The 57,671-nt window shown below is 63.7% G+C and carries 51 protein-coding genes and 1 pseudogene (2 of these 52 only partly in view); 19 read left to right on the top strand and 33 right to left on the bottom strand.

Features of this window, described 5'->3' with window-relative positions; all coding sequences use genetic code 11:
* The 4 genes and pseudogenes from HF916_RS34870 to HF916_RS34855 form a co-directional block, all read right to left on the bottom strand.
* Positions 1-577, bottom strand: the 5' portion of a protein-coding gene (locus tag HF916_RS34870; RefSeq protein ID WP_168793351.1) for a patatin-like phospholipase family protein. It extends 377 nt beyond the left edge of the window; only the first 577 of its 954 coding nucleotides appear in the window; its start codon is at positions 575-577; its stop codon lies beyond the left edge, outside the window.
* Positions 578-605: 28 nt separating this feature from the next.
* Positions 606-1,157 (bottom strand): hypothetical protein, encoded by a 552-nt coding sequence (locus HF916_RS34865; RefSeq protein ID WP_168793350.1) that lies wholly within the window; start codon positions 1,155-1,157, stop codon positions 606-608.
* A gap of 535 nt (positions 1,158-1,692) precedes the next feature.
* Positions 1,693-2,882, bottom strand: a pseudogene (locus HF916_RS52140) (acyl-CoA dehydrogenase family protein).
* 22 nt (positions 2,883-2,904) lie between these two features.
* Positions 2,905-3,891 (bottom strand): ABC transporter substrate-binding protein, encoded by a 987-nt coding sequence (locus tag HF916_RS34855; RefSeq protein ID WP_240975804.1) that lies wholly within the window; start codon positions 3,889-3,891, stop codon positions 2,905-2,907.
* A gap of 188 nt (positions 3,892-4,079) precedes the next feature.
* Here HF916_RS34855 and HF916_RS34850 point away from each other — a divergent pair, with 188 nt between their 5' ends.
* Positions 4,080-4,991 carry a LysR family transcriptional regulator gene (locus HF916_RS34850; RefSeq protein WP_168793349.1) on the top strand — a complete coding sequence of 304 codons (912 nt, stop codon included), beginning with the start codon at positions 4,080-4,082 and terminating at the stop codon, positions 4,989-4,991.
* A gap of 5 nt (positions 4,992-4,996) precedes the next feature.
* On the opposite strand, the gene HF916_RS34845 is transcribed toward HF916_RS34850, so the two are convergent.
* From HF916_RS34845 to HF916_RS34825, 5 genes are read right to left on the bottom strand one after another with little or no spacing between them, the layout of a single operon-like run.
* Positions 4,997-6,598 (bottom strand): rhodanese-related sulfurtransferase, encoded by a 1,602-nt coding sequence (locus HF916_RS34845; RefSeq protein ID WP_168793348.1) that lies wholly within the window; start codon positions 6,596-6,598, stop codon positions 4,997-4,999.
* Positions 6,595-7,203, bottom strand: coding sequence for a cysteine dioxygenase (locus HF916_RS34840; RefSeq protein ID WP_168793347.1), 609 nt, complete (start codon positions 7,201-7,203; stop codon positions 6,595-6,597). The genes HF916_RS34845 and HF916_RS34840 overlap by 4 nt, the downstream gene beginning before the upstream one ends.
* 33 nt (positions 7,204-7,236) lie before the next feature.
* The gene (locus HF916_RS34835) at positions 7,237-8,298 is read right to left on the bottom strand and encodes an ABC transporter substrate-binding protein (protein WP_168793346.1); all 1,062 of its coding nucleotides are present in this window, start codon (positions 8,296-8,298) and stop codon (positions 7,237-7,239) included.
* A gap of 13 nt (positions 8,299-8,311) precedes the next feature.
* Complete coding sequence (locus HF916_RS34830) at positions 8,312-9,136, bottom strand: class II aldolase/adducin family protein (protein WP_168793345.1); 825 nt, start codon at positions 9,134-9,136, stop codon at positions 8,312-8,314.
* Positions 9,137-9,147: 11 nt separating this feature from the next.
* On the bottom strand, positions 9,148-10,227 hold the full coding sequence (locus HF916_RS34825; RefSeq protein WP_168793344.1) for an LLM class flavin-dependent oxidoreductase: 1,080 nt from the start codon (positions 10,225-10,227) through the stop codon (positions 9,148-9,150).
* Positions 10,228-10,545: 318 nt separating this feature from the next.
* Between HF916_RS34825 and HF916_RS34820 the strand changes: the two genes are divergently transcribed.
* Complete coding sequence (locus HF916_RS34820) at positions 10,546-11,541, top strand: LLM class flavin-dependent oxidoreductase (protein WP_168793343.1); 996 nt, start codon at positions 10,546-10,548, stop codon at positions 11,539-11,541.
* 86 nt (positions 11,542-11,627) lie between these two features.
* On the opposite strand, the gene HF916_RS34815 is transcribed toward HF916_RS34820, so the two are convergent.
* Positions 11,628-12,770 carry an alpha/beta fold hydrolase gene (locus tag HF916_RS34815; protein WP_168793342.1) on the bottom strand — a complete coding sequence of 381 codons (1,143 nt, stop codon included), beginning with the start codon at positions 12,768-12,770 and terminating at the stop codon, positions 11,628-11,630.
* Between the two features lie 402 nt (positions 12,771-13,172).
* Here HF916_RS34815 and glgC point away from each other — a divergent pair, with 402 nt between their 5' ends.
* From glgC to HF916_RS34790, 5 genes are all read left to right on the top strand, one after another.
* On the top strand, positions 13,173-14,435 hold the full coding sequence (glgC, locus tag HF916_RS34810) for a glucose-1-phosphate adenylyltransferase (RefSeq protein WP_168793341.1): 1,263 nt from the start codon (positions 13,173-13,175) through the stop codon (positions 14,433-14,435).
* 63 nt (positions 14,436-14,498) lie between these two features.
* Positions 14,499-15,959, top strand: coding sequence for a glycogen synthase GlgA (glgA, locus tag HF916_RS34805; protein ID WP_168793340.1), 1,461 nt, complete (start codon positions 14,499-14,501; stop codon positions 15,957-15,959).
* 292 nt (positions 15,960-16,251) lie between these two features.
* On the top strand, positions 16,252-17,118 hold the full coding sequence (gene pdxY, locus HF916_RS34800) for a pyridoxal kinase PdxY (protein ID WP_168793339.1): 867 nt from the start codon (positions 16,252-16,254) through the stop codon (positions 17,116-17,118).
* A gap of 160 nt (positions 17,119-17,278) precedes the next feature.
* Positions 17,279-17,740, top strand: coding sequence for a hypothetical protein (locus HF916_RS34795; RefSeq protein WP_168793338.1), 462 nt, complete (start codon positions 17,279-17,281; stop codon positions 17,738-17,740).
* 496 nt (positions 17,741-18,236) lie between these two features.
* Positions 18,237-19,388, top strand: a complete 1,152-nt coding sequence (locus HF916_RS34790) for a branched-chain amino acid ABC transporter substrate-binding protein (RefSeq protein WP_168793337.1) — start codon at positions 18,237-18,239, stop codon at positions 19,386-19,388.
* Positions 19,389-19,438: 50 nt separating this feature from the next.
* On the opposite strand, the gene HF916_RS34785 is transcribed toward HF916_RS34790, so the two are convergent.
* Both HF916_RS34785 and HF916_RS34780 read right to left on the bottom strand, forming a co-directional pair.
* On the bottom strand, positions 19,439-21,352 hold the full coding sequence (locus HF916_RS34785; protein WP_168795752.1) for a DUF3857 domain-containing transglutaminase family protein: 1,914 nt from the start codon (positions 21,350-21,352) through the stop codon (positions 19,439-19,441).
* Between the two features lie 340 nt (positions 21,353-21,692).
* Positions 21,693-22,358 carry a hypothetical protein gene (locus HF916_RS34780; RefSeq protein WP_168793336.1) on the bottom strand — a complete coding sequence of 222 codons (666 nt, stop codon included), beginning with the start codon at positions 22,356-22,358 and terminating at the stop codon, positions 21,693-21,695.
* A 334-nt stretch (positions 22,359-22,692) separates the two neighbouring features.
* On the opposite strand from HF916_RS34780, the gene HF916_RS34775 reads away from it, so the two are divergent.
* Positions 22,693-22,830 (top strand): hypothetical protein, encoded by a 138-nt coding sequence (locus tag HF916_RS34775; protein ID WP_168793335.1) that lies wholly within the window; start codon positions 22,693-22,695, stop codon positions 22,828-22,830.
* 254 nt (positions 22,831-23,084) lie between these two features.
* On the opposite strand, the gene hutG is transcribed toward HF916_RS34775, so the two are convergent.
* The 8 genes from hutG to HF916_RS34735 all read right to left on the bottom strand — a co-directional run bounded on the left by hutG (position 23,085) and on the right by HF916_RS34735 (position 32,628).
* A complete protein-coding gene (hutG, locus tag HF916_RS34770; protein ID WP_168793334.1) occupies positions 23,085-23,900 on the bottom strand; it encodes an N-formylglutamate deformylase in 816 nt (271 codons plus the stop codon).
* 77 nt (positions 23,901-23,977) lie between these two features.
* A complete protein-coding gene (locus HF916_RS34765; RefSeq protein ID WP_168793333.1) occupies positions 23,978-25,396 on the bottom strand; it encodes a formimidoylglutamate deiminase in 1,419 nt (472 codons plus the stop codon).
* A 10-nt stretch (positions 25,397-25,406) separates the two neighbouring features.
* A complete protein-coding gene (hutI, locus tag HF916_RS34760; protein ID WP_168793332.1) occupies positions 25,407-26,630 on the bottom strand; it encodes an imidazolonepropionase in 1,224 nt (407 codons plus the stop codon).
* A 97-nt stretch (positions 26,631-26,727) separates the two neighbouring features.
* Positions 26,728-27,366, bottom strand: a complete 639-nt coding sequence (locus HF916_RS34755; protein ID WP_168795751.1) for a HutD/Ves family protein — start codon at positions 27,364-27,366, stop codon at positions 26,728-26,730.
* A 2-nt stretch (positions 27,367-27,368) separates the two neighbouring features.
* Positions 27,369-29,057: a urocanate hydratase gene (gene hutU, locus HF916_RS34750; RefSeq protein WP_168793331.1), complete on the bottom strand. Its 1,689-nt coding sequence runs from the start codon at positions 29,055-29,057 to the stop codon at positions 27,369-27,371.
* A 62-nt stretch (positions 29,058-29,119) separates the two neighbouring features.
* A complete protein-coding gene (hutC, locus tag HF916_RS34745) occupies positions 29,120-29,815 on the bottom strand; it encodes a histidine utilization repressor (protein WP_012432558.1) in 696 nt (231 codons plus the stop codon).
* A gap of 24 nt (positions 29,816-29,839) precedes the next feature.
* The gene (gene hutH / locus HF916_RS34740; protein ID WP_206002035.1) at positions 29,840-31,363 is read right to left on the bottom strand and encodes a histidine ammonia-lyase; all 1,524 of its coding nucleotides are present in this window, start codon (positions 31,361-31,363) and stop codon (positions 29,840-29,842) included.
* Positions 31,364-31,731: 368 nt separating this feature from the next.
* Complete coding sequence (locus HF916_RS34735) at positions 31,732-32,628, bottom strand: LysR family transcriptional regulator (RefSeq protein WP_168793330.1); 897 nt, start codon at positions 32,626-32,628, stop codon at positions 31,732-31,734.
* Between the two features lie 107 nt (positions 32,629-32,735).
* Between HF916_RS34735 and HF916_RS34730 the strand changes: the two genes are divergently transcribed.
* Both HF916_RS34730 and HF916_RS34725 read left to right on the top strand, forming a co-directional pair.
* Positions 32,736-33,659: an NAD-dependent epimerase/dehydratase family protein gene (locus HF916_RS34730; RefSeq protein ID WP_168793329.1), complete on the top strand. Its 924-nt coding sequence runs from the start codon at positions 32,736-32,738 to the stop codon at positions 33,657-33,659.
* A 193-nt stretch (positions 33,660-33,852) separates the two neighbouring features.
* Positions 33,853-34,035, top strand: coding sequence for a hypothetical protein (locus HF916_RS34725; protein WP_012432554.1), 183 nt, complete (start codon positions 33,853-33,855; stop codon positions 34,033-34,035).
* A gap of 84 nt (positions 34,036-34,119) precedes the next feature.
* Here the strand turns inward: HF916_RS34725 and HF916_RS34720 are convergent, their stop codons facing one another.
* Positions 34,120-35,478: an APC family permease gene (locus HF916_RS34720; protein ID WP_168793328.1), complete on the bottom strand. Its 1,359-nt coding sequence runs from the start codon at positions 35,476-35,478 to the stop codon at positions 34,120-34,122.
* A 193-nt stretch (positions 35,479-35,671) separates the two neighbouring features.
* On the bottom strand, positions 35,672-36,508 hold the full coding sequence (locus tag HF916_RS34715; RefSeq protein ID WP_168793327.1) for a carbon-nitrogen hydrolase family protein: 837 nt from the start codon (positions 36,506-36,508) through the stop codon (positions 35,672-35,674).
* 139 nt (positions 36,509-36,647) lie between these two features.
* On the opposite strand from HF916_RS34715, the gene HF916_RS34710 reads away from it, so the two are divergent.
* Positions 36,648-37,505 (top strand): helix-turn-helix transcriptional regulator, encoded by an 858-nt coding sequence (locus HF916_RS34710; protein WP_168793326.1) that lies wholly within the window; start codon positions 36,648-36,650, stop codon positions 37,503-37,505.
* Between the two features lie 44 nt (positions 37,506-37,549).
* Here the strand turns inward: HF916_RS34710 and HF916_RS34705 are convergent, their stop codons facing one another.
* The 4 genes from HF916_RS34705 to HF916_RS34690 all read right to left on the bottom strand — a co-directional run bounded on the left by HF916_RS34705 (position 37,550) and on the right by HF916_RS34690 (position 40,758).
* Positions 37,550-38,287, bottom strand: coding sequence for a DUF899 domain-containing protein (locus HF916_RS34705; RefSeq protein WP_168793325.1), 738 nt, complete (start codon positions 38,285-38,287; stop codon positions 37,550-37,552).
* A 47-nt stretch (positions 38,288-38,334) separates the two neighbouring features.
* The gene (locus tag HF916_RS34700) at positions 38,335-38,673 is read right to left on the bottom strand and encodes an SRPBCC family protein (protein ID WP_240975803.1); all 339 of its coding nucleotides are present in this window, start codon (positions 38,671-38,673) and stop codon (positions 38,335-38,337) included.
* Entirely contained in the window at positions 38,670-39,095 is a 426-nt protein-coding gene (locus HF916_RS34695; protein WP_168793323.1) for an ArsR/SmtB family transcription factor, read from the bottom strand. The genes HF916_RS34700 and HF916_RS34695 overlap by 4 nt, the downstream gene beginning before the upstream one ends.
* A gap of 280 nt (positions 39,096-39,375) precedes the next feature.
* Positions 39,376-40,758 (bottom strand): NCS2 family permease, encoded by a 1,383-nt coding sequence (locus HF916_RS34690; protein ID WP_168793322.1) that lies wholly within the window; start codon positions 40,756-40,758, stop codon positions 39,376-39,378.
* A 455-nt stretch (positions 40,759-41,213) separates the two neighbouring features.
* Here HF916_RS34690 and HF916_RS34685 point away from each other — a divergent pair, with 455 nt between their 5' ends.
* Both HF916_RS34685 and HF916_RS34680 read left to right on the top strand, forming a co-directional pair.
* Positions 41,214-42,200 carry a PRC-barrel domain-containing protein gene (locus tag HF916_RS34685; protein WP_168793321.1) on the top strand — a complete coding sequence of 329 codons (987 nt, stop codon included), beginning with the start codon at positions 41,214-41,216 and terminating at the stop codon, positions 42,198-42,200.
* A complete protein-coding gene (locus HF916_RS34680; protein ID WP_168793320.1) occupies positions 42,197-43,450 on the top strand; it encodes an MFS transporter in 1,254 nt (417 codons plus the stop codon). The genes HF916_RS34685 and HF916_RS34680 overlap by 4 nt, the downstream gene beginning before the upstream one ends.
* A gap of 200 nt (positions 43,451-43,650) precedes the next feature.
* Here the strand turns inward: HF916_RS34680 and HF916_RS34675 are convergent, their stop codons facing one another.
* On the bottom strand, positions 43,651-45,024 hold the full coding sequence (locus HF916_RS34675) for an MFS transporter (RefSeq protein ID WP_206002057.1): 1,374 nt from the start codon (positions 45,022-45,024) through the stop codon (positions 43,651-43,653).
* 68 nt (positions 45,025-45,092) lie between these two features.
* Positions 45,093-46,265 carry a M20 aminoacylase family protein gene (locus HF916_RS34670; protein ID WP_168793319.1) on the bottom strand — a complete coding sequence of 391 codons (1,173 nt, stop codon included), beginning with the start codon at positions 46,263-46,265 and terminating at the stop codon, positions 45,093-45,095.
* 118 nt (positions 46,266-46,383) lie between these two features.
* Between HF916_RS34670 and HF916_RS34665 the strand changes: the two genes are divergently transcribed.
* The gene (locus HF916_RS34665; protein ID WP_012432546.1) at positions 46,384-47,334 is read left to right on the top strand and encodes a LysR substrate-binding domain-containing protein; all 951 of its coding nucleotides are present in this window, start codon (positions 46,384-46,386) and stop codon (positions 47,332-47,334) included.
* 31 nt (positions 47,335-47,365) lie between these two features.
* Here HF916_RS34665 and HF916_RS34660 read toward each other — a convergent pair whose 3' ends face one another.
* Complete coding sequence (locus tag HF916_RS34660; protein WP_168793318.1) at positions 47,366-48,811, bottom strand: aldehyde dehydrogenase family protein; 1,446 nt, start codon at positions 48,809-48,811, stop codon at positions 47,366-47,368.
* A 212-nt stretch (positions 48,812-49,023) separates the two neighbouring features.
* Here HF916_RS34660 and HF916_RS34655 point away from each other — a divergent pair, with 212 nt between their 5' ends.
* On the top strand, positions 49,024-49,395 hold the full coding sequence (locus HF916_RS34655; RefSeq protein ID WP_012432544.1) for a cupin domain-containing protein: 372 nt from the start codon (positions 49,024-49,026) through the stop codon (positions 49,393-49,395).
* 125 nt (positions 49,396-49,520) lie between these two features.
* On the opposite strand, the gene HF916_RS34650 is transcribed toward HF916_RS34655, so the two are convergent.
* The 3 genes from HF916_RS34650 to HF916_RS34640 form a co-directional block, all read right to left on the bottom strand.
* The gene (locus HF916_RS34650; RefSeq protein ID WP_168793317.1) at positions 49,521-50,912 is read right to left on the bottom strand and encodes an NAD(P)/FAD-dependent oxidoreductase; all 1,392 of its coding nucleotides are present in this window, start codon (positions 50,910-50,912) and stop codon (positions 49,521-49,523) included.
* A 68-nt stretch (positions 50,913-50,980) separates the two neighbouring features.
* Positions 50,981-52,567: a purine-cytosine permease family protein gene (locus tag HF916_RS34645; RefSeq protein ID WP_168793316.1), complete on the bottom strand. Its 1,587-nt coding sequence runs from the start codon at positions 52,565-52,567 to the stop codon at positions 50,981-50,983.
* A 280-nt stretch (positions 52,568-52,847) separates the two neighbouring features.
* On the bottom strand, positions 52,848-53,828 hold the full coding sequence (locus tag HF916_RS34640) for a LysR family transcriptional regulator (protein ID WP_168793315.1): 981 nt from the start codon (positions 53,826-53,828) through the stop codon (positions 52,848-52,850).
* A gap of 225 nt (positions 53,829-54,053) precedes the next feature.
* On the opposite strand from HF916_RS34640, the gene HF916_RS34635 reads away from it, so the two are divergent.
* Complete coding sequence (locus HF916_RS34635; protein ID WP_168795748.1) at positions 54,054-55,382, top strand: NAD(P)/FAD-dependent oxidoreductase; 1,329 nt, start codon at positions 54,054-54,056, stop codon at positions 55,380-55,382.
* Positions 55,383-55,455: 73 nt separating this feature from the next.
* On the opposite strand, the gene HF916_RS34630 is transcribed toward HF916_RS34635, so the two are convergent.
* Positions 55,456-55,803 (bottom strand): DUF4148 domain-containing protein, encoded by a 348-nt coding sequence (locus HF916_RS34630; RefSeq protein ID WP_168793314.1) that lies wholly within the window; start codon positions 55,801-55,803, stop codon positions 55,456-55,458.
* Between the two features lie 211 nt (positions 55,804-56,014).
* On the opposite strand from HF916_RS34630, the gene HF916_RS34625 reads away from it, so the two are divergent.
* The 3 genes in view from HF916_RS34625 to HF916_RS34615 are tightly spaced (at most 22 nt apart) and all read left to right on the top strand, a layout consistent with a single transcriptional unit that may run on beyond the window.
* Entirely contained in the window at positions 56,015-56,404 is a 390-nt protein-coding gene (locus tag HF916_RS34625) for a hypothetical protein (RefSeq protein ID WP_240975802.1), read from the top strand.
* A 22-nt stretch (positions 56,405-56,426) separates the two neighbouring features.
* Positions 56,427-57,110, top strand: a complete 684-nt coding sequence (gene irlR / locus HF916_RS34620) for a heavy metal response regulator transcription factor IrlR (RefSeq protein ID WP_168793312.1) — start codon at positions 56,427-56,429, stop codon at positions 57,108-57,110.
* On the top strand, positions 57,107-57,671 hold the beginning of the coding sequence (locus tag HF916_RS34615) for a heavy metal sensor histidine kinase (RefSeq protein ID WP_240975801.1). It continues 893 nt past the right edge of the window; 565 of the gene's 1,458 nt are visible here — the first part of the coding sequence; its start codon is at positions 57,107-57,109; the stop codon falls past the right edge of the window. Before irlR ends, HF916_RS34615 begins: the two co-directional genes overlap by 4 nt.

Below are 57,671 nucleotides of genomic sequence, written 5' to 3'. Positions count from 1 at the left end.
AATCGCGGCCATTCAGAATATCGTTGTTCAGATCGACGGCGATCACGCAGTCCGCGCGCATGCCGCGCGCCACCGAAACCGGCACCGGGTTGCTCAAGCCGCCGTCCACCAGCCAGACGCCGTTGTGCCACACCGGCGTGAAAATCCCGGGAATCGCAATCGAGGCGCGCACCGAGTCCAGCACGCTGCCGTCCTGCAGCCAGCTTTCGCGGCCCGAATCGAGTTCGGTGGCGACCGCCGCGAACGGCATGTTCAACTGCGCGATCGAGCGGCCATTGAATTTGTCGGCGAACAGCTGGATCACCTTGCGCCCGCCGAGCAGGCCGCCCGAAAACCGCAGATCGAGCAGGCGCACCACCGTCTGCCACGTGAGCCGCGAGACCCACTCCTCGAGCCAGTCGAGATCGCCGTTCGCGTACACCGCGCCCACCAGCGCGCCGATCGACGTGCCGCAGATCACATCGGGCTTGATGCCCGCATCGTGCAGCGCGCGAATCGCACCGATATGCGCCCAGCCGCGCGCGGCGCCGCCCCCTAACACCAGCCCGATCCGACTGTATCGACGTCGACGAATCATCTTCTTCCCCGCTTCTGTCTTCTACCTTCTATCGCCCACGGATCACGTCGGAGCGCGATGTCGTGTACACCTTCTGAAACTGGTCGAAATGCACGTTGAAAATCCCCTCTTCGGTCACGCCGCCTTCGCGCCATTTCCAGCTCCATACGGTTTCCGGCTTGAGCGGAAACACCGCGATCTGACCGGGCTTGCCGAGCAGGCGGCGCACTTCGTCCTCGCTCATACCCATGCGGATCTTCGCGAAGTTGGCCGCCGTAAGCACCTGGGTGATCGCCTGCAATTTGCCGTCACGATCGATGTCGACCATGTACGTATTCAGGCCTTGCGGGCCGCGCGGATATTCGAAGCGTTTCGAACCGTCGGTGAACGTGCGCTCGGTTTCCGGCTTGCCCATCTGGTCGCGGATCTGCGCTTCGGTCGTGACGCCCGGCGTCATGTCCTTTAGCAGCAACGCATCCGGTTTGACGGCGTTGAAGAATTCCTTGAGTTTTTGCACGGCGCGGTCGCTCGATTGGTCGTCGCAACCGGCCAACGCGACGCACGCGGCCAGCATGGCGACAGTCAGCAGTTTGAGGCTCACAGCGAGTTTTTCCTGTACGGACGCAGGCTGCGAAGGCCCGCATCCCGTTGTGTAGTGTCTGCTACAGGATAACCGCGCACGGGCAAAACCGCGAGCGGGCGCGGCACGGCGGTGTGCGCCGTCGTACATGGTGGCGGAGGCAAGAGTCGGCGACGGCGGGAAGTCACGCGGCAAACCACGTTGAAAACCGTCGCCACAAGCAAAAAGGCGACGCTGTGCAAAGCGTCGCCGGGTCGGTCGGTACGGTCAACCGGAAAGTGGAAGCGGCCGACTGGGCCGCCTGAAAACGAAGCACCGCGGACGACGCGCAGCGGTCTGGTCCCGGACGAAGCGGTGAGCAACCTTGGCCGCTCACCTTGCGCCATCGCCGGAATGGCAAACCGCTGCTTGATTGGCCGCCCTGGTCCCTCGATAAGCCTTCCAAGTGCAGCTAATCTAAACGGATTGGCGGGTTTAGACGAGAGCGCGTTTACACCGAATCGGCAGATGATTTGCGTTGGGTGGCGAGGTCGTCAGCGACTTTCGACGAGACGTTTCAAGCGCGCGAAATCGATGCAAAGCCCGCGCGTCCCACCGCCTGCAGCGCCGAGTCATTCTGCGGCGTGTGAATCCGCGCGCACAGCACGTCGCGATAGTGACGCTCGAGCGGATTGTCGCGCGAAAGACCGGGGTTGCCGCTCGCTTCGATCGCCAGCTGCACCGCTTCGATTGCCTGATTCGTCACCGTGTATTTGACGAGCGGCGCTTCGTCGAGCGTCACGTGTTCGGCACGCGCGCTCGCGTCGAGCAGCACGCGATTGTTGACCAGCAGCGCGTCGATGCGGCCGAGCGTCTGCTGGAAGGCCGGCAGGCTCGACAGCGGCGCGCCGAGACTGCCGGGCGTGCGATCGGCGGCCCATTGCGCGAACCAGTCGCGCGCGGCCCGCGCGATGCCGTCGTAGACCGCCGACAACAGCACGCTCATCCACGCCATGCCGAGCGCGTCGAGCCCGGCGCCCGGCGCGCTTGGCGGATGCACGTCCACTGCATGCGCGGCCGGCACGAACACGTTGTCGAACACCAGTTCGTGACTGCCGGTGGCGCGCATGCCGAGGTGATTCCACTCGCTGCCCACCCGCACGCCGGGCGTGTCGCGGTGCACCAGCCACACGCCGACGCGCGGCGGCGTCTCGTCGCTGCGCGCCCACACCGCGAGCCAGCTGAGACCGGGGCTGCCGTCGAATACAGCTTGCTGCCGTCGATCAGCCAGCCGTCCGCGTGGCGCTTCGCGATGGTCGACGGCAAGCCGCCGCGCGCGGGCGAGCCAAGTTCGGGTTCGACGCGCAGCGAGTTGATCAAAGCGCCCTCACGCACCGCTTCGCGCGCCACGCGTTCGCGCAGGTCGACCGGCCAATGCGGATTGCCCTGCAAGCGATGATGAAACAGATACTGCATTACAACCACCAGCGCCGTGGACGGCTCGCCGCGCGCCACCGCGCGCACCACCTTCAAGGCCTGCGGCAAGCTCGCGCCCGCGCCGCCGAGCGCTGTGGGCACCGTCAGCGAAAGCAGATCGAACTCGTGCAGGCGCGCGAGATTTGCATGCGGGAATTCAGCCGTGCGGTCATGGTGCGCGGCGCTTGCGGCAAACTCGTTCGTGAGTTGCGCCAGCAATGCGTCGAATGCATCGCTATCGAGCGGTGGATGACGCCGTGTCACGGCGCTGTCGGCAATCGGGGCGTTCATGCGGAGACTCCGGCTGGCCGCGTCAAGGCAACGGGAAGCTGCGATCGAAGCTCGGACGCACGTCCAGATGCGCGCGGATCACGTTGGCGGCTTCGTAGGTATCCGCCGTGCGCTGCTGGGCGGCCACGACGCTGTCGTCGATCGCCACCGGATGCACCTGGCCGCGCTGATAGACAGTCTTCAGCACATCGGTCGGCAGGCCCGTGACGCGCGACTGCATCGTCGCGACTTCGTCGGGATGCGAGAGCGCCCAACGCTGACCGATCGCCACGCGCCGCAAGAAATCGGCGAGCTGCGCGCGCTTGTCGGTGATCGCGCGTTCAGTGGCGACCTGATAGCTCAGCCCTTCCGAAAGACCCACGCCGTTGGCGATGATGCGGTCGTGATCGCGCGCTTCGCCGAGCGCGGTGTACGGATCCCAGACCGACCACGCATCGACGCTGCCCGAGGCAAGCGCCGCTTTCGCATCGGCGGGCGCGAGGAATACGAAAGTGACGTCGGTGAGCGGCACGTTGGCCTTTTTCAATGCGGCGAGCGCGAGGTAGTGGCCGATCGAGCCGCGCGTCGTGGCAATGCGCTTGCCCTTCAGACTCGCCGCGTCGTTGAGCGGCGACTGCGCGCCGACGACGATCGCCAGATCCAGCGGATTCGAGCGCGTCGCCGCGACCGCCCTCACCCGCGCGCCGGCGGCCAGCGCGAAGACGAGCGGCGCATCGCCGAGACCGCCGACATCGACCGCGCCCGCATTCAATGCTTCGCCGAGCGGCTGCGCCGCCGGAAAGTTGAACCATTCGATCTTGTACGGCAGGTCTTTCAACTGGCCGGACGCTTCCAGAATGCCGCGGGTTTGCAAGGATTGGTCGCCGACCTTGAGCACCAGCACATCGGCTCCGTATGAAGGCGCGGCGCACAGCAATGCCGACGCTGCAAGCGCGGCAACGCCGGGCGTTGTGGACAACGCGCGTTTCAGAACAGATCGGATTGCGAAATAAAAACGGGAGGTCGTCATGGGCAGCGCGTACGTCGTGGCAACGAGTGGATTTGTCATCGACGATAAGGCAGGCCTTTGTATAAGACAAACGCATTATTCTGCTAAGCAAATATGCGTAATTTTCTTGCGCGACCCAACGCGATCATGCGCCGGCGCGGGTATCATCGGGCGGATTCTTTTGTGCTTCCATCCGGTTACCGCTCATCATGAAGATCGACGAAATCGACGCCTACGTCACCGTGATTCGCTGTCAGTCGCTGCAGCAGGCGGCGCTCTCGCTCGGCCTCACGCAACCGGCGATCACGCGCCGTCTGCAGAATTTCGAGGAAGCGCTCGGCGTCGAACTGCTCGACCGCAATACGCGTCCGCTCAGGGCGACGGCCACGGGACGCATCGTCTACGAACAATGCCGCGTGATCCAGCGCGAACTCGACGTGCTGCGGGAGATCGTCGCCACCGACACGCCGCCGGTCGGCACGCTGCGTCTCGGCGTCGCGCAGACGATCGCGGATATCGCGCTGACCGAGGCGATGCGCGGCCTGAAAACGGAGTATCCCGATCTGCAGGCGCGCGCGTCGACCGGCTGGGGCAGCCAGTTGCTGCAACGCGTGGAACAGGGCGAACTCGACGCCGCCGCGATCCTGTTGCCCAGCAATAAGAGCTTCGACGACGCGCTGTCGGCCCGCTCGCTAGGTCGCATCAAACTGGCGGTGGTCGCGCAGAAAGGCCTGCTGAAAAGGCGCGCGCATACGCTGGCGGAATGCCAGTCGATCGGCTGGGTGTTGAATCCGGACGGCTGCGGTTTCCGCGACGGCCTGCAACGCGCGCTCACCGGGCTCGGGCTCGCCCTCAAGCTGAATCTGGAAACGCTCGGCACCGAGTTGCAATTGCAACTCGTCGCGGACGGCAACGGCCTGGGTCTCGTGCCGCTGCCGCTCCTGCAAGCGAGCGCTCATGTGGACACGCTCGATATCGTGACGGTGAGCGACTTCAAGCCGCTCATCGATATCTGGCTCGTGCAGCCGCGCGTGCTCGGCAAACTGCAACGGCCGGTCGAGCGTTTCGGCGCGGCTGTCGAACGGCAGTTCAAGGAAGCGCGCGCGCAGCGCGCGGCCTGAGGCGCTCAGATCACGCGAAACCCATGCGTACCATCGCGCCCGAGTTGCGCGACGAGACCATACTCCCATTCCAGATACGCGTTCATCGCCTCGCGCGCGTTATCGGTACCCTCATAAGGCCGCCGGTAACGATCGATGCGCGCCGATGCCATGCGCGTCTCGCCGCTCTCGAGCGGCAAGCCCGCTTCGATCCACGCCGCCGTGCCGCCGCTCAGCACCTGCACCGGTTTGCCAGTCAACTCCGCAACGTCGGGCGCGGCGAAGCGCGCGAGTTGGCTGCTGCCGCAGGTCACCACATAACGCTGCGCATCCGGCAGCTTGTGCAGCGCCTTTTCGAGTTCGCCGCGAATCACGAACCACGCGCCGGGAATATGGCGCTTCACGTAGTTCGCGCTGCTGGTGAAATCGAGCACGGCAGTGCCGCGCGATTGCAGCAGCGTGACCAGTCCGGCCGGCGTGATTTCATCGGCGGCGGGCGGCGTGGGCGCATGGCGGACCGCGGGCGCCGCGCCCTTCTCGCCGAAGTCCGCCGTCATCAAACCATCGACGACATACACCTCGACGTTCATCTGCGCGAGCCACGACGCGGTCATGTTCGCGCGCACGCCGTCGTTATCCGCGAGGATTACGCGTGCCCCGCGCACCGGCGCGAACATGTCGGTTTCCTGCACGAGTTGGCCGCCCGGCGCGCTGCGAAAACCGGGCACGTGGCCCGCTTCGTATTCTTCCGGCGTGCGCACGTCGAAGCGATACACGGTGCGTACCGCTTCACCGGCCCAGCGGCGCGCTTCGTCGCGTGACGTGCGGCCGACCTTCGCGCGATCCGCCACCGCGCGCGCGGCGTCGGCGGCGGCCAGACGCAGTTGATCGTCGGCAATCGGCTCGAAGCGGCGCGAACTGCCGTGCGCCAGCGCCTGGCCGGCCAGCGTCCAGCCGATCGTGCCATTGCGCAGCGCCGCGACCGGATTCGGCACGCCCGCATTGATCAGCGACTGCGCGCCGATGATGCTGCGCGTGCGCCCGGCGCAATTGACGATGATCCGCGTCGCCGGATTCGGCGCAAGCTGGCGTGCGCGCAGCACCAGCTCCGCGCCCGGCACGCTGATGCTGCCGGGAATATTCATGGTCTGATATTCGTCGAAGCGGCGCGCGTCGAGCACCACCGCGTCGGCTTCGTGATCGAGCAGCGCCTGCACTTGCGGCGCGGCCAGCGACGGCGTATGACGCACGCTTTCCACCAGTTCGCCGAACGCCTTGCTCGGCACGTTGACGTCCTGGAACAGCTCGCCGCCTGCCTCGCGCCAGCCTTGCAAACCGCCCTCAAGCAGGGCGACATCGGGATAGCCCAATTCAGTGAGACGGCGCGCGGCGCGCTCGGCGAGTCCTTCGCCGGAATCGAACACCACGACGGGCACTGCCTGGCGCGGCAAGCGCACGGGCGCGTCGAGTTCGAGCCGCGACAGCGGCAGATTGGCGGCGAACAGCGGATGACTGCGGGCGTGCGGATCTTCCTCACGCACGTCGACGAGCGCGATTTCCTCGCGCTCGAGCAGTGCGCGGCGCACGTCTTCGAATGATCGGGTACGAAATGCCTGAGCGAAACTCATGAGATCGGGGACTCCTTCGCAACATTCCAGATATTCGGCAACACGTCGTTCGCGTAGCCGGAGATAAACGGCTTGCGGGCGGCGCCGTCCAGATAGACGGACCGTTTCACCGCACCAATATTTGCACCGTACACGTGAATGCTGATCGACGTACGGTCACTAAAAGCGTTACTCACGCGATGAATATCGCCGATGCGCGGCGACACCGCATCCACGGCGCCGGCGTCGAGCCGTTTGGCCGCGCCGTTTTTTTGCAGCGTGCCGTCTTCGGCGATACGGTGACCCTGTGCAATTTCCGCGCCACGCAGCACACCGATCAAACCCCAGACGGTGTGATCGTGCACCGGCGTCGCCTGCCCGGGTCCCCACACAAAACTGACGATTGAAAAACGCTGCCGCGCATCCGCGTACAGCAGGTATTGCTGATACCGCTCGGGATCGGGTTGCGCGAAGGCGTCGGGCAGCCAGTCGTCGTGGGCGATCAACTCGCGCAGCGCGGCGCCGCCGTGTTCCAGCAGATGCGCTTCGGGCGCCGCTTCGTCGACGAGCGACGCAATCCGGCCGGCGAACGCGCGCAGGCGGTCCGGCCTCAGGGCTTGAGTCATCGATAGGTCAGAAGATAGATTTGGATGCCGCGTTCACGCACCGCGGGCGAGTGCGGCGTTGAAGGTGTCGGTCCACAACGGTGCGACATCGACACGCCGCTCGATCACGGCGGCACGCGCGAAGGTATCGGCCACCTGCTGCTCGCTCGCGATATCCGCCGCCGTGATGCCGGTGACGCGGCGCGCCTGGCTCTGGTTGCGATAGAGCGAGAGGATCGCCTCCTCCGGCACGCGCAACTCGGCGGACAGCACCTTCGCGTACGCGTCCTGATGCTGCGCGAACCATGTGCACGCGCGTTGCAGGCGCACCAGCAGATCCGCGGATGCGGCACGCCGCAGCGGATCGGCGAGCGTCGCCGGATGACCGTAGTACAGGTAATTGCCGGACAGATAGCCGTTGGCGTTTTTCAGCACGCGCGCGCCGGCCTGCGAGACGGCGAGCGGCACGTTGTAGCCGTAGATCGCCCAGGCATCGAGCGAGCCGGCGTTAAAGGCAGCGAAGCCGTCGCGTGGCGCGAGCGAGGTCGCCTGGATGTCGTTGAACGAGAGCCCCGCTTCCTCGAGCATGCGCAGCAGGTAGTAGTGCGTGGTGGTCGCGCGCAGATAGCCCACGCGCTTGCCCTTCAGATCGGCGATCGAGCGGATCGTCGAGCCTTTGGGCACCAGCACGACCTGGTTATTGACGTCGTCCTTGTAGACGGCGATCACGCGAACCTGCGCGTTCTGCAGGCGCGCGAAGATCGGTGGAATCTCGCTGCCCGAGGCAATATCGAGCGAGCCGCCGTTCATCGCCTCGACCATCGCGTTGCCTGATTGAAATTCTGACCAGTCGATTGTGTAAGGCGTATCGGTCAGGCCCGCGCTTTTCAGCAGCGTGGCGTCGCCGCCTTTGTAAGTGGCGACGCGCAAGCGGACTTTGCTCAGGTCGAGGCGCGGATCGGTTGCGGCGTTGGGCGTGGGCGTGCCAGCAACGGCGGAGCGGGCGATCAGGCCGCTGCCGGCGCCGAGCCATGCCGCAGCCGGCAACGCGGTGGACAGCGCAGCCACGAGCCGGCGGCGCCGGTGCAAAACCGGCGAATTCGAACGTTGAGTCATCGTGTGGGCGCGTTCAGGTGAGGACGTCGGGCTCGGCTTCGACCAGCCCTTCCAGCAGGCTCTGGAACGCGAACAGCGCGCCGCCCGCGCGGCCGACCTGCTCATGCGTGAGCGTGGCGATGTCGTGCGGAATCGCTTGCGGCGTGCCGGCGGCTTCAGCGAGCAGTTGTGCGTGGCATGCGTTGTCGAGCGCGATGTACCACCACGCCGCCGCTTCCACGCTCGGACCGGCCGTGAGAATGCCGTGATTCTTCAGGATCACCGCGCGGCGCTCGCCAAGCGCGGCGGCGATGCGCGCGCCTTCATCGGTATCGAGCACGACGCCGCGAAAATCGTCGAACAACGCGTGATCCTGATAGAACGCGCAGGAGTCCTGGGTGAGCGGATCGAGCGTGCGGCCGAGCGTCGACCATGCCTTGCCGTACAGCGAATGCGTGTGCGCCGCCGCGATCACGTCGGGGCGCGCTTCGTGAATCGCCGCATGAATCGCGAACGCCGCCTGATTGACCGGCCCCTCGCCGACCACGATCTCTCCCTCGGCATTCACCAGCAACAGATCGGACACGCGGATGCGGCTGAAATGCTTGCCGAACGGATTCACCCAGAAGTGATCGGGCCATTCCGGATCGCGCGCGGTGATGTGGCCGGCAAGCCCCTGATCGAAACCGTAGCGCGCGAACAGACGAAACGCCACGGCGAGCCGCTCCTGCCGGTAACGGCGTTCCGCTGCAATGCTCTCGCGCGGCGGAACGTCGTCGAACCAGAATTTGCGTTGCGGCGCGTGACGCTGGATCGCCGGAGGTTCCTTCGCGAATGTAGTGAGAGAAAGATCGGTCATCGCACCTCCGTTCACGCCGCCACGCGCTCGCCGCGCGCGATGCGTTCGCGGGTGGCGGGAATCAGTTCACGACCATAATCGATGGCGTCTTCCAACGGGTCGAAGCCGCGCACGAGGAACGTCGACACGCCGAGCGCGTGATATTCAGCGAGCGTTTCGGCCACCTGTTCCGGTGTGCCGACCAACGCGGTCGAATTTGAGCGTCCGCCGATTTCCTTCGCGACGCCAGTCCACAAACGTTCGTCAACGCGATCCGATTCGCCCGATGCCGCGAGCAACCGCCGCGCGCCTTCGCTTTGCGCCGGGCCGCCCACGCCGACTCCTTGCGCTGCGCGCAGCCGCTTCGTTTCTTCGAGGATGTGTTCCGCGCGCTCCCACGCCGCCGCTTCCGTGGCGGCGAGAATCGGCCGGAACGACACTGAGAAGCGCACGCTGCGACCGTGTTTCGCGGCTTCCGCGCGCACGCGGGCGACCTGCTCGCGCACTTGCGCCTTCGACTCGCCCCACAGCGCGTAGACATCCGCGTGACGGCCGGCGATTTCGAGCGCGGGCGCCGACGCGCCGCCGAAGTACACCGGAATATGCGGCTGCTGCACCGGCTTCACTTCGGAGAAGCCCTGTTCGAAGCGATAGTACTGGCCGTTGTGATCAAAGGGTTTGGTTTCGGTCCAGATGCGCCGCAGGATGTGCAGATATTCGTCGGTGCGCGCGTAGCGTTCGTCGTGCGAGAGGAAGTCGCCATCGCGGCGCTGATCGGTGTCGTCGCCACCGGAAATGATGTGCACCGCGAGGCGGCCGCCCGAGTAGTGATCGAGCGTCGCCAGTTGACGCGCGGCGAGCGTCGGCGCAACAAAGCCCGGTCGATGCGCGAGCATGAAGTGCACCTTGCTGGTCACGCTCGCCGCGTGCGCGACGGTCAGCAGCGCATCGGGGCTGGTGGCATGATGCGGCACGAGGACGCGGTCGAATCCCGCGGCTTCATGCGCGCGCGCAAACTGTTCGACGTAGTCGATGTCGATGACGGGACCTAGCGCCGCGTGGGTTTCGGACACCTTGCGGGTTTGGATCATGCCGATGAATTCGATGGACACGTTCGTGTCTCCCTGAATGGTTTCTGCCCGGCGGGGCGGTGACGTGGCTGGCTGGATGCATGGCTTTCGTGCGAGGGGTTTAAGGTAGCAGCGCGACATGCGCTTGTTAAATATTGATCGGCCATATCTATATCGGATTTGCATGTAACGCTTAGCGTTTCTGTCTCAGCGTTTTTCAGCGTTTTGGCTTTTCTACGCCCTGCGCGAGCAAACCCCCTTTCGCGAACGTGGACATCGCGGCACCGTCAGCAGAAAAGCACAACCTTTGCGAGAATGCCCCATCGCGCGCAAGCGCCGGAAACAACAAGTGAACAGACAATGATCCCCTTCTCGGTCCTCGACCTCTCGCCTGTCACCGCGGGCGCCACGCCGGCAGACGCGTTCAGGAATACGCTCGACCTCGCCCAGCACGCGGAAAACTGGAACTACCGCCGCTTCTGGCTCGCGGAACATCACAATATGACGGGCATTGCCAGCGCGGCGACCTCGGTGGTGATCGGCTATGTCGCGGGCGGCACGAAAACGATCCGCGTCGGCTCGGGCGGCATCATGCTGCCGAACCATGCGCCGCTCGTCATCGCTGAACAGTTCGGCACGCTCGCGTCGCTATATCCCGACCGCATCGACCTGGGCCTCGGCCGCGCGCCCGGCACCGATCAGAGCACCGCGCGCGCGTTGCGCCGCGACCTGCAGAACAGCGCGGACTCGTTTCCCGACGACGTCGTCGAATTGCAGCGTTATTTCGCCGACCCCGTGCCGGGCCAGCGCATTCGCGCGGTGCCGGGCGCGGGGCTGAACGTGCCGCTGTGGCTGCTCGGCTCGTCGCTCTTCAGCGCGCAACTCGCGGCGGCGCTCGGTCTGCCGTTCGCCTTCGCTTCGCATTTCGCGCCGGATTACATGCTCACGGCGTTGCAGGTGTATCGCTCGCAATTCCGTCCGTCGGCCGCGCTCGATAAACCGCATGCGATGGTGGGCGTGAATCTGTTCGCTGCGGATACGAATGAAGAAGCGCAGCGTCTTTTCACCTCGTTGCAGCAGCAGTTCATCAATCTGCGGCGTGGCACGCCGGGTCAGTTGCAGCCACCGGTCGAACGGCTCGAGGCGTCGGAGATGGAATTGAATGGCGTGGCGCACTCGCTCGCCTGCACGGTGCTGGGCGATCGCGATACGGTGCGCGAAGGCTTGAAGTCGGTCATCGATCAAACCGGTGCGGATGAGTTGATGCTCACCGCGCAAATCTACGATCACAAGGCGCGGCTGCGCTCGTTCGAGATCGGCGCGCAAGTGCGTGAGGAGTTGTCGGACGGCAAATAAGACAGGTAATTCCGTCGACGAATGTAAAAAGGGCAGCCCGTGGCTGCCCTTTTTTGTCGATCGGCGCAACTCAGCCGGCCATCGATTCAACGGTTCGCCGGCACCGCCGCGAGACCGTCCAGCAACGCCTTATGAAACGCCTGCGGATCCTGCATCTGCGGCGCATGCCCCAGTTCCGCGAATTCGACGAGCGTCGCATGCGGGATCGCCTTCGCGGCGGCCTTGCCGAGTTCCGGGTAATGGCCGATTTTCGCGCGCACTTCGGGAGGCGCGGCGTCCTTGCCGATCGCCGTGGTGTCCTTCTGGCCGATCAGCAACAGCGTCGGCATATTCAATTGCCCCAGTTCGTACACCACGGGCTGCGTGTAGATCATGTCGTACAGCAGCGCGGAATTCCACGCGACGATCTGCTTGCCCGGACCGCGATACATGCCCGCCAGCATCTGCACCCACGGTTCGTAGTTCGCGCGCCATTGTCCCGCGTAGTAGGTGGCCTGCTCGTAGCGGCGAATGCCTTCGGCGGTCGTCTTCAGCTCGCGTTCATACCACTGATCAACGGACAGCGAGGGCACGCCCTTTGCCTTCAAGTCCTCCAGACCGATCGGATTGACCAGCACCAGTTGCTGCGTCTCGCGCGGATACATCAGCGCGTAGCGGATCGCCAGCATGCCGCCGGTCGAATGGCCGATCACCGTCGCGTCCGTCACGCCGAGCGATTCCAGCAACGCATGCGTATTGCGCGCGAGCTGTTGAAAACTGTACTGATAGTGCTCAGGCTTGCTCGACTTGCAAAAGCCGATTTGGTCCGGCGCGATCACGCGATAACCGGCGTCGCTCAGACGATGAATGGTCGCGTCCCACGTCGCCGCACAAAAGTTCTTGCCGTGCAGCAGCACCGCCGTGCGGCCGTTCGCCTTCGCCGGTTTGATATCCATGTACGCCATATGCAGCGCCACCCCTTGCGAGGTGAAGTCGTACTGGTCGACCGGCGCCGGGTAATTGAAACCCTGCAACTCGGGTCCGTAAGCCGGACCGGTATCGCCCGCGACGCTCGTGGCGGCGGAAGCGGCTGGGCTAGGCAGGCTAGCCGGACTCCGCGCGTCGACGCTGGCGGGCGCGCCGACGCTCGCCGGCGTGGCGGCTGAAGCCGCGAAAACGGCGGGCGCGGGGGTGGCGGCTAGCGCGCAAACGCTCAACGTGGCGAGCAAGGACAGGCGGCGAGAACTCATCGAAGTTTTTTCTAAAGGGAAAACACGGGAGGCATGCGCGGCAAACGCACGGCGAGACCAACGCCCGAACCTCCGGCCGGAAGCGCACGATTCTACGACGCGCCGCCCGACTCTGCTCCCGCCGGCGCAGGCCAACCGCGGCACGACGGGAGTGGCACACATATTGCGGAGCCTCACCTCGCGCTCTATGTGTCGTGGCGCACGGATCGCCGCAGGGCAAGGGTTGATCGTGCGCAAGGTGGGCGCACGAGCGGCATCCGCACAATTCAGACTACTCACCCGCGGCAAATCAGTGCTAGAACTAGCAGACGGGCCCGCGAAGACGGAGCCGCCTCGCAGCACGATTCATCAGTGGAGAGCAAGCGACCCACCCATCCGGGGCATACTAATCAGGAGACAGACATGGACACTCCGGCACGGCTGAACGATCTGCAACGCACCACCCTCGCCATCGTCCTTGCGGGCGGACGGGGCACGCGGCTCGGGCCGCTTACCAACAAACGCGTCAAGCCGGCGGTGCACTTCGGCGGCAAATACCGGATCATCGATTTCGCGCTGTCCAACTGTCTGAATTCCGGCATCCGCCGCATCGCGGTCGTCACGCAATACAAGGCGCACTCGCTGTTGCGCCATCTGCAGCGCGGCTGGAGTTTCCTGCGCGGCGAGATGGGCGAATTCATCGACTTGTGGCCCGCGCAACAGCGCGTGGAAGGCGCGCACTGGTATCGCGGCACCGCGGACGCGGTGTTCCAGAACCTCGACATCATCCGCTCGATCCGGCCGAAATACGTGGTGGTGCTGGCGGGCGACCACATCTACAAGATGGACTACACGCGCATGATCGCCGACCACGCGGAGAGCGGCGCGGACTGCACGGTCGGCTGTATCGAGGTGCCGCGTATGGAGGCGGTGGCCTTCGGCGTGATGCACGTCGATGAAAACCGCCGCGTGACCGACTTCCTGGAAAAGCCTGCCGATCCGCCCTGCATTCCGGGCCGCCCGGATACGGCGCTGGCCAGCATGGGCATCTACGTGTTCAGCGCGGATTACCTGTATTCGTTGCTCGAAGAGAACATCTCCACCATCGACACCGATCACGACTTCGGCAAGGACATCCTGCCGCGCGTCGTCACGCAAGGCACGGCGATCGCGCATCCGTTCAGCATGTCGTGCGTGTCGTCGGATCCGAACGTGGAGCCGTACTGGCGCGACGTCGGCACGATCGACGCCTACTGGGCCGCCAATCTCGACCTCGCCTCCACCATCCCGACGCTCGATCTCTACGATCGCAACTGGCCGATCTGGACGTACCAGGAACAGTTGCCGCCGGCCAAGTTCGTGCGCGACCTGAAAGGGCTGCAAGGCTCGGGCAACAATCTGATCGTGTGCGGGGGCTGCGTGATCTCGGGCTCGCAGATTTCGCGCTCGGTGCTCTCGTCGAATGTGAAAGTGAGTTCGTTCTGTAACATCAGTGAGGCAGTCTTGTTGCCGCAGGTCACCGTCGGCGCGAGCTGCCGGCTGCAGAAAGTGGTGATAGACCGCGGCTGCGCGATACCGGACGGCACGGTGATCGGCGAAGATCCGGTGAGCGACGCCGAGCGCTTCTACCGTACCGACGACGGCGTCGTGCTGGTCACGCCGGAGGCGCTGCGGCAGAAGATCTAGTCAGGCCGGCTGCCACCGGCTCAGCCGCGCCCAAACCGAACTAACAGGACAGAGACGGAGCCTATGACGATTCGCGCCCTGCACGTCGCAAGCGAGCTGTATCCCCTCCTCAAAACGGGCGGTCTCGCCGACGTCGCGGGCGCGTTGCCGCCCGCGCTGATCGAGCGCGGCGCCGATGTGCGGGTGCTGCTGCCGGGCTTTCCGGCGGTAATCGCCGGCCTGACCGACCTGACGCCGGTCGCGCAACTGGGCCGCCGCTTCGACGCGCCGGGCGTCTCGCTCGAGCGGGGCACGCTGGCGTCGAACGGCCTGGTTGTCTATGTGATCCGCGCGGCCACGCTGTACGACCGGCCCGGCAATCCCTATCTGAACGACGAGCACGTGCCGTACGGCGACAACGCGCAGCGTTTCGCGCTGCTCGGCTGGGTCGCCGCGCAACTCGCCCAGCAACTGGACCCGGCGTGGTCACCGCAGATCATTCACGCGCACGACTGGCATGCGGGGCTCGCGCCGGCCTATCTAAAGGCGGCCGAGCGCCAGCATGGGCGGCGCTTCGCGCGCAGCGTCTTCACGGTGCACAACCTCGCGTATCAAGGCGTGTTTCCCGCGCATCAGTTCGGTCAGCTCGGCCTGCCGGACGATTTTTTCAGCGTGCACGGCGTCGAGTTCTATGGGCAAATGTCGTTTCTCAAGGCGGGGCTCTACTACAGCGACCGCATCACCACCGTCAGCCCGACCTATGCACGCGAAATCCAGACGCTCGCCCAGGGCGGCGGCCTCGACGGTTTGCTGCGCCATCGCGCGCACGATCTGAGCGGCATTCTGAACGGCGTCGACTACACGGTCTGGTGTCCCGCCACCGACGCGCTGCTCAAGAACCACTACAGCGCGACGCGGCTCGCCGGCAAGCTTGCGTGCAAGGAAGCGCTGCAAAAACGCTTCGGCCTCGCGCAGAAAAGCGATGCGCTGCTGTTCGGCGTGGTGAGCCGGCTAACCGAACAGAAAGGCCTTGACCTGCTGCTCGAAGCGGTGCCGGAAATCATCAAACACGGTGGACAGCTGATCGTCTTCGGCACTGGCGACCCGGCGCTGGAGAATGGTTTGAAACGCGTCGCGCATACGCATCCCGAGTCCGTGGCGGTGGAACTGGGATTCGATGAAACGCTCGCGCATACGATCGTCGCGGGCAGCGACGTGATTGCGGTGCCCTCGCGTTTCGAGCCATGCGGTCTCACGCAACTGTATGCGCTGGCGTATGCATCGCTGCCGCTCGTGCATTGCGTGGGCGGTCTCGCGGACACCGTGGTGGACGCGTCGCTCGAAAATCTCGCCGACGACCTCGCCACCGGTTTCATGTTCGAACGATTCGAACCGAAGGGTATCGGCGCCGCCATCCGCCGCGCCTTCGCACTCTACGGGCGCCGCACCGAATGGAAAGCGACCCAGCGGCGAGCGATGCGCCAGGACTTCGGCTGGGGCGCCTCGGCGGAGCGTTATCTGGCGTTGTACCGCGAGCTCGCCTGAACTCGAACGGCTGTTGGGCAAGCAGGCCGCGCAGCATTTTACGAGCCGGGGTGGCTTCGCAGCCGCCCTCCACCGCGCCCGCGTCTGATGGTTCGGCGCAACAACTCGGGGACGGATCGACTCGCGCGCGGCAAACTCATGTATTGTTTCCTGACGATGCAGCGCGTGCCGATTTCCCGCACCATCTGAAGCAGTCCTGCCGCATGAGGCGTCCGGTGCTCGCCGGATCGCCGCCGCGGTGCACCCTTCCCGTTTTCATTGATCGCGCAGTCCCGTTTGCGCGGGCCACACCATGACGAAAAGCGTTCTGAGCATCCAGTCACATGTCGTCTTCGGTCACGCCGGCAACAGCGCGGCGGTGTTTCCGATGCGTCGGCTCGGCGTCAACGTCTGGCCGCTCAATACCGTGCAGTTCTCGAACCACACGCAATACGGCCATTGGACCGGCAGCGCGATCGACGGCTCGCAATTGGAAGACCTGGTCGACGGCATCGGCGCGATCGGCATGCTGCCGCGCTGCGACGCCGTGCTATCCGGCTATCTGGGCACACCCGAACAGGCGCAGTCGGTGCTGGAGATCGTCAAGGCCGTGAAGGCCGCCAATCCGCGCGCCTGGTACTTTTGCGACCCGGTGATGGGCGCGGCGAGCGGCTGCAAGGTCGAGCCGGGCATCCAGGAGTTTCTCGTGCGCACCATGCCCGAGATGGCCGACGCCATGGCGCCGAACCACACCGAACTGCAGCGTCTGGTGGGACGCGAGATCGAAACGCTCGAAGAAGCCGTGACGGCATGCCGCGAACTCATCGCACGCGGGCCAAAGCTGGTGCTGGTCAAGCATTTGCTCGACCGCAACAGTCCCGCCGACCGCTTCAACATGCTGGTCGTCACCGAACGCGAATCGTGGATGGGACAACGCCCGCTCTATCCGTTCGCGCGGCAACCAGTGGGCGTGGGCGATCTGACGAGCGCGGTGTTCGTCGCGCGTACGCTGCTCGGCGATTCGATCCGCGCGGCCTTCGAGCACACGCTGGCCGCCGTGAATGCGGTGGTCAAGACAACCTGGCAGGCTGGGCGCTATGAGCTCGAACTGGTGGCCGCACAGAATGAAATCGCGCAGCCGCGCGAGTGGTTCGATGCGTGGGTGGCGGATACGGCGTAGTTAGCGCAAGCAATCCGTAATGTGCGCCGCGTGGCGGCCCATTCGCGCCGCGTCTCTCAGTTGTCAGCCGCCCGTCTTATAATGCGTGCCGCGTGGACAAGGCACCTGCCCGCCCGCATTGCATATTTTAGGCATCCGGCATTCAGTAGACGAGGCATCGATGGACGGTTATATCCGCAGCGAGCGGGAAGAATATTTTGAGCAGTTGTGCATCAGCGTCGATTCCGACGAAGTGCATGAACAGGAAGCGATCGAGTTCTTCGAGAGCCAGTTCGACCAGGCCGACTTCGATCCCGCGCAGTGGCTCGACATCGCGCTCTACTATTCGCCGGCCGTGGCGCGCGGCATCGTCGACATGGTGACGCCGGACGACAAGGCGCGCAGCAATATCGCCGAAGTGATCGCCGACAACCTCGACATCTCGTACGGCGAGGACGAATGCCAGAAGTTCGCCGAGACCATCGAGTTCGCGCTGAACAACGGCGTGCCGGTGGACCTCGACCTCGTGCTCGACGGCTGCCAGCGCGCCCTCGACGATCTCGACACCTGGGCCGACGACGACACCAAGGCGCCGCTTCTGCGTCTGCGCGAAGAGTTGTTGCGCCAGCAAGGCGAGCATTGAGCGGCTGGGATTAACGCCGCAACGAGCTTTTACTTCGAGGCGTTGTGGGCGGAATCAATCCGCTACAGCGCCGCAGTCACGCGGCCCGCGCATTCGCTCACGCCTCGGCGCCGCAGTCGCACGGCCAGCGGGTCTCGTCCCGCTACAACGCCACCCCCACACGCCCGGCGCCTTCGCGCCGGTCTCTTAAGCATATGCCGCAATCCGCACCCGGGCGCCCACGCCGGGACGCCGCCGGCGAACGCGCTGCGGCGGTTATGCCGAAATGCTCATTCAAAGCGCCTCGAACTGCCAAGACGGTGGCAAATTGGCTTTCTATATTCGCGCCACATTGACCGCCGCTTGAACGCAACTGCGCACATTCCCGCATTGTTCAAAGCGACCGATCATCCGTAGTCTCTCGATGCGCGCCATGCGAAGTTCATGCGTGCGCGTCGATCCAGCGTTACTGCCTTGCCGCTTTCACAACCTGAAACTGTCGATGGAAGGAGAGACCATGAGTCTTCGCTACACGCTGAAACCGCTTGCCCTGTTCGTTGGCGCCATCTTCGCCATCGCGCCGCCGGCCAGCTTCGCCGACGACCTGCCGGTGAAGGTCGGCTTTGCCGCGCCGCTGACCGGCGCCAACGCCGGCTACGGCAAGGATCTGGAGAACGGCGTCCGGCTCGCCCTGGAGGAAGCCAACGCGCAAAAGATCAAGATCGGCGACAAGGTGGCCCAGTTCCAGATCGTCTCCGAAGACGACCAGGCCGACCCGCGCATCGGCGTGCAAGCCGCGCAGAAGCTGGTCGACGCGGGCGTGTCGGCCGTGGTGGGCCACTTCAATTCGGGCACGACGATCCCGGCTTCGCAAGTCTACGAGCAGGCCGGCATTCCGGTGATCGACCCGGCCGCCACCAATCCGATCATCACCGGACGCGGCTTCGCGAACACCTTCATGGTGATTTCCACCGACGCGCAGAACGCCGGCAACGCGGGCGTGTATGCCGTGGAAGTGACCAAGGCCAAGCGCATCGCGATCATCGACGACCGGACCGCGTTCGGTCAGGGCGAGGCGGACGAGTTCGAGAAAGCGGTGAAAGCGCACGGCGGCAACCTCGTGACGCGCGAGTACACCGACAACAAGGCCGTCGATTTCAGCACGCAGATCACCAAGATCAAATCGACCAATGCCGATCTGATCTTCTTCGGCGGACTGGACACGCAAGCCGCGGGCTTTGCCAAGCGCATGAAGCAACTGGGTATGAACGCGCAACTGGTGGGCGGCGGCGGCGTGATGGATCAGGATTTCATCAAGCTCGCCGGCGATTCGGCTGAAGGCGTGATGGCCTGGGAATACGGACGGCCGCTCGCGCAGTTGCCGGGCGGCAAGGATTTCTCCGCGAAGTTCAAGAAGCGCTTCGGGGTGGATATCCTGTCCTATGCGCCGTTCGGCTATGACGGCGCGTGGGCCGCGATCAAGGCGATGCAGAAGGCCAAGTCCAGCTCGCCGAACGACTACCGGTCCACGCTCAAGGCCATCGATTTCGAAGGCGTGACCGGCAAGATTTCCTTCGACAATACCGGCGCATTGAAGAGCGGCGCATCGACGCTTTATCAGGTCAAGAATGGAGCGTGGGTTCCCATCGTGACGAAGAGCGGGAGTTAAGCGAGGGTCCGGCACGGATGCAGTTGCTTGCGTCCGTGCCGACGGCCTCGCTACGGGTTCTTCGAATTGGCGACCTTGACCACTAGTTCGGCATCGAGATCCCGTTCGATGCGCACGAGATCGTCGTGCATTTCGGCGAACTCACTCGCGGAACACATCTGATGGCCAAAGGCGGCGCGCAGGTGCCGCCTGACCTGCAAGACCCGCGCGGCCGGATCGTAGACGTAGCTGGATGAAAAGGTCAGAAAGCGGTTTTGCACCGCTGTGTCGGACGGCAAATCCGTCACTCTCACGAAGCGCGGCAGCGTCATTTCCAGGGTCTCGTCGAACTCTCCGCCAATGCATGTCCAGGGCTGAGTCCTCGCAGGCTCCGCGAGCCACACCTGCACCTGCGAGCCCATGCCGCCGGAGAAACTCGTCAACGCTGGCACCGCCGTGGTGCCGTCGGTCCAGACGAAGTGCGCCACCTTGCCTTGCATCGACGTGGCAAACGGTCCGTTCGTGGCGCTGAGATCCGCCGTACGCAACTGTGTTGTGCCGTGCAAACCCGTCTGCAATAGACGGTTCGCGGCGATCTGCTGCGTGCGTTGCCGCGTCGAGCGTCGAAAGGTATTGCGCTCGATCTCGGCCGTGAAACCCGCGTCTTCCGCGCGGTAAGCGTAATTCGCCGCCCCGCTTTCATCGATGTCGATCTGCACGCGCGCGCTGCGTTCGCGCAACTGCGCGGCCGGCGTGCGCGACAGGACGCCCTCGCCGACCAGCAACACCGGCCGGTCCATCACGCTCGGCGGCAGATAACCGAACGCCGTGCCGCCCGCCGTCGTGTCCGTGTACAACGACAACTCAGGAATCCAGACAATCGCGTGATTGATCGCGCTCGCGCCGTAGCCGGGCACGTCCGGCAAACTGTAGTACGGTCCGAGATTGAGCAGCACCGCCTCGCTACGGATGCCGACCGCGGCCAGCAACGCGCCGTAGAGCGCGACGTGGTCCTTGCAGTCGCCGTAACGGTTGCGCAGGATGTCGGTCGCCCTGTGCGGAATCGCCGCCGTTTCGCCGAGAAACAAGGCGACGTAGCGGATATTCAGACGCATCCAGTCGTATAGCCGTTGCGCCTTCACGCGTGGATCGTCGGTGCCGGCGGTCAGCGCTTGCGCAAGGTGGACAATCGCCGGGTCGCTAGTCGTCGCGTCGGTTGCGGGGCCACGATAGCGCGCGGCAAAATTCGCGAAGTCCGGCACCGTCGATACTATCAGGCGATCGCCCCAGTTCGCGTAGCCGACCGCGCCCGCTTCGAGCGGCGCATACGGCCCGTGCTGGTAGTCGAACTCGTAGCGGGTACGGCCGTTTGCCGTGACCGGCGGCATGGCGGCGTAGCCGCGCGCGTCGGCGTAGAGCGGCACGTCGGCGGGCAGATCGAAAATCAGCCGCTGCAGTTCGACCGGGTCGCGCGTCGGCTCGACGAGGTACGCGAAGGTGCCCGCCTGCAAGGGCTTCGTGCGCGTCTTGCGAAACGCCAGATGCACGCGCGAGCCCGGTTCCACGCCCGGGAAGATCACCGTGCGCAACACGCCGTCTTCGAAACTCGGCGCGCCTGCCGAGCGCGGCTCCTGCACGTCGCGGATCGCCTCGGGACCGACCGGATGCGCGACGCCGTCCACGTCGATCGTTTCGGCGGCCAGCAACTGCACCTGCTCGATGTCCTTGTTGAACCACACGTAGCGTTGCGCGATATCGTCGACGCCGCTCGTCGTGTTGGCGCGCAAGACGGTGTCGTCGTGCTCCTCGACGGAGCCGTCTTTCTGGATCGTGAAGAGATGAACGTCGCGCTCGATCGTCGAAGGCGCGCGATCGTCGCCGGATGCGGTAGACGCGCTGTCGTCGGCGAACGCGCTGAGCGCGAGGCACGCGCCCAGCGCCGACCCGCAGGCCAGCCTGATAAAAACCGCCGCGCACCGCGTCACGTGCGCCGCGCCCTGCCCCGCGCGCCATCCTGTTGACAACGGGCGAGCGCCTGCTGCAGCGTGACGGCAATTTTCCCCAAGATGCACCTCGGCTGAGTCCGTATCGTGGTTTTAGCACATGGATGGCCTGCGCGTTCTGGCCTCGGTCCGTCGACGCCGATCGATGCGACGGCACGCCGATTCGATGCAACTTCACCGACATCACGCGGAATTCGTTCCGTTGGACCGGCGTGGCGCTCGCGCAGGTGGCGTGACGTGGACACTCGAGGCCGAGTTTCACGCCCGCCGCAGGAGTTCCTCTCGGCCTGCGTAAGCGAGCGCTAGCTCGCGGCTCGCTACCTCATTCCGTCTCGCCGAGTTGCCCGAGCAAAGCCTGCAATCGCTCGACGTGCCTGAGCAGCAGATGCCGATGCTTTTCGATCTGCTCCAGCCGTCCCGCGAGGTCCGCCTGGATCGGGTCGTCGAGATCGGCGGCGGCGATCACGTCTTCCACCTTGGCGCGCATCGTCGCCAGTTCGACCGGCGCGCGAGTCAGATGCCGCTCGAAACGCCGCACGTCCTGAATCGCCGCGTCGCGGACCTTGCGAAAATGCGCCTGACGCCGATGCGCTTCCGCGTCGAGAATTTCTTCCTCGACACGCTTGGCCGGTCCCGGCTGGCCGAAAATCGGTTCGGGCGGCCGCAGCACCGTCTTCTTTCGCACCGGATGCGCCGTGCCGCGAAACCGCGCGAGCGGCTGTTCGTTGTCGATCGCTTCACGCGCGGCGGGCGGGATGTCCTGCTCGGTGTGCGGCACGTTCATCCAGCCGCCCGGCAATCCCGTGACCGCTTCGATGCCGCGCACGAATTCCTCGCTGAATTCGCGCTGTCCGGACAACATCAGTTTCAGATAGCTCGCGGAGAAGGTCATCATGCGCGCGAGTCGCGTCGCCGCGCCGACCTCGCGCGTCAACAGCACCAGGTTTGCTCGCCAGACCGGGAGCAGCAATTCGTCGGAATCTTCCATCGCTGGGTCTTCCATCTTTTGCCCGATGTAGAGATCACGCGCGTCTCGCGCGTTATCGTTTTGAAAGGGTAGACGCTTCACCGCATGGCGCGCAATCCCCGTATGCCATTGCATGAGCGTCGAACTGTCGTAATTACACGCCACTGCGCTATTGCGCGCCGTTGCCCGCTATCCACCGCCGGTGGCGGATCGCGACGATCGCCGTTGTGAATCGACACCTGCATTTGCTCAGCGTTCCTCCGCTCCATGCGCGCGATGTGGCATGCTTGCGGGCGGCCGCGGCACGCCCCGTGCTGCTCCGTTAGTACCCCAACACTGATTTAAGGATTTTGTAATGAAGAAGATCGTCCTCGCCATCGCCGCCGCCGTTGCAGCCCTGAGCGCCATCGCTCCCGCACAAGCTAATGAGCATCATCACCCTGAGTGCCATAAGGTGCACGTTCATCATCACTGGGAAAAGCGCTGCCATTAATGGTGGTGCCACGCCTTGACCGGCACGGCACGTTGTAAAGCCTCGCTAAACGCGGGGCTTTTTTTCGCCATCAAGTCGAAGCAGAGCAAGCAGATTTCTTCAACGCGCTCTATACGTTCTGCGCGAAAACGGCAGCATGCAATCACGGACACATGCTGTTACACCTTTGCGGTGTCAGCCGACGCGCGCACGGTGCCGCGCAAGTTGCGCGGCACCGTGAATCGCGTGGAAAAGAAGAGAATACGAGGGGCGTGTCACGCCGCCTTGACGCGCTCCAATGCTTTCACGACAAGCGCTTCCAGCAGAGGCTCGACTTTCGCGGCCAGGGTTTCGTCATACGCATACGGCATGTGCTCTTCCATATACGTGATCTGCGAGAGTTCGAGTTGCAAAGCATGCACGCCTTGCGACGGCTGGCCATACTCGCGCGTGATATACCCGCCCTTGAAGCGGCCGTTGGCGACCGCCGTATAGCCGCCGTCATATCCTTCGACGATAGCGGCCATATCCTCGGCCAATCCCGCCACCGCGCTCGCGCCGTTCGAGGTGCCGAAGTTGAAATCGGGCAGACGTCCCTCGAAAAAACGCGGCACGTGCGAGCGGATCGAATGCGCTTCCCACAGCAGCACCTTGCCGTGTTTCGCTTTCAGCGCCGCGAGTTCGCTTTGCAGCGCCTCGTGGTAAGGCTTCCAATATGCCTCGCGACGGCGCGCGACTTCGGCCTCGTCCGGCAGATGGCCGGCGAGATATAACGGCTCCTTGTCGAACGTGTCGACCGGCAGCAGACCGGTCGTGTCCTGGCCCGGATAGAGATTCGCGCCGTCGGGCGGACGGTTCAGGTCGATCACATAACGCGCGTAGGTGGGCGCGAGAATCGACGCACCCATGCGCCTTGCAAACGCATAGAGACGGTCCAGATGCCAGTCGCAATCGTCGGTGCGCTGCGCGACAGGCGTCATCGTCGCCGCAATGTCGGCCGGGATCTGCGTACCCAGATGCGGAATCGAAATGAGGAACGGCAGGCTTCCCCGATGCAGCGAGAAAACCGGCGGAGTGTTCGAAGCAGTCATATCAGTCCGGAATCGATGAGATCGAAGGATCGGTTGAGCAGGTCAACGCGTGGGGCGTTGGCACATTGGCGCGCCGCTCACTTGAGCAGGTCAGCCAGCGCCACGCGATAGCGCGCGTATGCGCCCTCTTCATCGCGATGCCGGCGGTTGTCGACGACCTTGTCGCCGCCCGCGTAGACGTCGCGAATCGGTGTTTCACCATGCTCGCAGAATACAACGCCCGAGAGCCAGGCGTCCGGCGCATGCTCTGCAATGCTCGAATGATCCGCGTCGAGCACGAGCCAATCGGCGCGGCCACCCGCTTGCAGCGCGCCGACCGCGCGGCCCGTCGCGCGCGCGCCGCCTTCGAGCGAGGCGTCGAACAGACGATCGGCGACATACGTGGCCTGCGCCGCCGCCAGCACGTTGCGCTGCCGGCGCGTGAGACGTTGGCCGTATTCGAGCAAACGCAGTTCCGCGCGCCAGTCGACGCCGATATGGCTATCCGAGCCCACGCCAATGCGTCCGTGCGCGTCGAGATACTCCTGCGCCGGGAAAATGCCGTCGCCGAGATTGGCTTCGGTGGTCAGGCACAAACCGGCGACCGCGCCGCTCTTCGCGAGTGCCAGCGTTTCGTTCGCATCGACGTGCGTGGCGTGCACGAGGCACCAGCGGCTGTCGACATCGAAACGATCGAGCAGCCATTGCACCGGACGCGCGCCTTCGGTTTCGACGCAGGCATCGACTTCGGCGGTCTGCTCGGCGATATGGATATGAACGGGCGCCGTGCTGTCGATGCCGCCGAGCAGCGCACGTAATGAATCCGCGGATACGGCGCGCAGCGAATGCGGCGCCACGCCGTAACGCAACGCGGCAGTTTCGGGGCGCGCCGCGCGCAACGTGCCGAGCAGATCGAGCAGACTCTCAGGCGTGTTGATGAAACGCTGCTGGTCCTCGCGCGGCGCGCGCGAACCGAAGCCGCTGTACTGATAGAGCACCGGCAGCATCGTCATGCCGATGCCGCTCGCCGATGCCGCATCCACCACACGTTGCGCGAGTTCCGCCTGGTTGGTGTAGCGGCTGCCGGTCGGCGTGTGATGCACATAGTGGAACTCGCACACCGACGTGTAACCGGCCTTCAGCATTTCGATGTACAGCCATTGCGCGACGCTCGCCAGACCTTCGGGCGTGATGCGCGCGGCGAAGCGATACATCAGATCGCGCCAACTCCAGAAGTTATCCGTAGCGCCCGCGCCCGATGCGCGATATTCGGTGAGACCGGCCATCGCGCGCTGAAACGCATGCGAATGAAGATTCGGCATGCCAGGCAATACCGGACCTGCGGCTTTCTGCACGCCGGCAGGCGGCGTCGGCGTATCGGGCGTGACGGCGGTTAGCGTGCCGTTTGCGTCCCACTCCAGCAGCACATTACGGCGCCAGCCGTCCGGCAGGTAGGCGTGCTCGGCGAACAGCGATTGATTCGGTTGCTTCTGTGGTTGCGTCTGCGTCTGCGTCATCTCTCAGGCCCTAGCTCAATTCACGCCGCGTATAAACGGTCTCGCCCGCGCGCACGACTCGCGCACACAGCGGACGTCCAATCCAGTAGGCCAGCTCAGCCAGCGAGTCGACCGACCACACCGCGAAATCGGCCGCGCGTCCCGTTTCCAGCGAGCCGTGCCGATCCGCCTTGCCGAGCGCGCGCGCCGCGTGCGACGTCACGCCTTGCAGCACTTCCGGCACCGTCATGCGAAACAGCGTGGTGGCCATGTTCATCATCAGCAGCAGCGAAGTGGCGGGCGATGTACCGGGGTTGCTGTCGGTCGAAATCGCGATCGGCACCTGATAGCGCCGCAGCAATTCCAACGGCGGCAACTGCGTCTCGCGGATGAAGTAGTAAGCGCCCGGCAGCAACACGGCCACCGTGCCGGCTTCCTTCATCGCGACGACGCCTGCTTCGTCGAGAAATTCGAGGTGGTCGGCTGACAGCGCATGATGGCGCGCCGCGAGTGCCGTGCCGCCGCCGTTCGACAATTGCTCGGCATGCATTTTCACCGGCAGCTTGTAACGCTCGGCCGCCTCGAAAACGCGCTCGCTTTGTTCCAGCGAAAAGCCGATGCGTTCGCAGAACACGTCGACGGCATCGACGAGGCCTTCATCGGCGAGCGCGGGCAGCATGGTATTGCAGACTTCGTCGATGTACGCGTCAGGGCGGCCGGCGAACTCCGGCGGCAACGCGTGCGCGCCGAGAAACGTCGTGTAGACGGTCACGGGATAGCGCTCGCCCAATTGACGCGCGACGCGCAGCATCTTGCGTTCGCTGGCGAGGTCGAGCCCGTAGCCGGATTTGATCTCGACCGTGGTCACGCCTTCGGCGAGCAAGGGTTCGAGCCGCGCGGCCGACTGGCGGAATAGCGAGGCTTCGTCCGCGGCACGCGTGGCGCGCACCGTGGACACGATGCCGCCGCCCTGCCGCGCGATTTCTTCGTAGCTGACACCCGCGAGGCGCTGCGCGAATTCGTCCGCGCGCTGCCCACCGTACACGAGATGCGTATGGCAATCGACGAGACCCGGCGTCACCCACGCGCCGTGCAGATCTTCGCGCGGCCATGCGGCGTATTCGGCGGGTAATGCGGAAGCCGCGCCGAGCCACACGATCGTGCCGTTTTCAACGGCGATCGCGGCATCGGGCAGCGTGTGTTGGGGATCGCCCTGCGGGCAAAGTTTCAGGTGATGCCAGACGGTTTGCTTCATCGCGTGCTCTTTGCAGCTTGTTGCGTGTCTGTGGTGGTTCGCGTGCGCATGCCGTGGCTGCGGTGCCCTATGCGGCGAGCACGCACGCGAATCGTCGTCATCGTTGCGTGTAGCGGATGCTGATTGCGAGCAAGGCGCCCGCACCTTCGACCATACATGACAGCTTGTTCGGCGTGTCGATGCGCAGCGTGTCGCCGGTTGCAAGCGACAGCGCTTGCGCGTCGCCCGGCGTGACCGACACCGAACCTTCCGCGCAATACAGCAGGACCGCGTCGGCGGAAAGCGCGCGTTGCGTTGCGCCGCGCCATACTTCCACTTCACCCTGCGCCGCGTCACGCCGCACCATCAGGTTAAAGTCGCGTGTCGCGCCGTCGACCAGACGCGCGTCGATCTGCGCCTCGCCGGTGAAACGGGCCATGGCGAGCGCTTGCGTCAACGCGTGTGTTTTCACACCTTGCACGCCTTGCGCACCGTCCGCCTCATCCAGCAACATGCCCGCGCCGGACAACAGCACCAGCGTGCGATCGATGCCGGCAAAGCGCGAGAACGGCCCGGCTTGCGCGACATCGGCAACGCTCACCCGCCACACGAAGGCATCGAGCCCCGCGTCTGCGGGAAACGCCGCCACTTCACGCGTGACGCCGCCGCCGTTCTTCCACGGCGCCGCCACGAGGTCGGCGCCGCGAATCAGCGTGAGGCTTGCGCCGCTGCCGACAGGCGTGCTGTGAAGCGCCACGCTCAACGGCCCAGCATCGGCAGATTGAGACCTGCCTCGCGCGCGGTTTCCTGCGCGAGTTCATAGCCCGCATCCGCGTGACGCATCACGCCGGTTGCCGGATCGTTGAACAGCACACGGCCGAGGCGCTCTTTCGCCGCATCCGTGCCGTCCGCGACGATCACGACGCCCGAGTGCTGGCTGAAGCCCATGCCGACACCGCCGCCATGATGCAGCGAGACCCACGAGGCACCGCCCGCCGTATTCAACAGCGCGTTGAGCAACGGCCAGTCGCTGACCGCGTCCGAGCCGTCCTTCATCGATTCGGTTTCGCGATTCGGGCTCGCCACCGAACCGGTGTCGAGGTGATCGCGGCCAATCACGATCGGCGCCTTCAGCTCGCCGTTCTTAACCATTTCGTTGAACGCCTGGCCCAGACGATAGCGATCCTTCACGCCGACCCAGCAGATCCGCGCCGGCAAACCCTGGAACGCGATACGTTCGTGCGCCATGTCGAGCCAGTTATGCAGATGCGGATCGTCCGGAATCAGTTCCTTGACCTTCGCATCGGTCTTGTAGATGTCCTCGGGATCGCCCGACAACGCGACCCAGCGGAACGGGCCCTTGCCTTCGCAGAACAGCGGGCGGATATACGCCGGCACGAAGCCCGGGAAATCGAACGCGTTTTCCACGCCCATTTCCAATGCCATCTGACGGATGTTGTTGCCGTAGTCGAGCGTGGCCGCGCCGCGTTCCTGCAGCGTGAGCATAGCTTGCACCTGCTTGGCCATCGACTGCTTGGCCGGCAGAATGATGCTGTCCGGCACGGTCTTCTGACGCTCGCGCCAGTCTTCGACATTCCAGCCTTGCGGCAGGTAGCCGTGAATCGGATCGTGCGCGCTGGTCTGGTCGGTCACGCAATCCGGCGTGATGCCACGCGTCACGCATTCGGCGAACACATCGGCTGCATTGCCGAGCAGGCCGATCGACACCGGCTTGCCTGCTTTCTTCGCTTCCTCGAGCATGGCGAGCGCCTCGTCGAGCGTCGCCGCTTTCTTGTCGACGTAACGCGTCTTCAGACGGAAATCGATACGCGACTCGTCGCATTCCACCGCGATCATCGAAAAGCCGGCCATGGTCGCCGCCAGCGGTTGCGCGCCGCCCATGCCGCCCAAGCCGCCCGTCAGAATCCAGCGGCCCGAAGGATCGCCGTTGAAATGCTGGTTCGCCACCGAGAAGAATGTCTCGTAGGTGCCCTGCACGATGCCCTGGCTGCCGATGTAGATCCAGCTGCCCGCCGTCATCTGGCCGTACATCATCAGGCCCTTGCGATCGAGTTCGTGGAAGTGTTCCCACGTCGCCCAATGCGGCACCAGATTCGAATTCGCCAGCAGCACGCGCGGCGCGTCGGCATGCGTGCGGAACACGCCGACCGGCTTGCCCGATTGAATCAACAGCGTTTCGTTTTCTTCGAGATCCTTCAGCGACTTGAGAATCTGATCGAAACAATCCCAGTTACGCGCGGCACGGCCAATACCGCCGTACACGACCAGCGCATGCGGATGCTCGGCGACTTCCGGATCCAGATTGTTCTGGATCATCCGGTACGCAGCTTCCGCAATCCAGGTCTTGCAGGTCTTTTCCGCGCCGCGCGGTGCGCGGATCGTGCGGGTGGGATCGAGACGCGGGTCGATGTGTTTCGGGTTGTTCATGATGGCCCTCGGAATGCTTGAAGATGGTCGAAAAAGATTCGGGTACGGCAAAAACGGCAGAGTCAGAAATGTCCGGTGAAGCGATATCGGCTGCCGGGATGCCAGAGATTGGCGATCGAAGCGACCTGGCTTTGCGACCACGTGCGTCGATGCAGCACGAGGCACGGCTCGAGTTCGTCCATGGTCAGCAACTCGCGCGTATCGCCATCGGCAGCCAATGCCTCGATGCGGTACTCGACCCGCTGCAACGGCGCGACGCGCACGAGATACTGGTTCGGCGTGGTATTCGTGAAGTCCTGCAGCGCGTACTCGGGCGCGACCGCCGGATTGACCCAGCGCTCTTCGAGTTGCACCGGCTCGTCGTTTTCGAAATGCAGCACGCGCGAATGAAACACCGGACTGCCCGCGCTCACCTGCATTTCCTCGGCGAGCGCTTCGTCGGCGATGCTCGCGCCGATGTGCAGCACGTTGGCCTGATAGCGATGACCGCGCGCGACGATTTCGTCGGAGATGCTGCGGATCGCCACCAGCGTGGACTCGTACTTGGGACGGGCCACGAAGGTGCCCGACCCTTGCACACGCGTAAGCACCTGCTCCGAAGTCAGCTCGCGCAACGCGCGGTTGACCGTCATGCGCGCCACGTTGAATTCGCGCGCGAGCTCGTTTTCGGAGGGCACCTGGTCGCCTTCGCCCCATTCGCCCGCATGAATGCGCGCGAGGATGAAGTCCTTGATGCCCTGATAGGCCGGTGCGTTCATTGGCTTGCTGTGCCTCGCTGCTGCTTACTGTTCGGACGCGAAGGAGAGCGGGCTCAGCTTCGCGATCGTGCCGTTCTGCACGAGACGCGTGACCGCCGCGATATCCGGTGCGAAGTAGTGATCGAGCTCGTAATGCGCGACGTCCTTGCGCACGGCGTCCATCACTTTTTGCAGGCTCGGGCTGGTCTTGTGCGGCGCGCGCAGATCGACGCCTTGCGCAGCGGCGAGCAATTCGATCGACAGAATGTTCGCGGTGTTTTCAGCAATGTCGCCGAGCTTGCGCGCAGCGAAGGTCGCCATCGACACGTGGTCTTCCTGGTTCGCCGATGTGGGCAGCGAGTCGACCGAAGCCGGATGCGCGAGCGTCTTGTTTTCCGAAGCGAGCGCGGCGGCCGTGACGTGAGCGATCATGAAGCCCGAATTCACGCCACCATCGCGCACGAGGAACGGCGGCAAACCCGACAGCGTCGCGTCAATCAGCAGCGCGATGCGGCGTTCGGCCAGTGCGCCGATTTCGGCGACGGCGAGCGCGAGGTTGTCGGCGGCGAAGGCCACCGGCTCCGCGTGGAAGTTACCGCCGGACAGTACTTCGCCGGTGTCCGGGAAAATCAGCGGATTGTCGGAGACGGCGTTTGCTTCGAGCAGCAGCACGTTCGCGGCGTGGCGCATCTGATCCAGACACGCGCCCATCACTTGCGGCTGGCAGCGCAGGCTGTACGGGTCCTGCACCTTGTCGCAATCGGCGTGCGAGACGTTGATGCCCGAGCCTTGCAGCAGCGAGCGGTACGCGCCTGCCGCGTCGATCTGACCTTGATGGCCGCGCAATTCGTGAATGCGCGCGTCGAACGGCTTGACCGAACCCATGGCCGCGTCCACCGACAACGCACCCGACACCAGCGCGGTGCGGTACAGGTCTTCGATGGCGAACATGTTGTAGAGCGCGAGCGCGGTCGAAGCTTGCGTGCCGTTCAGCAGCGCCAGACCTTCCTTGGCTTGCAGCGTGAGCGGCTTGAGGCCGACGAGCGCGAGACCTTCGGTGGCCGGGATGCGCTCGCCCTTCGCGAACACGTCGCCGACGCCGAGCAGCGCTGCCGACATATGAGCGAGCGGCGCGAGGTCGCCCGATGCGCCGACCGAGCCCTTGACCGGAATCACCGGCAGCACGTCGGCGTTGTACAGCGTGATCAGCGCTTCCATCACTTCGCGGCGGATGCCCGAGTGACCACGGCCGAGGCTCGAAAGCTTCAACGCGATCAACAGGCGCACGACCGGACGCGACATCGGCTCGCCCACGCCGACTGCATGCGAGAGCACCAGATTGCGTTGCAGCAGTTCGAGCTGGTCGCGCGGGATATGCGTGCTGGCGAGGCGCCCGAAGCCCGTGTTGATGCCGTAGGCCGGCACGCCCTTCGCGGCGATATCGGCGACGGCTTGCGCGCAGGTGTCGATCGCGGCGTGGCTGGCGGGATCGAGTTGCAATGCGACGTGTTCGCGGGCGATCTGGCGCAGTTGCGGGAGAGTCAGGTGGCCGGGCTTCAGATTGATCATGGTTGTCTTCCTGTCTATACAATTTGAGAGAAGTCTAGCGACGTCGGCTTGTATATACAACTTGTTTTTTGAGGTTTTGGCCCAGGGGTTTCCATTAGGTCGAAACGCAGGCTTGGCTTGGATCTTGCCTTTGTCGAGATTTCCGTTGCCGCTCGCCGCAGATCGCCTTCAAGGAACTGCCGCTCGAACTTGTATATACACGTTCAAAATCGCGGGCGCGAGGCGGACAAAAAGATTTGGCCCGTGAACCGGCGCGCTTCGCGGCCTATAAGATCGTCATAGAAGAGACCGCTCGAGACGCAAAAAAGCCCGCGCGCTCAGGCGAGCCGCGGGCTTCTGCTGATTCGACTAGTGATGCAACGGCACCGCTAAAGCCTCACGCGCGCCGCGATGAAATCCAGAAAGCACTGCACGCGCCCCGCCAACGACGCGCTCTGGTAATACACCGCGCTCACCCGCTGCCGCTCGTCCGCCAGCAGGTTGCCGAGAATCGGCACGAGACGCTTTTCGCGCACGTCGGCCGCGCTCATGAAATCGGCGAGACACGCGATGCCCCATCCCGACAGCACCAGTTGCCGCAATGTCTCGCCGCTCGAGGCGGTGATCGCCGGCTCGATCTTCAACGATTCTCCGCCGCCCTTGCGCCCTTCCCGCAACGGCCAGCGATTCAGATGCTCCGGCGCCGTGAAGCCGATCAGCCGATGCTCGCGCAACGCTTCCACCGATTTCGGCTCGCCATATTCGGCCAGATACGCCGGACTCGCGAGCACTCGCAGCTTGCTGGTGCCGAGGGCGCGCGCATGCAAGGTCGAATCCTGCAATTCGCCGATGCGGATCGCGATGTCCACCTTCTGCTCCAGCAGATCCACGATCCGTTCGTTGCTGGTCAGCTCCAGCCTGATCTCCGGATACAGCGCCGAAAACGCCGTCATATGCGGCGCCACGCAATGCAGCATGAAGGGCGACGCCGCATCGATACGCAGGCGCCCCGAGGGCCGCTCGCGTCCGCGCGTGACGGACTCTTCGGCCTCTTCCATCGCGTCCAGAATCGCCCGCGCGCGCTGCAGGAAGGTCTCGCCCTCTTCGGTGAGTTGCAGACGGCGCGTCGTGCGCCTCACCAGTGCGGTATCGAGTTTCTTTTCGAGGCGCGTGAGTGCGCGGCTCACGCCGGAGACGGTTTGGCCCAATTTCTCCGCAGCCGCGGTGATCGAGCCGCTGTCGATCACCGTGACGAACACCAGCAACTCGTCGGTGGAAGTTTTCATTGTTGATTTGAAATCAAGTTTGATTTGAGACTAACACGCTTTTTGCGAGAATCAAGACGGCGGATACTGCGTGCATGTCATCGTGTTTCTCATCAAAGGAGAACGTCTTGAAGATTTTCATCACAGGTGCAAGCGGTTTTATCGGCGGTTCGATTGCGGCGCATCTCGCGCGCAGCGGCCACACCGTGCGCGGTTTGATCCGCAACGCCGACCATAGCGCCGAGCTGAAGCGGCTCGGCATCGAACCCATGATCGGCACGCTCGACGACCGCGCGTTGCTGATTGCCGAAGCGCAAGCCGCCGACGCCGTCATCAACGCCGCGAGCAGCGATCATGAAGGCGCGGTGAAGGCGCTGATCGACGGACTCGCCGGCTCCGGCAAAACGTTCCTGCATACGAGCGGTTCGAGCATCGTCGGCGATGCGTCGGGCGGCGAAGCGGGTCAGGCGCGCATCTATCACGAAGACGCGCTGCCCGAGCCGACGCCCGACAAAGTGGCGCGCGTCGCGATCGACCTGCTGGTGCTCAATTCAGCCAAGCTGAATATCCGCTCGGCGGTGTTCTGCAACACGCTGATCTACGGCCATGGCGCAGTGCCGGGCAGCGCGAGCGTGCAACTGCCGCGCCTCGTGCGTCAGGCGCAAAAGAGCGGCGTGGTGCGTCATGTGGGCAGCGGCGGCAATATCTGGTCGAACGTCTTTATCGACGACGTCGCCGAACTGTATCGACTCGCGCTGGATAAAACGCCGCCGGGCACGTTCTACTTCGTCGAAAGCGGCGAGGCGTCGTTCCGCGACATGAGCGCCGCGATTGCGCGCGCGATGAAGCTCGGCGAGCCGCAAGACTGGCCGCTCGAAGACGCGCAAAAGGAATGGGGCTACGAAATGGCCTCGTACGGCCTCGGCTCGAATAGCCGCGTGCGCGGTGAGCGCGCCCGCACGCTGCTTGGATGGCAACCGAAGCGCACTTCCGTGATCGACTGGATCGAACACGACATGATGTCTTCCGAGCAGACTTCGTCCGCGGCGTAAGCCAAGGGGATTTCCTTTGATGTCTCCGGAAGAGTCCCGCAAGAGGATTTCTTCCGGGCGCCGATTGCACCCTCCAGTGCGTAATTAGTGTAAGCGTTGTCGTTGCGAATCCGTAAGCTCGACTCGATAGAATCGCGCTCACCTGATCGTGCGATTCGACAATCCGAGCCGCACATGAGCCCGGATTTGATCGATGACTTTGGCGCTGAATTTCGATTGGCTAACTAATCTGCTGGCGATTCTCTTCGTCGTGGCGTGTCTCTACGATGCACGCTACGACGAATACGGCACGCTGACGTTGTCAGCGGCCGCGATGGGACTCGTCGTGATGGCGATCGAGCTATTCCTCAGGCCCGCCTTCGACATGTCGCTCTGAACATGAGCGCTTCGAGTGCGACGCCGCACGCGGCGGCGTCACTCCCACTACGGCCCCGCTCACCCACGAGCGCAAGCCGTTCGATCAAATCGCGACTTCCGGCGGCGCCCGGCGAAAACAGCGCGTGATCCAGCCGAGATAACACAAGCCCAACACGAACCACACCGCGCCGAGCACCAGCGCCGTCTTCTCCAGACTCACCAGCAGCCACACATCGGCAAGCGCACCGGCCAGCGGGAACAGCAAGCCGCCGATCACGCCCATTGCATGCGCACTGCCCTTCGCGTTGAAGAACTGGCGAATCACGCAGAGATTGACCGCCGTGAACGCAAGGAACGCACCGAAGTTGATGAACGACGTTGACGTCGCCACATCGAGCTTCAAGGCGACGAGACCGATTGCGCCCGCGATCGCGATGTTCAGCGCCGGCGTCTTGAACTTCGGATGCACGAAACCGAAGATGCGTTTGGGCAGCACTTCATCACGACCCATGGCATACAACAGACGTCCCACGCTCGCCTGCGCCGAGATGCCCGAGGCAAACTGCGCGAGAATCAGACCCGCCAGAAACACCGTGACGAAAATATCGCCGCCCACTTTGCGCGCGACTTCGAAGGCCGCCGAATCCGGGTCCTTGAACACCGCGCCCGGATGCGCGAGTTGCACCGTGTACGCCGCGATCACGAAGATCGCGCCGCCGATCAGCGCGATCAGCACGATGGCGCGGGGCATGGTCTTTTCAGGGGCGATGGTTTCTTCCGTCAGCGTAGAGACCGCGTCGAAGCCGAGATACGAATAGGCGGCGATCGCGGCGCCGGCCATCGTCGCCGAGAACGGCACGTGCGGCTTGAAGAACGGCTCGGCCGAAATGAGACCGCCGGGTCCAACGGCCGCCGTCACATAGTGGCAGCACAGCACCACGAACAATGCGACGATCGCCAGTTGCACCACCATCAGCACGATGTTGAAACGGTTCGCGAGTTCGAGGCCGAGAATGTTCAGCGCACTCGTCAGCACAATGAAAGCGACGATCCAGATCCAGCTCGGCACGTGCGGAAATGCGGCACTCAGATAAGCGGCGCCGATTAGCCAGATCACCATCGGCAGGAAAAAATAATCGAGCAAGGTGGCCCAGCCGATCATGAAGCCGAGATGCGGATTGAAGGTTTTGCGCGTGTACGTATAGGCCGAACCGGCTACCGGGAAGAGCCGCGCGAGCTTGCCGTAACTGAGCGCCGTGAACACGATCGCAATCAGCGCGATCAGATAAGCGAGCGCCGCGGTGTCCTGGCTGGCGCTCGCCAGCACGCCATACGTCCCGTAGACGATCAGCGGCGCCATGTAGGCGAGGCCGAACAGCAGAACCGAAGGCAGGCCGAGCGTGCGCTTCAGATGCGCGCTGCGCGGGGCCGCGGGTTCGGCGGCAGGTGATGATGAAGTCATACAGTGTCTCCTCTTGCGAATGGACAAGCGCCGCCTCGGGCGCGCTATGGCACGCGCCCTGGTCGAGCCGGTCGGTCGAACTTGCTGGCAGCGCGGGATTCGCGCCGATGTCTTTAACTGATGTGCCAGGCTTGGGTGCGCCGCCGTTGGAACGGCGCGCCAGCCTGGTCGTGTATTTGTCCGGGTGTTCGCTTCAGCGCGCGCGAATCACGCGCGCGCGTTGGCCCTGCACGCCGTCTTCCGTGGCAAGATCGAGCGAGATGCGCGCGTCGTGCAGGTAACGGTAGTGTTCGCGCGCGCCTTCGAGACGCGCGCGGTCGAGCGTCGCGCGCAGCACGGTTTCCTGCTGGCCCGCGTCGCTCACCACGTCGCCGAACGGATCGATCAGCGCCGATTCGCCGGGAAACGTCAGGTTGTCGTCGCCGGGACCGATACGATTGACGAGCGCCGCGAACATCTGGTTTTCCATGGCGCGCGCCACGATGGCCCGGCGATGCACGGGCCCGAATGGGTCCATGTTGCCGTTGGTCACGATTAGCAGGTCAGCGCCGAGCGAGGCAACCGCGCGCGCCGTTTCGGGAAATTCGATGTCGTAGCAGATCAGCAGACCGACGGTCATGCCCTTGAAGCTGCATACTTCGTAGCGGTCGCCCGGTTCGAACACGCCGACGTCCGAGGCCCACAGGTGGGTCTTGCGATAGCGCAGCGCGATCTCGCCGCGTTCGTCGACCAGCACCGTGGTATTGAAAAAGCGGCTGCCGTCGCGCTCGGCGAGGCCCACCGCCACCGCCACGCGTGCTTCGCGTGCTGCATGGCGCACCGCGGTGAGCGACGGACCGTCGATGGCTTCCGCCACTTCACGTACGTTATCCCGTGTGGGGAAGCCCGACAGCGTGGTTTCGGGAAACACGATCAGATCGGTTTCGGCCGAACGCTGGCCGATGATTTGCAGCACGCGTTGCACGTTCGCGCCGTCGACGCCCACAGCGCCATCCACGACGGGAATCTGTGCCAGTTCGAGTTGAAGCATTGTGTCTCCTTTCCATGCCCGTTCGCCTCGCGTTGAATGGCGGCCGTTTTCAACCGCCCCGCGATCAGGTTGGGCCTATTATTACCAGACATATTTTTGTTCGTAATTACCCTGCTGGGTTACCCTCATCGGAGCACGCATGGAACTCGAATGGCGCGATCTGGCCTTTCATCGCGAGATCGGCGCGGTTATCGAAGCCCTCGATAGCGCGCAATTCTGGACCCGCCTCACGCGCGCGCTCGAACGCTATGTGGCCTTCGACAATTGGGTCGCGTTGCGCTTCACACCCGGCGAAGCGCCGCTCGTCTGCGCCGAATCGCCGATGCCGGACGGCACCGTGGATACGATGTTCCAGGACTATCTGGCCGCGCTCTATCAACTCGATCCGTTCTATATCGCCGCTACCGAGAAGCCCGCGTCGGGCTTCGTCACGCTAGCCGATGTCGCGCCCGACAACTTCTCGATGACCGATTACTACCAGCGGTACTTCAGGAAGAATATCGTCGGCGACGAGGTGCATTTCAACTACATGATCGACGCACGGCACACGCTCGCCTTTTCGATCGGCGCGACGCAACGCTATGGCGAGCGCGATCTGGCCGTGCTCGCGCTGTGCGCGCCGTGGGTGATTGCGTTGTTGCGGCAGCGTTTGCCGTACGAGGCGTTCGGCACGGCGCAGCCGGCCTTGACCGAGGCCGGCGCTGAAACGGCAACGGCAACGGAAACGGAAACGCTCGTGTCCACGGACACGCCCGCTTACGCCGCGCGCTTCGAACAGGTCGCCTCTTCGGGCGGCCGAGCATCGCTCACTGCACGCGAAGTGGAAGTGGCAATGCTGACCTTGAGCGGATTTTCGACGCGCGCCATCGCGGAGAAACTGGCGATCTCGTTCGAGACCGTGCGCGCACACAAGAAGCACATCTATACAAAACTGAACGTCAATTCACAGTCGGAACTGTTCGCGCTGTTTTACGAAGCGGGACGCCAAGGTGCATGACGTCCCCGCTTTTTAACGCGAGCCTGAGTTAGCGCCTGGTTCCGTCAAGAATCACATGCGGCGCAGCCGCCTTGCGACTTCTCTTCGTAGCGGTCGTGATGCCTGACCCAGTCGGTCAGACTGCCGGCTTCATTGCGGCCTTTCGGCGTGACGTCCAGATGCGCGTAGGTGTTGATGAAGCGTTCGTCGCCGCGTCCATAGACAGAATACGTGTGATACACGTCGCCCATCTCGTCCTTATAAAACACGCTATGACCGTGTTGCTCGTCGATGCCGACGTCCTGCTCGGTGAAGTTGTAGAACGCTTTCTTGCTCGCCAGTTGTTCGGGCGTGAACGACACGTGATAGTCGAAATTGAAATCGCTGCCGGCCGATGACACCCACGGGAAGGTCCAGCCCATGCGTTTCCTGAAACCCTCGATCTTCGCGAGCGGCGCATGCGACACCGTCACGTACGACACATCGTGATGCTCGAGATGCGTGACGATCCCCGTCATGTGATCCGACAGGAACGAGCAGCCGACGCAGCCCTCTTCCCAATCCGCGCCCAGCATGAAGTGATAAACGATCAACTGGCTGCGTCCATCGAACAGATCGGCGAGCGTCTTGCGTCCCTGCGGCGTATCGAAGGTATACGTTTTGTCGACCTTCACCCAGGGCAGCGCGCGGCGTTTGTCCGCGAGTTCGTCGCTGGCGCGCATGTGCGCTTTTTCCTCGGCTAGCAATGTCCTGCTGGCGGCCAGCCATTCGTCTCGTGAGGCAATACGGTGTTGCGGTTCCATGTGCGTCTCCTTCCCTGCTTCGAGCAGATTAACGAATACAAACGAACTCACGCCACGTAGCGTTCCAGCGAATCGATTCCATCGGTCCAGCCGCGGCGATGATCCTCGCGCTGCGCGTCGTCGGCGAGACGTTCGTGCGTGAGCGTGAGCCATGTGGCGTCGCCATCCGGCTCCAGCAGCAGCGTGACCTGCGATTCATGTTCCGGGCTGTAGCGCCACACCCATGTGAAGACGAGCTTGCGGTCGGGCACCACCTCCAGATATTGGCCGCCGACTTCGACCTCGTTGCCGTCCGGCTTGCGATAGACGATCGCGTAACGTCCGTCGATGCGCACATCCATTTCCACGCGCACCACGTCCGCGCCGCCCGGATGCATCCACGTCATGAATTGCGCCGGTTCCGTCCAGGCGCGGAAGACTTTGGCTGGCGCGGCGTTGAGACGCCGCTGGAGGGTGAGGCTGGGCTGGGCGGACATGGGGCTTGCTCCTCTTCGACGAAAACGGCCAGACGATCGAGTGATTCGGACCAGAAACGCTGATAGCGGCCAAGCCATTCCATGGCTTCTTCCATCGGCCCGGCGGACAGGCGGCACGCCACCGTGCGGCCGGTTTTGCTGCGCGTGATGAGACCCGCCTCGCTCAATACGTCGAGGTGTTTCATCACAGCGGGCAAGGACATCGCAAACGGCTCGGCGAGTTCGCTGACCGACAGATCTTTCGACGATAGACGCGCGAGCAACGCACGCCGTGTCGGGTCGGACAGCGCGGCAAAGGTGCGATCCAGTAGCGCTTCGTTAAACTTAACCATGAGGTTAAGTATAGAAACGAAGCAACTAAAGTCAAGGACAGGTACGCGTTTTCGTAAAGCGCGCGAAAAGTTAAGTGGGGAGCACGGCAAAAAAAGATACGCGGCGAGCCGCAGATGAAGCCTGCAACGCGCCGCGTCAAAGGTGGAGAACAACCGACTACAGGCTTAAGCAAAGCAGCCAGAAGCGCACCGCCCTGCTCTCGCTTTCCAGCACAGATTCAACAGATTGATACTGAAACCCGGCGAGACCCGTGCAACGCCCGAGTCCATGACGTGACGATCAGATCGCCCAGCCGCCGAGATAGAAACCCACCAGCACGATCGCGATGACAACCGTGCCCACGTTCAGCTTGCGATATTCGCCGCTGACCACGCGGCCGATCACCAGCGTCGCGAAGCCGAGCATGATGCCCGTCACGATGTTGGCGGTCAGCACGATGAACACCGCGCACATCAGGCCCGACATCGAGTCGACCATGTCGTCCATATGCAGCTTGCTGACGTTCGAGAGCATCAGCAGACCCACGTACATCAGCGCGGGCGCCGTTGCATACGAAGGCACGAGGCTGGCGAGCGGCGAGAAGAACATCACCACGAGGAACAGCAGACCGACCACCGCTGCCGCCATGCCGGTCTTCGCGCCTGCCGCCACGCCGACCGTCGATTCGATATACGCCGCTGCCGGCGCGCCGCCGAGCAGGCCCGAGAAAATCGAACTCAGCGAGTCGGCCGTCAAGGCGCGGCCACCGTTGATGATGCGGCCGTTTGCATCGAGCTGCCCCGCTTGTCCCGCGACGGCGCGAATCGTACCGGTGGCGTCGAACACCGCGGTCATCACGAGAGCCAGCACGCTAGGCAGAACCGCCATCGACAACGCGCCCTTGATGTCCATTGCGCCGATCAGCGAAGCGTGACCCGGCGCGCTGAGCGACGGCACCGCGAAGACGCCGTGGAACGACATCGCCGGATCGATCACGAACGCAATCGCCGAAATCGCCACGATCACGATCAGGATCGAGCCTGGCACGCGGCGGCGCACCAGACCGAAGATGGCCGCGAGACCCGCAACCGACATGATGGCCGGCAACGCCGTGATATTGCCGAGCGCGACCGGCAGACCCGCGCCAGGATTCTTCACGACAAGACCCACGTCGTTGGCGGCGATCAGCAACAGGAACAGGCCGATGCCGATCCCCGTGCCGTGCGCGATGCCCGTCGGCAAATTGCGCAAAATCCACGAACGCACGCCCGTCACCGAAATCGCGGTGAACACCACGCCCATCAGAAACACCGCGCCGAGCGCCACGTTCGGATGCAAGCCCTTGCCAAGCACGAGGCCGAACGCGGTGAACGCCGTCAGCGAAATCGCGCAGCCGATCGCGATCGGCAGGCGCGCCCACACGCCCATCAGCAGCGAGCCGAAAGCCGTGGTCAGACAGACGGCGACGAACACCGCGCTGGTGTCGAAGCCCGCTTTGCCGAACATGCCCGGCACGACGAACACGGAATAGACCATCGCGAGGAAGGTCGTGATACCCGCGACGATTTCCTGACGCTGCGAACTGCCGCGTGAAGAGATTTCAAAGTAGCGGTCGAGAAAGCCCTTTCCGTCGAATGATTCGGCGCCGACTTCAGAAATCGGTTGGGCGTGGGGTTCTATCATGATGAGTGCCTCCTTTATCAGCGTACTGAAGCGGCCGCCGGTGCGGTCGCCATCAGGGTCGTCTCGTTGCGTTGGTTTAGTGTGGGTGGGGTCTTTTTGCTGTCTCGAAATGTAGGGCAACACAAATATATCTCCCATCGCATGGATGGCATGCCTGACATGTCGCGATGCTTATATCCTTTAAGGGACGCCAAAGTAGCTTCACGGCCCGCGCGTTTACACCTACCGTTTGTCACACAGATCTGAAAGGGTTTTGAGGGTTTTCACGCTTGAAAAACGGACTTCGACGAGCCGCTGAAGTCGCGGCGCGCGGCATGAACCGTGCTTGGGGCAACCTGTCAGATCGCCTGCAAAACCGGGGCCGCCCGACGTCGCGGGTTACACTCTGGCCCGTACCTGTCTTAACTGCGGCGGCCCACTGCGCCCGTCCGCACCGGCCCATGGAGTCCTTCTTGATGAGCGGCGGTTTTTCGCGTCCTGCCTGGCGTCTTTTGATTCTTGCTGTCTTCGCGCTGTTCGCGCTGTCCGGTTGCAGCCTGCTGTGGGGCCCGCAGCAGGCGCCGATCGTCGAAGCCACGGTGATGCCGGTCGAGCCCGCCAGCGCGCCGGTGGCCGCCTCCGCGCCAGAACCGGTCGAGACCGAAGCGGCCGAACCCGAGCAATCGAAAAAGCCGAAGAAGCCGGTCGTCAAGCCGCACAAGGTCGAGCCCCCGCCACCTGTTGTCACGGCTCCTCCGCCGCCCCCGCCGCCGCCCCCGCCGCTGATCGTGCTGCGCACCATCGAGCGCAACGAGGCGCACGCGCTGCTCGACAGCGAAGTGCAGAAGCCCGACGGCAAAGTGGTCGGACGCGCCGTCGATCTGATCGCGGACGCCGGCGGCAAGCCGCGTGAGATGGTCGTGAACCTGCAAGGCTTCCTGGGTGTCGGCGACCGCAAGGTGAGCTTCCCGTGGAGCGCGTTCCGCTTCACGCCGACAGCGAAAGCCGCCCCCATCACGCTCAATGCCGCCGCGGTTCCGGCGAACGCAGCCAAGGCCGCCGCGGTTGCCGTGCAATTGCCGCTGATCGACGCCACTGTCGAGCGCTCGAACGGCGCCAAGGTCGGCCGCGTGATCGACGTGCTGATCGATGCGAACGCGCAACCGCAGGCGGTCGTGCTCGACGTCAACGGCATGGTCAGCACCGAACGGCGCACGATTGCCGCCAACTGGTCGGCGCTGCGCTTCGTCACGAAGGATAAGGAGTTGCATCCGCTCATTGATCTGAGCGATGCGCAGATCAACGCGACACCGCCTTACGCTAGCGACAAACCGATTCGCGCGGTGTCGCCGGCGCCACCGCCTGCACCTGCGCCCGCTCCTGCTTCCGCGCCCGCCGCTGTTGCGGCGCCGGCCGCCGCGGCCACGTCCACGGCGGTGTCCAACGCACGGGCGGCCCGATGATAGGCCGCACTCTGGTAACGGCGCGCAGCTTGCGCGCGCTCGATTGGCTGAATTTTTTCGTCGCCAATGTGCAAACGGGTTTTGGACCGTTCATCGCGTCCTATCTCGCCTCGCATAAATGGACGCAGGGCGAGATCGGCATGGCGCTTTCGGTGGGCACGATCAGCGCGATGGTGAGCCAGGTGCCCGGCGGCGCCGCCGTCGATGCCTTGCGCAACAAGAAAGGCGCGGCGGCCTGGGCGATCATCGCGATCATCCTGAGCGCGGTGCTGCTGGCCGTCAGTCCGACGGTGCTGCCGGTGATCGCCGCCGAGGTCTTTCACGGCTTCGCGAGCTGCATGCTGACGCCCGCGCTCGCCGCGATCTCGTTCGCGCTGGTGGGACGGGCGAATCTCGGCGACCGGCTGGGACGCAACGCGCGTTGGGCATCGATCGGCAGCGCGGTCGCGGCCGGCCTGATGGGCGTGTTCGGCGAATACTATTCGCCGCGCGCGGTGTTCTGGCTGACCGCCGCGCTCGCCGTGCCCGCGCTGTTCGCGTTGACGATGATCCAGCGCACCGACACCGTCGAGCTTCCCAGGTCCGGGCCGACGCCGCAGCAGATCGAGCGGCGCGAGAGCCTGCGCGAGTTGCTGCGCGACAAGCGGATGCTGCTGTTCGCCGCGTGCATCGTGCTGTTCCATTTGTCGAATGCGGCGATGCTGAATCTCGCCGCCGGCGAAGTGACGGCCGGCATGGGCGACAACGTGCAGCTCGTGATCGCGGCGTGCATCATCGTGCCGCAGGCGATCGTGGCGATGATGTCGCCGTGGGTCGGACGCTCGGCCGAGCGATGGGGGCGTCGGCCGATTCTGCTGCTCGGGTTTTCGGCGTTGCCGATACGGGCGTTGTTGTTTGCCGGGATTAGCAGCCCCTATTTGCTGGTGCCGGTGCAGATGCTCGATGGGTTGAGCGCTGCGGTGTTTGGGGTGATGCTGCCGTTGATTGCCGCCGATGTGGCTGGCGGTAAGGGGCGTTATAACCTGTGTATTGGGTTGTTTGGGTTGGCGGCTGGGATTGGGGCTACGTTAAGTACTACCGCTGCTGGGTTTGTCGCCGATCACTTTGGCAATGCGGTGAGCTTTTTTGGGTTGGCCGCGGCTGGGGCGTTGGCTGTTTTGCTGGTGTGGGCGGCGATGCCGGAGACTCGCGATGCGGCGGCTGAGGATGAGGCGCCGGTGGCGGATGGGGGGAAGTCGGCGGCTCGGTGATTGGTCAGGTTTTTTTGCCAGTGTGGCGGGTTGTTTGGTTGGGTGTTTTTGGGGTGTTGGCCTTTCCTTGATTTGTTGGTGGTCTATTGGCGTTGCCCCTGTGCGGGGCGGCACCTACTTCTCTTTGCCGCCGTGTATAGACCACTAACAAATCAAGGAAAGGCCAACACCGCAAACACCAAGCAGAAGCAAAAAAGCCCCTACCCAATATCCCTTCCCGCCGTCTCCCGCATAAACGGCAACGGCAACAAAGAAACCACCCCGCACCCAATCAGATACCACGCCGGCGCGAGATTACTCCCAGAAACCTGAATCAACCACGTAGCAAAAAACTGCGCAAACCCACCGAAGATAGAAACCCCGAGACAATAAACAATCGACATCCCAGTAGCACGAATCTCCCGAGGAAACATCTCCGGCAGCATGACGATATTAGGCACAGCGGTAAACGCAACGAGCACAGCCAAACCCGCAACCACGGACAACAAAACCGGCACCGTCGGCGAAGCATTGATCATCATGAACGCCGGATACACCGCCACAATCAGCAACACACGCGAAACCCACAACACGCGCTTACGCCCAACGCGATCGGACAACGATCCAGCAAACGGCGAACAGATCACCGTCACCACTGCAGCAGTCCACGCAGCCCAGAGCGCCGACGACATCGGCAAATGCAAAATCCTGATCGCATAGGTGGACAAATAAAACAGCACGATATAGTTCGCCGCCGTCCCGCCGATCGTCGTCAGCACACCCGTCGTGATCACGCGCGAATGGTCGCGAAACAGCTTGCGCACCGGCTGCGAAGCAGGCTGCAAACCCGGCTGCGAATTAGGCTGTGAAGCCGCCGTGCCATCTTCAACGCCAGGCAGCGTCTCATTCAGATGCCGCCGAATATAGATCCCAATCGGCCCCATCGCCATGCCGATCACAAACGGCACGCGCCATCCCCAACTCTCAAGCGCCGCGGTCGAGAGCGCCGCCGCCAACGCGACGCCGAGCAGCGATCCGCACACCGTGTTCAATCCTTGGCTCACGAACTGCCAACTGCCGTAGAACCCACGCGTCTTATCGCTGCCATACTCCAGCAGCAACGACGTCGACGCACCGATCTCGCCACCCAGCGCAAAGCCCTGAATCAACCGCGCGAGAATCACCAGCAGCGGCGCGGCAATACCGATCGCCGCATACGTCGGCGCAAACGCGATGATCGCGGAGCCGAGCGTCATCAGCCACAGTGTGAGGCTCATCGCGGCCTTGCGGCCCGCGCGATCGGCATACCCACCGAGCACGATGCCGCCCACCGGCCGCATGATGAAACCGACGCCGAACGTGCCGACCGCCAGCATCAACTGCGCAAGCTGTCCTTCCACCGGAAAATACAGCTTGCCGATGATCGTCGCGAAGAAGCTATAGATCGTGAAGTCGAAAAACTCGAGGCCGTTGCCCAGCGTGATCGCGGCAATCGCCTTGGCGTGGCTCGTGCGTTCGACAGGCTGCGCGGCCGGCGTGCTCTGCATGCTCAACGCGTCGGTGCCTGCGGGTTGCGGTGTGGCGGAATAGTCCATCTGTGTCTCCATGATGTTCTTCCTGCTAATGCGCGGCGGTTGTGCCCGCTTATGCAAACGCTGTGGCCTCAGGCCAGAAACGTCTGCGCGAGTCTCACCCAGTAGGCGGCGCCGGTGGCGAGGCAATCGTCGTTGAAGTCGTAGCCCGGGTTGTGGACCATGCAGCCGCCCTCGCCGTCGCCATTGCCGATGATCAGGTAGCTGCCGGGGCAACGCTCGAGCAGGAACGCGAAGTCCTCGCTGCCGGTGAGCGGCTGCATGTCGGCAATCAGGCCGTCGTCGCCGAGCCAGTCGAGCGCGACTTGCCGCGCGAGCCCGGTCATGGCCGCATCGTTGACGAGAACCGGATAGCGACGCTGATAGTCCACGTGCGCTTGCGCGCCGAACACGGCCGCCTGGCCGCACGCCACCGCCGTGATGCGTTCCTGCAGATAATCGCGAACCTCGGGTTTCAACGCGCGCACCGAGAGGCGCATCTCGGCTGTCTCCGGAATCACGTTCGGCGCTTCGCCCGCGTGAATCGCGCCGACGGTGATGATCGCCATATCGAGCGGTGCGATATTGCGCGACACGATGGACTGCAACGCCAGCACGATCTGCGCGCACACCACCACCGGATCGACGGCCTTATGCGGCACCGCGCCATGACCGCCGCGGCCGGTTACCTTGATGATCACCGTATCCGACGAAGCCATGAACGAACCCGGCAGGAAGCCGAACTTGCCAGTCGGATAGCCCGGCATGTTGTGCATCGCGAACACCGCGTCGCACGGAAACTTGTCGAACAGGCCGTCCTCGAGCATTTTCTTCGCGCCGGCGAGACCCTCTTCGGCGGGCTGGAAAATCAGATTCAACGTACCGTCGAAGCACTTTTCCTGCGCCAGATGTTTAGCGGCGGCGAGTAGCATGGCCGTGTGGCCGTCGTGTCCGCATGCGTGCATCTTGCCGGGCAGCTTGCTCGCGTACGGCAGGCCGGTGGTCTCATGAATCGGCAACGCGTCCATGTCGGCGCGCAGCCCGAGCTTGCGCGTGCCGTCGCCGACTTTCAATTGGCCGACAACGCCCGTCTGACCCAGCCCGCGATGCACGGTGTAGCCCCACTCCTGCAGGCGTTCGGCGACCAGGTCGCCGGTGGCGAACTCTTCGTAAGCCAGTTCGGGATGCGCGTGGATCTGGCGGCGCAGCGCGATCATTTCGTCTTCGAGTTCGGCGATGCCCGCCGGAATGGCCATGGTGTTCACGTCGTGTCTCCGTCATTGAAAGCGTGAACCCAGCATAACGACGCCGATTTTCCAGCGGCAGGCGTAAAATCGTTGCGGCAGCAACCCGCGGTTGCCACCCTCTCCCCTATCCCGTCAGATGAAACTGCATCAGCTCAGCACCTTAGCGGCCATCGCCGATACTGGAAGTATCCGGGCGGCGGCCCGTTCGCTCGACCTGTCGCCCGCTGCCGTGACCAAGGCGATGCGCGAACTGGAAGCGGATCTGCAAGCGCCGCTGGTGGTGCGCAGCGCGAGCGGCGTCGCGTTTACCGAGTTCGGCCGCGCGCTGGTCGTGCATGCGCGGCTGGTGTTGGGGCAACTGCAGCGGGCGCAAGCGGAGATCGAAGCATTACGCGGTGCGGCGGCCGGCAAGCTGTCGATCGGCGTCACGCCGTGGGTCGCATTGACGTTTCTGCCGCCCACGGTGCAGCGCTTCCGGCAGCGCATGCCCGAAGTGCAACTGGAGTTTTTCGAAGGATTGCTCGCGGTGGTGCAGCCGCGTTTGCGCGACGGCAGCCTCGATTTTTCGATCGGACGGCCGCCGCCCGCGTCGCCGCAATCGGAGTTTCACAACGTGCCGCTGTTTTCCACGCATTCGGCCGTGGTCGCGCGGCGCGATCATCCTAAGGCCGGCTGCCGCACGCTGCTCGAACTGGAAGACGCGGAGTGGATATTGAACTGGGACCCGGCGAGTCGCGAGTCGATCTCGGACAATGTGTTCCGCAAGCGCGGCATGCAGGTGCCGCACACCATTCTTCTCGCGCATTCGCTGGCGGTGGTGCTGGGTTTGCTTGCACACACGGACATGCTCAGCATTTTTCCGTGGCCGCTCGTGGAAGTGACGCTCGCGAAGGAGCAGTTGTGGGCGCTGCCGCTGCGTGAGACGGTCGATGAAACCATCGTCAGCATCACCTCACGCCGCGGCGCGCCGACGAGTCCGGCGGCCGCGTGCTTTCTCGAATGCCTGCGTGAAGTGATCGACGAAGGGGCGCGCTCGCAAGATCCCGAGCAGCGCCGGCTGTTTCATTCGATCGAGTTGCTGCTTTAGTTCTTGGTTATTTCACGACGTTTGTGCTGCTTCAGGCGTCGTAACCGACCACGCCCTTGATCTCCAGAAAGTCCTCCAGACCGAACTCGCCGTACTCGCGTCCATTGCCCGATTGCTTGAAGCCGCCGAACGGCGCCTCAGGGTTGTAGTCCGCGTAGTTCAGATAGATCGTGCCTGTGCGCAGGCGCTTCGCCACCGCACGCGCGTGCTCGATCGAGCCGGATTGAATGTAGCCCGCGAGACCGTAGAGGCTGTCGTTGGCCATCGCGATCGCGTCGTCTTCGGAGTCGTAGGCAAGGATCGACAGGACCGGCCCGAAGATTTCCTCGCGCGCGATCGTCATGTCCGGCGTGACCTTGCCGAAGACCGTCGGCCGCACGAAGTAGCCGTCCTTCAATCCTTCGGGGCGGCCCGCGCCGCCGGCCACCAGCGTGGCGCCCTCTTCGATGCCCACGCCGATCAGCCGCTGGATCTTGTCGAACTGCTGTTCGCTGATCACGGGGCCGAGGTCCGTGCCCTTCGCATCCGCGGGACCGACGCTCAACGCTTCCGCGGCTTCTTTCGCATACGCCAAGGCTTCGGCTTCGCGCGCACGCGGCACGAACATGCGCGTGGGCGCATCGCACGATTGGCCGCTGTTGTCGAAACAGGCACGCGCGCCGCGCATCACGGCTGCTTTCAGATCGGCGTCTTCGAGAATCAGGTTGGCCGATTTGCCGCCCAGTTCCTGATGTACGCGCTTGACCGTATCCGCCGCGGCCTTCGCGACCTGCACGCCCGCGCGCGTCGAGCCGGTGAACGACATCATGTCGATGTCCGGATGCGACGACATCGCTTCGCCCACGGTGCGGCCTTCGCCGTTCACGAGGTTGAACACACCGGCAGGCACGCCCGCTTCGTCGAGAATCTCGGCGAAGACGATGGCGGACAGCGGCGCCAGTTCCGAAGGCTTGAGCACCATCGTGCAGCCGGCCGCAAGCGCGGGCGCGACCTTGGTGGTGATCTGCAAGGCCGGCCAGTTCCATGGCGTGATCAGCCCGCACACGCCGACCGCTTCCTTGCGGATCAGAATGCCGCTCTTCACATACTCGAACTCGAACGTATCGAGCGTGCGGATCATCGTTTCCAGATGCGCGACACCGGTCCACGCCTGCGCGTCGTTCGCGTACTGCAGCGGCGCGCCCATCTCGCGGCTGATCGCGTGCACCATGTCGTCATAGCGCTTGCGATAGACGTCGAGGATTGCTTGCAACAAGTCGATGCGTTGCGCGATCGTCGTCTCGCTATAGGCGGGAAACGCGCGCTTCGCGGCCGCGACGGCGCGATCGACATCCGCCGCGCTGCCCAGTGAAATCTGCGCGAACGCGGTGGCGGTGGACGGATCGATCACGTCGAGCGTGGCGGCGTTTTCATGATCAAGCGGGGCGACCGGGTCGACCCATTGACCGTCGATATAAAACTGCTTGGCGTGTTGCATGGGGCTTGTCCTCTACATGAAAGTTTCAGGTCAGACGCGGGGCAAATCGCACCCGCGGCGGCATCGCCTGCTTTACATCGACGCCGCTCAATCTGAATGTCTTCAAATCGAAATTCATCGCTACGCAGCTTTGGCTCAGACTCCGGCTTCGAATCCATTTTTCGCATCGACTCAACGATGGCGAGTTCGATCCAATCAACCAGGAGAGACACATGAGCAACATCACTTTCACCCGCATCGACGCTAAAGGCCCTGGCGCTTCCGGTCTGAACCCGGCCCTGCACGATCCGGCCGACGTCATCCTCGACGGTGCCAAGGCACCGCACGCCCTCAACGCTTATTCCGACGCCACCAACATGTTGTCCGCCGGCGTGTGGCAATGCGATGCGGGCACGCTGAAGCTGGCCGACCTGCCGATCCACGAAGTGTGCGTGCTGATCGAAGGCGAAGTCGTGATCACCAGCGACGACGGCCGCAGCGAACGCTATGCCGCCGGCGACGCCTTCATCCTGCACAAAGGCTTCTCGGGCACGTGGCATATGCCGGTGGCGACCAAGAAGTACAGCATCGTGTACTGCGGTTGATTCAAGTACTGCATTGCACTATTGCTTCACCGGAAACCGCATCCTTCAAGGTGCGGTTTTTTTATGCCGGCGAGAAAAATAAAAACAAAAAAACCGCCCGCCACGACTGCGCGGACGCCTTCTGGCTACATCGGAAAACCCAGCGCCTTGATCGAATTGATCCACAGACGACGCCAGCCGCCGCGATCGTCGGCGCCGTCGAACGCGTTGAAGGTGATCTTCGCAGCGATCCAGCGCACCGGTTCCGGCGGAATATACGACGGCCCCTTGCGCGAAATATCGAGCGACGTGATCACCGTCTCGCGATGCCACAGCATGTCGAGGCCCATCTTCGCGCCGAAGCGGCTGCCCGCCACGCCAAAGCCCGTGTAACCCGCGACGAACACGCTCTTTCCACCGTGATAGCGGCGCGCGAACACCGCGCCGCGCGAGCAGTAATCGATCGGGCCGCCCCATGCATGCGTGAAGCGCACGTCGTCGAGTTGCGGGAAGTTGCGGTAGAACGCTTCGGCGAGCTTGTAATAGGTGCTTTCGTCGCGATCCTCCGCCGGATTCGGGTTGCCGCCGAAGTGATAGCTCACCCGTCCGCCGAAAATAATGCGGTTGTCCTTGGTGAGCCGGAAATAATTGAGCTGCGTACGTGTGTCGTATATGCCCTGGCGATTCTTCCAGCCGATGCGCGCCATCTGCTCGTCGCTCAACGGCGCCGTCGCGACGATGTGATCGCGCACCTGCATCACCCGGCGCTTGATGTCCGTCACCCCGACGTCCGCGGTGCCGGTGCCGAGCAGCACGCGCGGCGTTTCGATGCGGCCCGACTGCGTGTGCACGATCATCTTCGCGCCGCAATCTTCGAGACGCGTAATTGGCGAATGTTCATGCAGACGCACGCCGAGTTTCAGCGCGGCGGCCTTCAAACCCCACGCGAGCTTCGCCGGATGAATCGTGCCGCTGCGATTGCGCGACCACATCGCGCCTGCGAAGAGCGGCGAATCGAGTTGCTCGCGCGCGCCTTGACTGTCGAGTAGCACGACGTCGTGTCCGTGTGCGACATGCAGTTCGTAATCGCCCTTCAGATGACCAAGATGGCCCGGATCGACCGCGACCGTCATCTCGCCGTTCCATTCGACATCCGCCTCGATGCCGTAGCGCGTCAACGATTCCTTGAAGCCGTCGAGATTCTCCTGGCCCAGTTTTTCGAGCACGTCGAGGTCTTGCGGAAAGACACGCGTCGCGTTCGGCAGGCCGTGCATCACCGAAGTCGAGATGATGCCGCCCGGACGGCCCGAGGCGCCATACGCTACCTTGCCCGCCTCGACCAGCACGACGTCGAGCGACGGGTCAGCTTCTTTCGCCTGAATCGCGGCCCACAGACCGGTGAAACCGCCGCCCACCACGACCAGATCGGCGGTGGTCGGACCGATCAATTCCCGTTCGACAGCCGGCGCGCGCGGATTGTCCAGCCAGAACGGAAACAGTTTTACCCCTTCAAACGCGCGCTTTACTGACTCGCTCATCCTGTTTGCCTACTCAATTTAAATACCATTGCTTGTACTGCACGAAGCCGCGCACATTGGCGTGCGCTTCAACCTGCGTCCTGCGTATCCAACTCTGCCTCGCGCTCGCGCTCCGCACGCACCCGCGACTGCGCGACTACCTTAAGCTTAGTCGCCGGCACCACGGGATGCACGGTTACATTGCGCCTCGAACCGCCACGCAGCCAACGTCGGCCTTGCGGTCCGTACACGCCGTCCGGTTCCGGAAAGCACTGCAACAAAGCGATATACAGCGCGGCCGCCAGCGTCAGCGAAACCGGCATGCTGATGTCGAGACCGCCAGCGAGCTGGCCGAGCGGACCGACGAACTGATCCGGCAGATTCACGAAGCACAAGCTGATCGCCGCGCTCGGAATCCATGCACCCATCGCGCGCCAGTTCCAGCCGTGCGTGAACCAGTAATGACCGCCACGGCCGCCGCGATTGAACACCTGCAAGTCGTCGGACAGATAAAAACCGCGCCGCGTGACGAAGCCGATGATCATGATCACCATCCACGGGCAACTGCAGACGTTGATCAGCACCGAGAACGTCGACACGCTTTCGACCAGATTGAATGCGAAGCGGCCGAGAAAAATAAAGCCGATGGCGAGGCTGCCGATCAACAACGTAGCGCGCACGCGGTTCAGGAACTTCGGAAACATGCTCGACATATCGAGGCCGGTGCCATACAGCGCGGTCGTGCCCGTCGACATGCCGCCGATGATCGCGATCAGGCACACCGGCAGGAAGAACCAGTTCGGCGAGATGGCCAGCAAACCGCCCACGTAGTTATTCGACGCGATGAAATCCGGCGCCTTGCTGGCGATGATCGTCGCCGTGGCAAGACCGAAGAAAAACGGCACGAACGTGGCCAGTTGCGCGAGCATCACCGCGAGGATCGTGCGCTTTCTCGGCGTGTTCTCCGGAATATAGCGGGCCCAGTCGCCAAGCGTGCAGGCGAACGATACGGGATTGCTCATCGCGACCAGCACGGCGCTCACAAAGGCCGGCCAGAAACCCACCGAGCCGAGCGCGACCTTGCCGGCGTATGCGCCATCGAACGACTTGGTAAAAGCGAACAGACCGACCACGAACAGAATGCTCGCTGCCCACACCGCAATCTTGTTGACCCACAGCATGAAGCGGAAACCGTACACGCACACGGTCAGCACCAGCACCGCGAACAGACCGTACGTGAAGCTCAGCGTCATCCAGTTGACCGGCAAACCGAGCAGATGATTCGCGCCGCCCACTAGGGCATCGCCCGAACTCCACACCGCCAGCGAGAAAAACGCAACCGCGGTCAGCACTGCCAGAAAGGAGCCGACGATCCGCCCGTGAATGCCGAAATGCGCGCCCGACGAGACCGGGTCGCTGGTGCCGTTACGCGGACCGAACAGGCTCATCGGCGCGAGAATGCACGAGCCGATCAGCACGCCGAGCACGATCGACCAGACACCCGCCTTGAACGACAAACCGAGCAGCACTGGAAAACTGCCGAGCACGGAAGTGGAAAAAGTATTGCAACCGCCGAACAGCAAGCGGAACAGATCGATCGGCCGCGCATAGCGCGAGCGATCCGGAATGCGTTCGAAACCGAATGTTTCGACTTGAGTGATGCTGTTACTGCTCATTGTCTCCGACTCCTGTAACGGCCAGGTCAATCACAATGGCTCGCCACGGGGATGCGGCGTCCACTTTTCTCAGATGTCTGGACGCCACTGTAAAGACAATCGGCGCGGGCAAAAATATCGCCCGTCCAACCTTTACTTCGATCGCCGGCGATGTAACTCACAAGCCCCGTCCGGCAAGGATCTGCGGGCGACGGAAAGGTCGCATAGGGACTTCCTGCAGGGCTCGCGCAGCGCAAACGTCGAAGCGAATAGCGAGAATCCCCACGCCTTCTTGCTCGTCCTACGCCGCCTCCGCGCCGCCCGCCTGGCGCGTCTGGCGGCGTTTTTTCGCGGCGGCGACGGCAGGCAGCGGCACCGGCACCGCGCCCGACATCCCGTGCTCGATCAGAAAATCGCGGAACAACCCTGCCACATGTGGCAAGCGTTTGTCCGACACATGCATCACATACCAGTCGCGCTCGATCGGGTTGGCGGGCATCGGCAACAGCGCGAGCAAGCCCGCCTGAAACTCCAGCGAACAGGCGTGCAGCGAAAGGAAAGCGATACCCAGTCCCGCCTCGACCAGTTGCTTGATCGCTTCGTTGCTCGACAACTCCGAGCCGATGTGAAGCTTGAGGCCCGCGAGGCGAAACAGATTCTCGACGGTCGAACGCGTGCCCGAGCCGCGTTCCCGCACGAACAGATTCGCGCTTTGCAGATCGTCGAGCGACAAGCGCTTTTTCTTCATCAGCGCGTGCGCGGGCGAGGCGACGAACGCCATCGGATGTTTGGCGAACGCGGTCGCCGCCGTGCGCAATTCGCGCGGCGCGCTGCCCATCACCGCGAGATCGATTTCATGCGTCGCCAGCATACGGATGATGTCGGCGCGATTGCCGACCTTGAACTGCACCTTCACTTGCGGACGCGATTCGGTGAAACGCACCAGAAACGGCGGGATCAGATACTCGGCCGTGGTGATCGCGCCGATGCGCAGCGTGCCGCCCTGTTCGCCGTGCAACGCGGCCAGATCGTCGGCCGCGCCGTTCCACAGGTCGAGGATCTCCAGCGCATAGCGGGCCAGGATCTCACCGGCCGCGGTCAACTGCACGCCACGGCCCACGCGTTGCAGGAGCGGCGCACCCGCGGCCTCTTCCAGCAGACGCACCTGTAGCGACACAGCTGGTTGCGTGAGCCGCAATTCCTCGGCCGCGCGTGACACGCTGCCGAGCTTCGCAATCGTGTGCAAGGCCTTCAACTGACGAAACGTCGCGACTTTTAACATAAGTGAAAACCTATATGTTCTGTATAAACATTAAATTGTGCTGCGGTTTTCGCCGATTCTATACTGGCCTGACAGTGAGCCGGGAAATGTTTGGAATCGCGCTCCGCGCGGCGCCAGCAGCGGCCCGGCACGAACAACCTCAGGAGGATAGCGATCATGGCCGCAATCGATCAGCAGGCAGGCGCAACAGCGCAACAGACGCACCACGCGCAATCCGCGCAACGCATGGACAATACGGCGGCGCATCGGGTCGTGATCGTCGGCGGTGGCGTGGGTGGACTCGGGCTGGCCACGCGTCTGTCCGAATCGCTCGGGCGTGCGGGTCTCGCGCAGATCGTGCTGGTCGACCGCTGGCCCACGCACTTCTGGAAGCCGCTGCTGCACGAAGCCGCTTCAGGCCAACTCGATCCCGCGACCCATCAACTGCAATACGCGGTACAGGCGCAACGCCATGGCTTCGAATTCGAACAGGGCGAACTCACCGCGCTCGATCGCGCAGAGCGGCATATCACCCTGAGCGCATTGCATGACGCCGACGGCCGCGAAATTCTGCCGTCACGTCAGATCGCTTTCGATACGCTGGTGCTGTCCATGGGCAGCGTGACGCAATATTTCGGCGTGCCCGGCGCCGCGGAACATGCCTTGCCGCTCGAATCGGTTGCGCATGCGGAAGCATTCCGCCGCAAGCTGCTCGATGCCTGTCTGCGTGCGAATCACGCACGCCGGGCGCGGACCGCGCAAGCGGATACGCCGGTGTCGATCAACATCATCGGTGCGGGCGCAACCGGTGTCGAACTCGCCGCCGCGTTGCGCGACACGGTACGTTTGCTGAATCGCTACACGCCCTTCTCGCTCGATCCGGTGCGCGACTTCCGCATCCGTTTGATCGAAAGCAGCGGACGTGTGCTGCCCGCGTTGTCCGAAACGATTTCAACTCGCGCGCAGCGGATGCTCGCCAGCCTCGGCGTGGAAGTGTTGAGCGCCACACGCGTCACCGAAGTGCGCGCTGACGCCGTGTTGACCGACGGCGGGGCTCCCCTCGCCAGCGACATCGCGATCTGGACGGCGGGCATCTCGGGACCGCCTGTATTGCGCACACTGGACGGCATCGCGGTGAATCGCAACGCGCAGATCCAGGTGAATCGCACCTTGCAGTGCACGAACGACGCGAACGTATTCGGCCTCGGCGACTGCGCGGCCTGTCCCGCCGACGACGCAGGCGCGTTCCTCGCGCCGCGCGCGCAGGTCGCGCATCAGCAGGCGCTGTTTCTTGCGCGTGCGTTGAAGTGCCGGATAGCGGGCGAAGCGCTGCCCGAGTTCGTGTATCGCGACGCCGGCACGCTGGTCGGTTTCGGACGTGAAGGCACCATTGGAAGCCTCAGCAGCAGTTTGCTGACGCGGCCGGTGTTCGTCGACGGATGGCTGGCCACCGCGGTTTACAAGCTCATCTATCGGCGGCACGTGATGACGCTGACCGGCTTCGCGCGCATGGCGCTCGATTCGGCGAGCCATTGGTTGCGCAGACGCGTGCATCCGGTGATCCGTCTGCATTAGAGAAAACTGTCCTGCTCGCGCGCCGACCGATCCGATCGGCTCGGCAAGTGAGCGGCTTGCTGCCTGCTTCGACCTACCGCATCTGAAACGCGTCCGCCACGGAACGCGCGCCGTCCGGCAACGGACACGGCTGCGGATACTGGCTGTCCGGCACGTTCATGCAGCCCGACGCGCGCGCGACGGCCAACTCGCGCTTCACTTCCTCACGGGTCTTTCCTTGCGGCGCCTGCCGCGCCTTCTGCACCGCACGTTCTTCCCCGCCCTGCGTCTGCCGCGGTTTTTGCCGCACCTGTTCTTGAGCCTCGCCAGTCGCGGGCGGCCCCGTGGCTGGGTCACGCAGCAGGACACCGTCGCTCGCCACCGACGCGCTCATCCAGACAAAGCCCAGTACGACTCCCGCAAACCACTTCGCATTCCGCACGATCCATTCTCCGTTTCCGTTTGATTGAGCCCTCATGCTAGATCGGAGCGGCTCCCTGAACGTGAGCGCGCCATGACGATCCGGTCATGCGTTCCATGCATCGCAATAAAACATGCACGCAAGATATATGACGGAATTGTCATGTTGCTCTCATGTTCGCATCAATCAGGTATCCGTACGATGGGCGCGTCCCATCCTAAAAATGAACCGTATGCGGCACTTTCAACGAATGCGAAGCCTGACGATACGCATCACGCATTTCGGCGCAAACGTCCCGGTGCGCTGGGAGCGGCTCCGCATCGATCATCCGGTCTCACTCGGGGCCGCGCTGCTCGTCATTGCACTCAGTTCGCTGGCGTTCTGGTGGAATCAACCTGACGGGCTGTTCAACGGCGGCGCACCATCCTGCCCTTCCGCATATGGAAAGCCGGGTGGCCGGGACGAGCCGTTGTTCACTCGAGGCCTGCTCTCGCTCGAGGTGTTTTCCTGGATGACTCGCACCATGCCCCGGCCTTCCGGTTCGCAGCCTGCAGTGCATCACCACCTCGACGCACCCAATGCCTCCATGTCATGCGCGCCCATTGCACGCATCGGCCGCTGACCAGCAGCACTGAGAGAAAATCATGCGCATCCTGATCGTCGAGGACGAAATCAAAACCGGCACGTATCTTCGGAAAGGCTTGACCGAAGCGGGCTTTATCGTCGACTGGGTGGAAGACGGCGTGACCGGCCAGCATCGCGCGTTGACGGAGGACTACGATCTGATCGTGCTCGACGTCATGCTGCCCGGCCAGGACGGCTGGACGGTGCTGAAAAACCTGCGCCGCACCCATTCGACTTCGGTCCTGCTGCTCACCGCGCGCGACGAGGTGGACGACAAGGTGCGCGGCCTCAATATGGGTGGCGACGACTATCTCGTCAAGCCGTTCGACTTCGCCGAACTGCTGGCCCGTGTGCGCTCCATTCTGCGACGTGGGCAAACCCGCGACGCCGCCTCCCTGCAAGTATCGAATCTGGTGCTCGACCTGACGCGCCGCAAGGCCACGCGCCACGGCGACATGATCCTGCTCACGGCCAAGGAATTCGCGTTGCTATGGCTGCTGATGCGCCGTCAGGGCGAAATCCTGCCGCGTTCGACGATTGCTTCCCAGGTGTGGGACATGAACTTCGACAGCGACACGAACGTCGTCGACGCCGCGATCCGCCGCCTGCGCGCGAAGGTCGACGACAACTACGAGCCCAAACTGATCCACACCGTGCGCGGCATGGGCTACGTATTGGAAGAGCGCGGCCCATCGCAGTCATGATCCGACGTCTACTCGCGGCGCTGCGCCTGCGCGCGAAGACACTGCGCTTCAGGCCGCCGGCGCTGCTCGTGCCGCGCACTTTGCGCGCGAGGCTGTCGATCCTCTTCGCGCTTTCGACCTCGCTGCTACTCATATTCAATGGCGTATTGCTGTATCACGGCCTGAAAACGCGTATCGAAGCGGCGTCGGCTCGCGAGATGACCACGACCCTCGCGGCGCTGCAATTGCGCCTGCATACCATGCCCAGCATCCAGGCGGTCAGCGCGGATCGTGAGACGTGGCACAACCAGTTATACGGCCACCAGAACCTCGATATCGCGCTGTTCGACGCGCATAGCGCACCGCTCATTCGCACCAACGGCTACTGGCCGAATGCGGAAACGATGACCGTTCGCACCGACCTCACGCCGGTGCGCGTATCGAACGAAAAACTGCCGCTGCGCTATCTGGTGGCGATGGCCCCGCTCGGCGACCCCGCCGGCACACCAGTGCGCGTGGTCGTTCAATACGACGCGAGCGGCGAACGCGCGCTGCTGCGCGCCTACGCGCTCAACGTGCTGG

Source organism: Paraburkholderia aromaticivorans (assembly GCF_012689525.1).
GTDB lineage: Bacteria > Pseudomonadota > Gammaproteobacteria > Burkholderiales > Burkholderiaceae > Paraburkholderia > Paraburkholderia aromaticivorans_A.
The sequence above is the reverse complement of the archived record's forward strand: the minus strand, read 5'-3'. Positions and strand labels throughout refer to the sequence as shown.

Bases quoted from the DNA above. Each gene is read 5' to 3' on its own strand.
- HF916_RS34855 (WP_240975804.1), bottom strand. From the start codon at position 3,891: ATGACGACCTCCCGTTTTTATTTCGCAATCCGATCTGTTCTGAAACGC.
- HF916_RS34850 (WP_168793349.1), top strand. From the start codon at position 4,080: ATGAAGATCGACGAAATCGACGCCTACGTCACCGTGATTCGCTGTCAG.
- HF916_RS34845 (WP_168793348.1), bottom strand. From the start codon at position 6,598: ATGAGTTTCGCTCAGGCATTTCGTACCCGATCATTCGAAGACGTGCGC.
- HF916_RS34840 (WP_168793347.1), bottom strand. From the start codon at position 7,203: ATGACTCAAGCCCTGAGGCCGGACCGCCTGCGCGCGTTCGCCGGCCGG.
- HF916_RS34835 (WP_168793346.1), bottom strand. From the start codon at position 8,298: ATGACTCAACGTTCGAATTCGCCGGTTTTGCACCGGCGCCGCCGGCTC.
- HF916_RS34830 (WP_168793345.1), bottom strand. From the start codon at position 9,136: ATGACCGATCTTTCTCTCACTACATTCGCGAAGGAACCTCCGGCGATC.
- HF916_RS34820 (WP_168793343.1), top strand. From the start codon at position 10,546: ATGATCCCCTTCTCGGTCCTCGACCTCTCGCCTGTCACCGCGGGCGCC.
- HF916_RS34815 (WP_168793342.1), bottom strand. From the start codon at position 12,770: ATGAGTTCTCGCCGCCTGTCCTTGCTCGCCACGTTGAGCGTTTGCGCG.
- glgC (WP_168793341.1), top strand. From the start codon at position 13,173: ATGGACACTCCGGCACGGCTGAACGATCTGCAACGCACCACCCTCGCC.
- glgA (WP_168793340.1), top strand. From the start codon at position 14,499: ATGACGATTCGCGCCCTGCACGTCGCAAGCGAGCTGTATCCCCTCCTC.
- pdxY (WP_168793339.1), top strand. From the start codon at position 16,252: ATGACGAAAAGCGTTCTGAGCATCCAGTCACATGTCGTCTTCGGTCAC.
- HF916_RS34795 (WP_168793338.1), top strand. From the start codon at position 17,279: ATGGACGGTTATATCCGCAGCGAGCGGGAAGAATATTTTGAGCAGTTG.
- HF916_RS34790 (WP_168793337.1), top strand. From the start codon at position 18,237: ATGAGTCTTCGCTACACGCTGAAACCGCTTGCCCTGTTCGTTGGCGCC.
- HF916_RS34780 (WP_168793336.1), bottom strand. From the start codon at position 22,358: ATGGAAGATTCCGACGAATTGCTGCTCCCGGTCTGGCGAGCAAACCTG.
- HF916_RS34775 (WP_168793335.1), top strand. From the start codon at position 22,693: ATGAAGAAGATCGTCCTCGCCATCGCCGCCGCCGTTGCAGCCCTGAGC.
- hutG (WP_168793334.1), bottom strand. From the start codon at position 23,900: ATGACTGCTTCGAACACTCCGCCGGTTTTCTCGCTGCATCGGGGAAGC.
- HF916_RS34765 (WP_168793333.1), bottom strand. From the start codon at position 25,396: ATGACGCAGACGCAGACGCAACCACAGAAGCAACCGAATCAATCGCTG.
- hutI (WP_168793332.1), bottom strand. From the start codon at position 26,630: ATGAAGCAAACCGTCTGGCATCACCTGAAACTTTGCCCGCAGGGCGAT.
- hutU (WP_168793331.1), bottom strand. From the start codon at position 29,057: ATGAACAACCCGAAACACATCGACCCGCGTCTCGATCCCACCCGCACG.
- hutC (WP_012432558.1), bottom strand. From the start codon at position 29,815: ATGAACGCACCGGCCTATCAGGGCATCAAGGACTTCATCCTCGCGCGC.
- hutH (WP_206002035.1), bottom strand. From the start codon at position 31,363: ATGATCAATCTGAAGCCCGGCCACCTGACTCTCCCGCAACTGCGCCAG.
- HF916_RS34735 (WP_168793330.1), bottom strand. From the start codon at position 32,628: ATGAAAACTTCCACCGACGAGTTGCTGGTGTTCGTCACGGTGATCGAC.
- HF916_RS34725 (WP_012432554.1), top strand. From the start codon at position 33,853: ATGACTTTGGCGCTGAATTTCGATTGGCTAACTAATCTGCTGGCGATT.
- HF916_RS34720 (WP_168793328.1), bottom strand. From the start codon at position 35,478: ATGACTTCATCATCACCTGCCGCCGAACCCGCGGCCCCGCGCAGCGCG.
- HF916_RS34715 (WP_168793327.1), bottom strand. From the start codon at position 36,508: ATGCTTCAACTCGAACTGGCACAGATTCCCGTCGTGGATGGCGCTGTG.
- HF916_RS34710 (WP_168793326.1), top strand. From the start codon at position 36,648: ATGGAACTCGAATGGCGCGATCTGGCCTTTCATCGCGAGATCGGCGCG.
- HF916_RS34705 (WP_168793325.1), bottom strand. From the start codon at position 38,287: ATGGAACCGCAACACCGTATTGCCTCACGAGACGAATGGCTGGCCGCC.
- HF916_RS34700 (WP_240975803.1), bottom strand. From the start codon at position 38,673: ATGACGTGGATGCATCCGGGCGGCGCGGACGTGGTGCGCGTGGAAATG.
- HF916_RS34695 (WP_168793323.1), bottom strand. From the start codon at position 39,095: ATGGTTAAGTTTAACGAAGCGCTACTGGATCGCACCTTTGCCGCGCTG.
- HF916_RS34690 (WP_168793322.1), bottom strand. From the start codon at position 40,758: ATGATAGAACCCCACGCCCAACCGATTTCTGAAGTCGGCGCCGAATCA.
- HF916_RS34685 (WP_168793321.1), top strand. From the start codon at position 41,214: ATGAGCGGCGGTTTTTCGCGTCCTGCCTGGCGTCTTTTGATTCTTGCT.
- HF916_RS34680 (WP_168793320.1), top strand. From the start codon at position 42,197: ATGATAGGCCGCACTCTGGTAACGGCGCGCAGCTTGCGCGCGCTCGAT.
- HF916_RS34675 (WP_206002057.1), bottom strand. From the start codon at position 45,024: ATGGACTATTCCGCCACACCGCAACCCGCAGGCACCGACGCGTTGAGC.
- HF916_RS34665 (WP_012432546.1), top strand. From the start codon at position 46,384: ATGAAACTGCATCAGCTCAGCACCTTAGCGGCCATCGCCGATACTGGA.
- HF916_RS34660 (WP_168793318.1), bottom strand. From the start codon at position 48,811: ATGCAACACGCCAAGCAGTTTTATATCGACGGTCAATGGGTCGACCCG.
- HF916_RS34655 (WP_012432544.1), top strand. From the start codon at position 49,024: ATGAGCAACATCACTTTCACCCGCATCGACGCTAAAGGCCCTGGCGCT.
- HF916_RS34650 (WP_168793317.1), bottom strand. From the start codon at position 50,912: ATGAGCGAGTCAGTAAAGCGCGCGTTTGAAGGGGTAAAACTGTTTCCG.
- HF916_RS34645 (WP_168793316.1), bottom strand. From the start codon at position 52,567: ATGAGCAGTAACAGCATCACTCAAGTCGAAACATTCGGTTTCGAACGC.
- HF916_RS34640 (WP_168793315.1), bottom strand. From the start codon at position 53,828: ATGTTAAAAGTCGCGACGTTTCGTCAGTTGAAGGCCTTGCACACGATT.
- HF916_RS34635 (WP_168795748.1), top strand. From the start codon at position 54,054: ATGGACAATACGGCGGCGCATCGGGTCGTGATCGTCGGCGGTGGCGTG.
- HF916_RS34625 (WP_240975802.1), top strand. From the start codon at position 56,015: ATGCGGCACTTTCAACGAATGCGAAGCCTGACGATACGCATCACGCAT.
- irlR (WP_168793312.1), top strand. From the start codon at position 56,427: ATGCGCATCCTGATCGTCGAGGACGAAATCAAAACCGGCACGTATCTT.